This is a genomic window from Deltaproteobacteria bacterium (genome assembly GCA_017302835.1).
Taxonomy (GTDB): Bacteria; Bdellovibrionota; Bdellovibrionia; order Bdellovibrionales; family Bdellovibrionaceae; genus UBA2316.
This window is the reverse complement of record JAFLCC010000002.1, coordinates 57,033-114,703: the sequence shown is the minus strand read 5'-3', so window position 1 is coordinate 114,703 and position 57,671 is coordinate 57,033. Positions and strand designations below refer to the sequence as shown.

Sequence of the window (57,671 nt, the reverse complement as noted above, 5' to 3'; positions counted from 1 at the left end):
CTTAACAAAATGATGTAACGCAACGTCATTTACGGTGCCTTTCACATAACTGGTACCATGGCGAACCACTTCTTCACTGGGAATCAATCTTGAATTATTAACAACAACGACGAAAGAAAAATAAGTTTTGTGATTTAAGTAGACTCTCATGGCAATTTCTTCGTCTGGAGAAAACTTTCCCTTGCCCATTTCTAAATCAAAAGAAATTCCATTATCAGAAATATCATAAACAGCCACACGCAATAATCCATGCTCTGGAAGAACCGCAAAGGCACCAATAAATTCAGTGAGTATCGTTCTTTTAACTTCACGTCTTTCAGAATTAATTATTTCTTGGCGCGCCTCGGTGATATCTAAAACAGGCGCCTTTGCTTTTGAATTTTTTAACCCTTGATGATTTTTCGACTTTAACCTATCCACAATGTCTAAAATTTTACCCACTCAAACCCCCTAAATGGATCCTTCCATCATATCACTCGTCTATCATATCATTCCATCTACTCATCGGAGAAAATGTTTCAAACTTAAGCCATTTTTGTGGAATTTGGGGACTTTTTGTTCTAAATTGATACAAATGAATTTATTTTTGGGAGTTAGCTTCAGTCTGATATTTCACCTTATTTTGGTCCTAGTGGTTTTTTTTATGCCTCAAGAATGGCTAAACAAAATAACGACAGCTCGAAGTTCCCTTATCATCGAAAAAGTCAAACCTTTGGATATTGAAATTATTGACGAAAAAGACCATCAGCAAATTGTTCGTAGCGCTCTCCCTCCTGAGTCCCAAGTGGATAAGAGTTCTAAAGAAAAAGCTCGCTTCCTTTCCGAAGCCACCCAACGGGTACTTATTGAAACTAAAGCCAAGCTGTCCGGCAAAACTTCTAATAATTTTTCAACACCTAAGTACCAAAAAGAACTTATTGCCAAAAAATTAGAACAAATTCAAAGGGATATTAAGTCCCCTAAGAATGAGGCTAAGGTTCCTGAAACTTCAGAGCTTTACACCTCTTCAAACAAAAAAAAATCTGACTACAAACCCCTAGAGTTATACCCCAACGAAAAATACGGAGCGTCCACTTTAGGTGAATCTTTACCTGACGATGTTTCCGTTGGTGATTTCACAGCCCTAAATACAGATCAATTTCAATTTTATACATTTTACTCTCGCGTTGAAGATTTGGTTCGGTTTCGTTGGGAAACAAAAATTCGCGAAGCTATGGAGCAACTGAATAGGTCCAGGGTCTTAACCAATGTTTCTAAAAGCGAATGGATCTCTGAAGTAGAGTTTTTGATAGATGCTCAAGGAAATTTAAAAAAGGCCCTGGTCCTTAGGGAGTCTGGTGTTTCTCGGTTTGATCAATCAGCTATTTTTGCCTTTGAAGACGCCAAAATTTTTCCAAATCCTCCCAAGGAAATGCTCAGATCTGATGGTTACATCCACTTAAGATATTCATTTCATGTCAACTACAGCCCTGTCTATACTGCTAAATAAACTAAAGTCGAGTCTAAATTAATCTGTCTCATGAAGACGACTCGGCATTCAACTGTTAGCATATCCCTATGAGGAAAAAAAATAATTCACGTGTGATTCTGCTTTTTTTAAGTTTCATTTTCCTATCACTTCAGTCAGAGGCCATAGTTACCGAGCTGGCCGTTTCTTACGCTCAAAAAAAAACCTATTTTAATGCTGATAACTTCAACAATATGGAATCGACCACAGGATCCGTATCTTTCTATTTCATGGAAAAGCTTGCAATTGAATTAAGTTATACCACGGCTTCAATACTCAGAGAAGAAACGATTTACAATGGAACGGGCTTCCAACAGCAGACCACCTTACAAAAAGTTAAAGTTTATGGTTCTGATTTCATTTTTATTTTGGCAGATAAAAAATCAATAATTCAACCTTATTTAAAAGTGGGTATCTCACAAATTGAAAAAACAATGAGTACAAAAAATTCTGATGTTTTTATCTATGACACAGACCCCATCAACTCCGTTTCTCCTAGCTACGGAGCAGGAATAAAAATTCCTTTAACTGATACTTTTGGTTTGAAACTGAGCTATGATGCTTGGAGAACTGAAACTAAAGATTCTGCCAACAACAAATCAACCATTGAAGATAACTCTATCCGCGCTGGCTTAACATGGGTTCTATAATACTCTGGCAACGTGGCGTTTTTTTCAGCCTAATGTCCTTTCTTCTTTCTGGATGCCAGATGGGCTATTTGATGAAAAGCGCTTACAATCAGGCAAGCCTCTTAAACCAAAGAGTACCTATAGAAGAAGCCCTTAAAGATCAAAGACTCACTGATGATGAAAAAAATAAATTACTTTTGGCTCAAGAAGTTAGACAATTTGCTGAAGTAGATCTAAGCCTTAATGTAAAAAAAAATTATTCCACTTTTGTTAAGCTCGACCGTCCCTATGTTAGCTATGTTGTTAGCGCTTCCCCCAAATGGAACCTCGAAGCTTATGTTTGGGAGTTTCCTTTTGTTGGAAAAGTTCCCTACAAAGGTTATTTTTCGGAACTTGAGGCCAAAGAAGAATCAGAAAACATTAAATTGCAAGGGCTAGACGTTTATGTTCGTGGAGTGAGTGCCTACTCCACTTTGGGTTGGTTCAAAGATCCTCTTCTTTCAAGCATGATGAAGTACAAAGATTACGATCTTGTTAATACCATTATCCATGAGTCTGTTCATGCAACATTATACATTAAAAGTGAGGCTGATTTTAATGAACGAATGGCCACCTTTTTGGGAAATAAAGGAATGGAACTATTTTACCTAAAAAAAGAAGGTGAAAATTCGAAAACAATTGAGATCACCAAAAATGAAAATCATGACGATGAGTTGTTTTCTAAATTTATTACCAATGAACTCACCAAACTTGAAAAATGGTATACTCAATTATCAGAATCACAGAAAAAAGAAGAACTCCGACAACAAAAATTTATTGCCATAAAAGAAAATTTTAAAACTGAAGTCAAACCTCTTCTTAAAACTTCTCATTGGCTCAACTTCGATTCATGGGATCTCAATAATGCGAGGCTCATTGTCTATAAAACTTACATGAAAGACCTTAATGATTTTGAATTGCTATTTAATTTAGTTGGCCACAGTTTTGTAAAATTTATAGAAGAGTGTAAAAAACTTGAAAAAACGTCTAATCCCACCCAAAAGCTAAAAGAAAGAATCCTGGAACTAAAGAAGTAAGCCCGTGTTTGAAACGTCTTAAATTGAGTCCACAAAAGGGTGTTAAGTTATCCTGACGACCTACAAATAGCTTGCATTCTACTTTTATACTCCATAGATAATAAAGCACTAAGAGGTAAATATGAAGTTTCTATGTTTTTTTCTTTGGGTGACTCAATTTTCTTTTTCACAAACTTTTACACCAAATCTAAATAGAACCTATTCTCCACCTAACCGCTATCGGTTTTACAGTCCCTCAGCCCAAGAGGCGCAGCTTAAATTTAATTATTCTGTAGAATTATTTAAAACGTCTCAACCCAGAGATACAGAATATAAAACGGCCATTGATAAACAATTGTCATTCCTATTTGGGGCTTTTTCAAACCAAAATCGACAGGCTGTTCCTAAGGGGGACCACACTTTTCAAATATTAAGAGCCCAACAGGTAAATAGCAACACTTGGCGAGCGGATTACTCCTACTCTGGAAGAATTCTTATTTCTCAAGGGCCCAATTCTTATTCATTTTTTCTTCCAATCCGACCTTATGAAATTTGGGTGAAATCATTAACCAATAATACAGCTAATCTTTATCCTTGTACCGATGATCAGCACCCGCAAGAAGGCTATTTTTGGTATTTTTTCAACCCCAAAGCCTATGGATGTAACCTAAAAGAAAATGTTGATTACTTTAGCGTTCAAGGCCAACTTCAATACCTTCAAAATACAAAACTCACTTTTCCTGAATATGATCGGCTTTTCGTCAATGGAGAACTGACTTTCGATATTCTTTTTGGTATGGACAATTCTTCTTTAGATTGGAACCCTCAATCATCTAGGGATTTGAGTGCACAGTCTTACCGACAAATAAAATTGGTCCTTTCTCAGTGGGGTTACAAAGGTCATGTGTGGACAAACCAAGAACTACAACTTTTTTTTGGCAAATTAGGTTATTATAATCAAATGCCATTTGTTGAGGAATTAGTAAAAACAACCCCTAAAGGAAAAGTAACCTATAGAATATTTTTTGGAGCTTCTACTATTTATGATGGAATGAGTTTTCATAAGTTTTTATCAAACTCATTAATGAATTCTTCAATCATGCTCTATGCTGGCCATTCAGGATTGGGTGAATATCTAAACCTTGATTTGATACAAAATCATTCCACTCTGAAATTGCAGGCTAATCAAAATAGATATCAAATTTACTTTTTTAATAGCTGTAGCTCCTACCCTTATTATAATAGTCAGTATCTCAACTTAAAAAGAACGACGACAGACCCTCTTGGAACGAAAAATTTAGATATTATCACTAACGGTTTATCTACTTTATTTTTATCCATTGCTCCTTCTTCAATTACTTTGATGCAAGCCGTAGAGTCGTATAGCAACGGGGGAATAAAAATGAGCTACCAGGACATGATGAGGAAAGGTGATTCTAATAACTTAATTGGCATCAATGGTGACGAGGATAATACCAGTTCCCATTAGGAATTTGTAACATCATTCATGTAGTCTGTAATAAAATGAGCCTGTCTCCAAAATATCTTTAGCAGATTTATTCTTCAGTGATTTTAGGAGGAGGAAGTTTTACTTCTCCTTTTTTATCCGCAGGCAAAATAATATTTTTCACTTTTTCCGAAATATCCTTTTTAAGCTCTAGGTATTGACCTAACTTTTTAATACCTAAAACACCTTTAACTTTGTCCAACTCTTCAATCGAAATTAAATTATAAATACTTAACTTTTTTTTTAAATCCAAAAATGCTTTATTTTTAACTTTCTCGTCTTCACTTTTAATAATTCTTTGAGTGAGGACTTCGATTTCTTGCGAGTTGGCGGACTTTTTCTTATTTAAGTACTTAATGATGTCTGAGATTTTTTTTTCTTGCTCCGTTGTTAATTTTAATTCATCTGAAATTTTCCAAATCAAAAGGTCTTCCAACTGAAGCTTTGCCTTAAAATTTGACTCAGCCAATGCAGTTGAAAACATTAAAAAGAAAATGGAAATTAAACGTCTCACCAAACTCTCCCGCTCTAAAAACTGCAGGAGTTACGCATATGACTCAACTCCTACTAAAAAGTACCTTAGGTGAGAAGAAAATAGTAGATTATAATGAATTGAACAACTCTTTAGTTATACTTTCATCTTGGAAAAAAACTGATTCAGCAATAAACTCCTGTTCCGATTTATAACTCAGCACCGTTTCTGTCAGCATTTCTGGAGAGGACTTTATTAATGAAATAATTTGATCCTCATTTTGGGAGCTTTTAATCACATGACTATTCTGTAAAAAACTGAAAGAAATCTTTTTAGCCATATTAAATGAAATCAAAGTTGCCAAACTCAGAAACGACATCACTAAATAAAATCGCCAATGCCTTTTTAACAGATCTTTTTTATTTTGAAAATACGATCGGGGCTTTATTTCTGCATTTCCTATAGAGGACATAATTTTATCATGAAAGTCTTGATAATATTTGTCCTCATGAGGCAAGGGTATTTCGGTAGCATAAAAATTTGATTTTTTAATAGCTCTTTCAACTTCATATAATTCCATTAGTCCACCTCCGCATATTGAACCATATCTGCAAGATGCCCATTAAATGAATCATTCCAATCTTTTAAATCTTCTCTTTGTTCAAACACTTCTTTTAACTTCAACAAAGCATGTCTATAGTTGGCCTTTGCTGTATCATAAGGACAATCCATAATATCTGAAATCTCTTTGAAACTCAAATCTTCATAGACTCTGAGAATAAGAGCTGTTTTTTGTTTTAAAGGTAACTTATCAACCTCTTCTTGAATTTGCGATGCCAGTGCGGCCTGTACCAAACTTGTTTCTGCTATGGCACTTACGGCCATCTGTACCGTGTCAATATCTGTTGTTTTTCTTTTATTATCTCTTAATTTATTTTTGGCAGTATTCACGGCAATTTGAAACAACCAACTTTTAAAACTCGATCTTCCTTCAAACAAGTTAAGTTTTTCATAGGCCTTTATAAAGCTCTCTTGTACCACATCTTCAGCTAAATCTAAGCTCTTTACAAATCTAAGCGCCATTCTTAATAATACCTTTTGGTGCCGTTTAACTAGTTCTGAATAGGCTTTCCTATTCCCATCCCTAACTTCCTTTATCAACTCTAGATCTGTTGAAATTATAAATTCCTTTTCCATATATCTGACTCATTTCTTTTTAAAAAAGGTTAATCGTTTAAAAACAAATCCCCCATGCGTACTTATTAAGCAACAGAAGGGCCAGGAATTCTATTGTCAATTTGTCTCCAATTTTTCACATGAGGACTAAGACCATTTTAAGATTGATATCTAAATCTAATAAAACCGAGTTGATAGTAAGGGTATAAATAAAACTTATTAGCACTATTTCAGATTTTAAATTTGTGTGATTTATTGACAGGGTCAAAACGACCTTAAGCCGCAGTTACTTTGTTTCTACCTGTTTGTTTTGAGGTGTAAAGAGCTTTATCAGCTCTATCTAAGATATTTGTCCACTGAGTGTCTAAAGAAGTTTTAGCCGTAATCCCCAATGAAACCGTCACGGGTATCTTTTTATTTTCAAAAACAAATTCATGATTTTGAATTGTAGCTCGTATTCTTTCAGCTATTTCGGTAGCTATTCTTTTTTCCGTCCCATTTAAGATAAGAACAAACTCTTCGCCCCCATACCGAGCAAAAAAATCATTGGATCTAATCAATTTTGAAGTAACGACCTTCGCTAATTCTTTTAATACATAGTCTCCACAAGGGTGACCATAAGTATCATTAATTTTTTTGAAAAAATCGATATCAAAAATAATAATACTCATCGGTTCATTTAATATATCAGATCGCTTAACTGACTCTGGGCCCTTTTCTAATAAGGCGCCCTTCGAATGCGTTCCTGTTAATGCATCCTTTGTTGCTTTTTCAAATAAAGCTTGGGTTGTTAGACTTTCGATATTTCCTGTTTCTAGATACTTAAAAATGACATTGCCTGTTTTGACTTGATCATTATTTTTTAATTCACAAAGAGCCATTGGTGGCAACACCTGCCCATTCACAAAGGTTTTATTCGTAGATCCCAAATCTATGACATAAATATTATTCCCCTTAATATCAATACGAGCGTGTGACCTAGATAAACTTTTGTCGTCAATAAATATATTGGATTCAATGGCCCTTCCCACAACAAATCCATTATGCAAATTCCATTGTTTTCCTTGATAGCCTGGAGGGCCAATCAAAACAACAAACACAGGCGGAGCGCTATCTGTTGCAGACAATTCCTTCTTAAGCGTTGTGTCCGAAGCCACAACGGTTTTTTCATTTACATCATCCTTACCATGCCCCATACGAAAATCATACCTTTAAAATAAATGCCATTCAATAAACTTAAAGCCCCTCCTAGACGGGCCCTAATCACCTTCCAAAGACTCGAGGCTAGTTAAGAGATGGCTACATCTTCTTCTATTCGATAGTAACCCTTCCACTCCTTTAGTCGAGCTCGAGGCCTTACGCCGTCTTCGGGATAGTCAATTAAAACATAAGTTAATTTTGATATCTTCCCAAGAGAAACAATATCCAATGAGGTTAGCTCCGTCCAGGTTCCGACGCTAAAATATTCTTTTTCAGATCTCCATTGTCGGTATTGATAAATATGAGAATGACCAAAAATGACGGTATGGACTCTGTCGTTTTTTAAAATTTTCTTTGCAGATCCCATTAAGTCTGGATAAACAGCACTTTGAAAAATAATTTTAAGTGTATTTTTTAGCGACCACTGTCTTCTTCGATCTTTAACAAATAAAATTTTTATTACAAAAATAAGAGTTGAAAAAAAAGATTTAAAAAACAATTTAGTCTCATGAAAAAAAATCCAATTTATCATTTTTGAAAAAGGCCTGATTTTATCTATGAATGGAAATTTCTTTTTAATTGAAAGAACTAATTCCACATAAAAATGACTTCCAAAAGGAAGATTTAGGATTGGCTCAGCTAAGTTTTTTTTTAAAAAAAACTTCTTAGGGTCAAACTTATTTGCCGCCTCGTGCATGTGTCCATGCTCAACATGAAAACCATCAAAAAAATAAATAATATTTTTAAATCTAATAGGAGCGCCAATAACCTGATTAAGATACAACCGGCAGGAAGGCCAAAGCATTGATTGATCATGATTGCCAATGATATAGGTAACCGATTTATGTGGTTTGGTGGCAAATGCTGACATCGCATCAAAAACTTTTTGATGTCCTTTGATTATTTTCTTTAAAATTTCTAGAGAAATTGGTTCTGTTATCACCGTAAGGAAATGGCCTTTATAGTCTACCTGTAAAAAATTTAAAAAATCTCCATTTAAAATGAGTTCGATTTCATGGTCCTTATAAATTCCCGTTGAGTAATAGTTTAAAAATTCAACTAACTTATCACCATAATAGAATTCTTCTAAAGAGTTTAGTCCGCCACTTTCTAAAAATCTTCCCTTGCCTAGGTGTAAATTACTAATAATCACCTTTGCTTTTTTGGGTAACGATTTTGCTTCTTCTTCCATCGCATTCATTCTGTTAGGTAGCTTTTTTGTAGTGAACTGGTTCGTTCTCGCCTTTATCATCCACATGGGATAAAGCCAGGCGCAAAGTTCTTACTGTTATTTTAATTTGATTTTTATAAGATTCTATACTTTTATTTAACTCTTGGACCTTATTTCTGTACGTTTCAAGCTCCGACTTAGAAATATCGTTCTTTCTTTGTAATTCTAGTAACAAATCATCCTTAGACTTAATGACAGCCTGTTTCTCTATTTTTATTAGCTCTAGTCTATTTTCCAGTTCACGCTCTCTCACGCGAATTTTCTTGAAATCATTTTTAATTCTCAGCTCTAATTCTTCATTCTTTTCTTGAAGTCTTGTATTTTCACTTTCTTTAAAGATTAAATTTCCTTTCAATAAAGAAATCTCATTTTTTAAGTCTGACTTAATTTCTAAATTTTCTTTTTCCAATTGAGAAATTTTAATTGTAAATTCTTCTGATTTATTTCTAATAATTTCTGACGCTGTTAAAAGTTCATCGTTTTCTTGACGTAATCTCTCGATTTCTTTTTCTAAATCAATAATTCTATTCTGAGCAATGCGAAGACTTTCAGATTGAGCCAAACTTGCGTCTATAGATACTTGACTTGAATTAAATTTCCCGGCCTTTGATGGCATTACAAAAACTTTATCTTCACCCGCAGAAGTAAGAATTTCCTGATTAATTTTGTCATTTAAATGCTCTTGCTGTCTTTGTGCGAACCTTGTAACGGCAATTGTCTTTTCAATATCCCTAGGTAAAATTGAAGATTTCTCCTCCTGTTTAGGTGGAAAAAAAATTTCTGTGCTATCTAATTTTTCAGAGATTCCAGGAAGTTGATCCGCCTTATTTGCATTATTGACTTTATCAAAGGTTATCGAGACTTTATCTTTTACAGGAAGATTTTTATTTTCATCATTGGAATCGTTAGGATCGTTAGAATTAGAAAGATTAAACATGATCTGATCAAGAAAGTTATCATCACTTTCTGGTCCATCGTACTTTAGATCATTTAGATTAGGCAGTCCATTAGGATCTTCATCTTTAAAACTGGGAATTAATATATCTGGGCTAACTTCTTCATTTTTTGAAGAGTATCCATAAACAGTATCTTCAAGAGCTTTTTTGGCATCAGGAAACTCGGTAGCCTCAGAAGTGAGTCCATCAAAATTACCAACGTCATCTAACAATGAGCTAAATAAATCATCGGCAGCAGAAACTTCTTTCTTAACTATTTTCTTGTTCATTCAGCTACTTATCGGACTTAAATCAATACTACTTGAGTCATTTGTTTCGTTACGGACTGTATTATCAAAAATGAAACAAATTGTCGTCGATAAGGACAGACTTTTTATACTCGACTAACCGCTGATGCAGACTCTCTATAGTCATTTTTGCTAAAGCCTTAACACCAAAGTCCTGAATAGTGTAACTCGCGCACAAGGTCCCGACGACACAGGCTTTTTTAATTAGATCAAAATGAGGCAATGTATTTCTTTGGGCAAGATAACCAAAAAAACCACCAGCAAAGGTATCACCGGCACCCGTTGGATCAACGACATTTGAAATAGGCACCGCTGGAAGCAAATAATAACCAAAGTCTTTTGAATACAATACAAAACCATATTCGCCTCTTTTAATGACGATCATTTTAGGGCCCAATTCAGCAATCTTGGGAGCTGCCTGAATCGCATTTGAAGACTCTGTCAATAAATCAGACTCTCCTTCATTAATAAGAATAACATCCACTTTTTTTAAAACTTCTTTTAATTTATCTTTTTTAGAGTGAATCCAAAAATTCATCGTATCCATTCCAATATATTTTGGAAATTCAATTTGTTCTAAAACTTGAAGCTGAAGTTCTGGAGCAATATTTGCTAAAAATACAAATTCTGATTTTCTAAAGGCTGGAGGCAATACAGGGTTAAAATGTTCAAAAACATTTAATTCAGTTTTTAATGTTTCAGCCTCATTTAAATCACCCTCATACTTTCCTTCCCAATGAAAAGTTTTTCCTTTCATTTTTTCAACTCCAGACAAATCCACATTTCTTTTTAACAACAATTCTTTATCCAAATCTTCATAGTCTTCACCGACAACCCCAACGACTCTTACTTGCGTAAATAAACTTGCTGCTAATGAAAAATAATTTGCAGAGCCACCCAGAGTTTTGGCCACAAATCCAGATGGAGTTTTAATTGTATCGTAAGCTAAAGACCCGACAACGAGCAAAGATGACATTTTGATTTCTCCTATTTCTCCTAATTGATTATATTTTTTAAATGCAATGTACGTGTTAATTTAGAATTTGAAACATCCATCTGTTTTGGGTGATTATCAAATTCACTTCGCAACTGGCCACAGGCCGCAAAGATATCTCTTCCCATGGTTCTTCTTAAAAGAACATGTGCCCCCAATTGGATTAACTCATTTTGAAATTTTAAAATTTGATTATCTGACGGCCGTTCAAAACCAGAACCTGGATGCTCATTAAATGGAATGATATTAATTTTACAAGGTATGGATTTGGTTAATTGGAATAACTTTCGGGCATGTTCTACTTGATCCGTTATCCCCTTCAGCAAAACATATTCAAAGGTCACTCTGTCTTTTGTTTGCTTCACGTATTCATGACAAGCTTCAAATAATTCTTTCAACGGATACTTTTTATTAATTGGCATTATTTGTGATCTACTTTCATCATCATAACCATTTAAACTCACGGCTAACCGTACTTTATGATGAGCTATTTTCCACATCTCAGGAACAATGCCAGAAGTTGAAACCGTGACCCTTCTTCTTGAAAAATTCATCCCCCATGGAGAGTGAATTATTTCAATAGCTTTAAACACCTCATCCGAGTTATCCAAGGGCTCACCCATTCCCATAAAAACCATATTTGTAATTCGATTTTCAATTCCAATGAGATCTTGAGCCAGCATAAATTGCCCAACAATTTCCTCGGCCTTCAGTCGTTTCTGTAATTTTTGTTTTCCAGTGAAACAAAATTTACAACCCATATTACAGCCGACCTCTGAAGAGATACATAGCGTGAGCCGTTCTTCTGAGGGGATCAGCACCGCCTCAACGGTTTTCATATCGCCAATATCAAATAAAAATTTTTGAGTGCCATCAACGCTTTTTAAATGTTGAGCTAACTTGGGCATATTGAAATCCATGTACTGATCTAATTCCTTACGAAAATCTTTTGCAAGATTGGACATCAATTCAGGTTCTGTAATTCGTTTTTCGTAGACCCATTTAAATAACTGTTGAGCCCTAAATTTTTCCTTTCCATGAACTTTAAATAAAGCCTCTAGATCGGATAAATTCATGGAATAAAAATTTCGTTTACTTTCAATTTGATTAAACATGCATTGTGTATGCCCTTATTTTAATAAAAAATCCAGATTTTATCAAAGGCTTAAAGAAATTACTCGCAAGAAAACTCGACAGTTAGGGACTTTAGGGCCTGTTACAAAAAAAGGTATACCATTTGGCTACAATCCTTAACTGGAATCTATAAAAAATGACTTATGGCCTCTTTCATTTCGCCCAAATCACAAGGGACACAACCTATCTTCCCCACGACATTTCCAGCGGCAATATTTGCTAAAACGCAGGACTCTGTTACGGTAAAACCAGCGGCTTGCGATAAAGCAAGGGTCGCAATCACTGTATCTCCCGCCCCTGTCACATCGAAAACTTTTTTCGCATAGGTTGGAACCTCAATTATTTTATCTTTATCGAAGATAGTCATGCCTTCCTTTCCTCGAGTAAGTACTATTCGAGGAGATTGAAGCTTTTGCTGCAAAGCTCTGCCAACAATATAAACTTTATCCGGATTTTCCCTTAAATCGTCAAAATCCATACCTGCTAAGATCAAAGCTTCATCATAGTTGGGTTTGAATAAATCACAGTGCTGATAAAAACTTAATGGGTTCGAACGATGTGGATCCACATATACTTTTTTGTGATTTATGTGAGCTGTTTCAATCAAATTTTGCATCAGATCTATAGAAAAAATACCTTTAGCGTAATCTTCCAAAATAACAGCGTCATAATCTTTAATAATAGCTTGATATCTTCCAAATAATGCCTTTTGCACTTCCTTAGAGATGTATTTCTTTAACTCGTAATCAATTCGAACAATGTGATGGGGACCAGCCATGACTCTGGTCTTTCTGGTTGTTGGACGTTGCGAATCCACAATCATATCCATCCAAGGAATATGACTTTCATCAAAAATACTCTTTAAAAGATCAGCACCAAAATCTTTGCCAACGACAGAAAGCAGAGAAACTTGGCCACCAAGGCTAACAATATTTTGCGCCACATTGGCCGCTAAACCCAGGCGCTTTTCTTCATTCTCTACGTCGATAACAGGCACTGGTGCTTCTGGGCTGATTCTTTTAACCGTACCAATGATATACTCATCAATTCCCACATCCCCGACAACTAAGATTTTCTTATGCGCCAGTTGGTCGAGCTTTTTTAGCAACTGCATTTTTAATAAATCATCTAATTCTACTTTTTCAATCTGATAAGGTGATTTCATAAATCCTTCACTAGGCATTAGGTCGAAATATTCTGGGATTCGTTTCCTTTATCCATCTTTTTTATCGTTTGTTGCGCTTCATCGGTCAGCTTGTTCATTTGCAAAACAGCCTCTGCCATTTGAGGCAAAGCCTTCTGTCTAAATTGCGCAATATCATCCATTGCTATTTTCAAATCCTGAAAAGCAACTTTCAAGGTATCCATATTAAGGCTGGCACTCGAGGCTTGTTTTTGAATTTCAACACCTTGAGTTTTAAGTCTCACGGCCGTCCCTGCAATCAAATCATTAGTCGTTTGATTAACCGAATTTATTTTGTCTAAAACAATTTTTTGATTTGCCAAGGCCATGGCTACCGTGGCAGCAACTTGAAGCGCACTCACGGTGACATTCAATGATCTATTCACACCACGAATAAGTTCTTTATTGTTTCTCATAATAATTTCGGTAGCAATGACTCCTTGTTGATTTACTGCCATTTGTTGTTGAAGATCAATCACACGCTGACGAAGAGGGAATAAAATCTCTTCACTTAAAAACTTGTGTTGCTCACTGGCAGGAGTCACTTCCCGCTCTAATTTGTACACTAATTTTTGATCAATAACTTGAGAGAATTTTATCATATTCTCAAGCTTGTCACTAATTTCTCGCATCGATTTTTGATCTTCTACTAAAGTGATATTATCTCGAGTTAGTTGGTCCCTTCCGCTTTCCAATGATTTAATAATAGCAGCGATCACATCTTGGGCTGATTCAAATTTAGAAAAATATTTTTTTAAAGGATTCCCCACCCCTGGTAAAAAGCCAAGAGTTCTAGAAACCCAGCCTTCTTCAAAGCTAAACTTTGAGGGGTCCAGTTCTTCCACTTTTAACTTTAAATTAATGAGAGAGTTGGCAACATCGCCCCCCTCGGCCGAACGATCTGACAATTTCTTTACAGGTTGCTTTAATAGCTCACTTTTTTTGGCAGCTTCCTTTTGTAAATCCAGCCCAAAGGTATCTACTGCATTTTTTTGTTCCTCTTTATTCTTATAATCTTGAGGATTTAAATTTAAAATCTTATCTACAAATTGGGCTGCCTTTTGATCCAAATCAGAGCCCCCTGGCAAATTTCCTTGAACTTCCTGGGGAGAGTGAAGAACCAAGTCTTTTTTTATTTGATCCACAGAAAGTAAAGTGTCTAATTCATTTTTTTGTATAGTTTTTGTTTCCATTTAATGGACTCCATTTAGTTTCTTTTTTTGTTTTTTAGTTTTGTTTTTTGGGCTTAGGGTTTTGGGTTTGCATTATTTTAGGTTATCTTTTTTAACAAATCTGTTTTTTTACTTTCAAATTCTTGCTCACTGATAATCCCCTTAGTCTTGAGCTCATGAAGTTGATTGATGGTCTTAAAAATCTCATCATTTCCAGCTCCCGAAACAACCTCAGAAGCCCCTAAAGTTTTATTAAGAGAGGCTCCCAGCGATTGCCCCATTGCCATCGCTGTGGCCATTTCAACCCCTACAGAAGCACCTCCACCCCTTTGATCTTTCCCAAGGCTATCTGCCGCCTGAAACTGAGTATACTGCTTCATATCGCCGGTAATTTTCATAGATGACATTTTATCAATTTGACTCTGAACTTCTTCAGGCAAGGAAATGCTCTGAACTCGAAAGGTTTCCAGACTGAGACCGTAATTTTCAAACTCGTCCTGTAGAGCTGAATGAAGCATCTCAGAAAACTTTTCCTGATGTCCAGCCATGTCCAAAAAAGACACTTGTGACTGACCAAAAAAAGAAGCCAAAGAAGTTAAAATATTCGCCTTTAGTTGACCCTCGAACTCTGAAACGGTAAATATTTCCCTCGAACCAACAATTTTTTGAAAGAAAATCTTAGGGTTTTTTATTCGATAACTGTAGGTACCATAGGCACGTACTCTTACCACTCCAAAGTCTTTATCCCTTACCGTTATAGGCGTCCCCGTACCCCATTTTTGATCGATTTGTTCTTTCATTGAAAAGAAGTACAAATCTGATTTTATCGGCGATTGAAAGCCCATTTCCCAATTTTTTAAATTAGTGAGCATCGGCAGATTTCTGGTGGCTATCGTATGCAATCCTGGACCAAACAAATCAGCAACTTGTCCTTCGTTCACAAACAGAGCCAGCTGAGATTGCCTGACGGTCAGTTGTGCTCCATTCTGAATTTCACGATCTTCCATTGGATACCTAAAGGAAAGAATCCCATTCGAATCTTCCGTCCAATCGATAACATCTATTAATTGTTTTTTTAAAAATCCAAAAACCATTACTACCACCCTATGAAGAGATTGCTACTAGAATTACCAATGAAACTTTTAGAGATCAATAGGCCTCTCAGATAACTGGTCGCGTAGCAGATGTTGATCACGCAACTATGTTAGCGTAAGCTCGAGCAATGGATAAATTAAAAAGCTTAAAAAATACTCGTACTCCGCGTTTTATCAACATCAAGATAATTTATTCGATTTTATTTCTTGGATGCCTATTTTTTTATTATTCATCCATGTTTATTCTAGGAAGCCTATTTTTAGCGTCATTTCTTATCCTCTTTTTCACCATGAAATTAAGTGCAAAATCACTGGAATTAACTTCGAACTCTTCAAATTTGTTGCCCGAAACCAAATCCCTTCAAAAACAACTCTTTGAAATTCAATTTCTTGAAAATATTGAGAAACATGGCGAAAAACTTTACCTTCAATATGAGGAGTTAATAGCAAAATACGAATCTTATTTGAAACTATTAGGACTCAAATTCAATGCAAATGAAATTACTTTTCAAAGATATCATGCCGCTGTCGAATCCATTTACTTAGCTCTTATGGATAATTTCAAAAAAATGGCGAATTCCTATATATTTCTCTCTGCCACTCCTATTAAACAATTAAGATCAAAACTTTTACTAAATCCTCCTGCTGAAAACATCATCGAAATTAAAAATAAAATTTCCATCTATGAGGAACGCTTAAGTAAAACCATCGAACTCTATTCTTTAAATGATAAAGCTCTTACTGAAATCGACAAATTGGCTTTTGCTTTAAATGAAATTAAAAGCTCACAGACTCCTTCTGAGCAAGACTTGAAAGAGATGATGAGTCAATTGCAGGAGCTTGCCGACCGAGCAAAAAAATATAATTTGTAATTTGTGGAAACAACAAGTTAGCTTGGCACGTGCTTGAAAAGTCTTAAATCGAGGCCGAAGGAAGGAGTCGACTGCGACCTGGCACAGCCAAGTCGCAGGGAGCCCGACCGACGAGAACGAAGATTTAAGACTTTTCAAGCTCGCTCTAACTAGAAATTTAGGTTCATTTGGAGAGCGTAAACTCTGTTTTCCTTTGGTGAATTAAACGTGCCCACATCTTCGCCATAGGTAACTAGATCTAGATTAAACCAAGCAAAGAGCGCCGACGCGCCTGCTGTGAAATATCCTTGATTTAAACCAAACCGGTAATTTCCCTTCCACCAATTGAACATTGTCCAATCGAACTCAAATCCTATATGAGTTCCTTTTCTGATGTTAAAGGCAGGATGAAGAATGTTCCTAAAATCCAATGTTCCTCTTCCTCCAAAAATCCATAGACTTGGGTATTCCCAGCGGGAACCAATATCGATAACTCTAGTTAATTTTTCAGGCTTGCTAGCTGACGTTGCTTCTTTATTAAATAACTTCAAAGAACCCATGGCTTCGGCATCAACTATATTTCTGACAACGAGTCCAAAAGTTGGCCTGGACAATCTTAATAATGAAAAAATGCTTCCATCATCATCGATATGTGGTTTCACCAAAAAACCAACATCCGCATCTATAAAATAACCTTCTTTCAGATCCGATGTTTGCACAAAACTGGAGTCTGCAGCGAGCTCAATGGCATCTATGGCCTTACTAAAATAACCCCGATTAACGACCTTGCCAGTGATTCCCCAGGATACTTTCGCAGATTCTATATCCTTAAAAGTATCCGCCCATGCAAAAGAAAAAGTGGTGTCCAAATACATTGTTGCATTCACTGCCACCGGTTGATTTGGGGTTAGCTCTAAAGAGATATCTGCTGGAATAAACCCTACTCCCCAGCCTTGCCCCACCCAAACACCATTCGGAGCCACGAACCTTCCTCCAAATGATTTTCCGTATTGCTTTTGAATAGCCGAAAATATCGCATTTTGCTTATCAGTTTCACTACCTTTAGTGCTTGAAGCCGTGCTAATTTCACTGCCAAAACTTTGAAATGAGGAAGTCATTCCGACCCCAAAGGATAAGTTCATCTCGCCATTTTCTCTAAAAGCTAAACCGGCAGGGTTATAATAAATTGCCGTATAGTCATTAGCTACAGCAACAAAAGCTCCTCCCATTCCCATCGCTCTTGGAGACAAGTAAGATTGATGAATTTTATATGAAACTCCATCATAACCAGCAAAAACAACTTCGGCAGCAAATAGCATCAATAAGTACACAGACAAAAGAATTTTCATGTTTCCTCCAACTAGAGCTTCACAAAAATTGTAAAAACAATTTATACTTTTTTGTATGCGTCTTTTACAATTCTCACTTTTTTTGACTTTTGTCTGGTATAGCCTAGGAAATTCAGCTCCTCTGATCGAACCTATCCCATCTAAGCCTGTACCTCATCTTTATCTAAATGAAACTAAGGGCGAGGAAATGGAGATAGTAACTCCTAGCTCTAAACAACTTCAACTTGGCTATCTTGCAGGTAATATTTTTAGCACCTCTGAATCGGCAGCAAACTGGTTTTTAGGGTACGCGCAAAAAAGAGAGATCGAATTTGAAAAATACTATTTAATTGGTGCTCTTTTTGATTTTAATAAAAACCTTGGAATTTCGATAAGATCAGATCTTAAAAGTTTAAACCTTGTTTATTTTTACCCACTAGAAAATATAGAGATTGGACTGATTCATTTTATAAACTCAAACGAAGGAATTTCAAACATAGTTAATATCAATCATACCAAAATGAGTGTTGGATATAATTTTTTGAAATTAATAACTCTGAATACCTTTTATGGGTTTTATGGATTTTCTTACGAAGTTCATTTTTCAATTTGGTTTTAAAATTTGCGAAAGGACGCCTAAAACTTGATTTCTTAAATCGATTTGTGAACCATTATTATCAATAATAAATTTAGATTTTAGTTTTTTTTGATCTAGCGGCATTTGACTTTCTAGACGCTTTTTTATTTCCTCTTTTGTCCAATTGTTTCTTTCTTGTATTCTTTGCATCTGAACCTCATTGTCAGCGACAACAAGAATAATTTCATCAAATGAATTCTGCATATTTTTTTCAAACAAAAGAGGCACATCGTAAAATAAAATCTTTTCTCCATGCTTTTCAGAATCATTTTTTATAATTTGAATTTGTCTTTGAATGAGAGGATGAACAATATTTTCTAATTTAAGCAATTCATGCTTATTATTAAAGACCACTTTTGCCAATTTACTTCTATCAATTGTCTTGTCTGATTTTAATAGCTGCGTGCCAAAACTTTCAAGAACCTTTAAATAACCCGACTCACCAATCTCAAGCTGTTTTTTTGCCAGCTCATCCGCATCTAATACTTGATAGCCCAACTCTCTTAACACTTTGGCAACACTTGATTTTCCAGTTCCCATGGAGCCGGTAATTCCAATCCATTTCAAAAGCGCCTCCTTTTTCTTTCATAGTCTAGGTCGAGTCAAAATTCATAGTTCTAATAAAACTCCAACTCAAATTCAGACTTTAGTCTATGTTATTATTTTATTTCAGAAATTTTTTATTACACCGAATTAAAACAGTAGGAAAAATTAATGGCAAATAGTTACGAAAGATTTGGAAAATACATCCTATTAGAAAAATTAGCTTCAGGTGGTATGGCTGAGGTCTATTTATCAAAGCACACTGGCGCCATCGGCGTCAGCAAGTTCGTTGCCATAAAACGAATTCTTCCTCAGTATTCTGACAATGAAGAATTCATTGAAATGTTTAAAGAAGAAGCGAAAATTGCCGTCAATTTAAATCACAGCAATGTGGTCCATATACATGAGTTTGGCATTGAAAAAAATCAATTCTTTCTTGTGATGGAGTACGTGGAAGGACGAAACCTCAGACAAATAATTAATGAGCTGAAGAAACGGGCCAACCATTTTCAAATTGATCAAGTTGCTTATATAATAAAGGAAGTTGCCGCCGGACTAGATCATGCTCATCGCTGCCTCGATGGAACCACTGGAAAGCCATTGAATATCACCCATAGGGATATGAGCCCACAAAATATAATGATCAGTTTCGAAGGACAGGTTAAAATTATCGACTTCGGAATTGCCAAAGCAGAGAATCAACTGGAATCAACCAAAACAGGCACACTTAAAGGAAAATTTGGATACATGAGTCCGGAACAAGCCGATGGTCAACATATTGATCTTCGCACTGATGTTTTTTCTCTGGGAATAGTTTTTTGGGAGCTTCTTGCCAAGGATAGATTGTTCTCTGGAAATAATGAAGCCTCAATTCTTAGAAAAATAAGAGAATGCGCAATTCCTTCTTTAAGAAAAATCGATCCAGCGATTCATCCCGATCTCGAAAAAATAGTCAATAAAGCGCTCGCAAAAGATAAGAATTTAAGGTATCAAACTTCCGCAGCTCTGCATAGAGACTTAAATAAATTTTTAAATACCCACTATCCCGAGTTTTCACCTCAAGATTTCAGTGTCTTTATTAAACATACTTTTGCAGATTCTTTTTCTGAACAAAAAGGGAAGTTAGTGGAATTTTCAAGTGTTCAAATTCCTGAGGAAGAGGGGACAGAAAAATCCGTCACGAAAGTGAATGAGAAATACCAAATTAGACTCAATTCGGCGGCTGAAGAACTCCATCGTTTACCAGCCCCAGAGGCAGTGCGACTAGAGAAAGTAAATGACTTTATCAGCGAAGAAGATAAATTAGAAATTCCTGAAATCACTAGCAAAATGGGTCATTCAAAACCGGCTCATAATCAAATTGAAGAATCCGCCATTTTTCACAAAACAATTAATACCAAATCATTTGCAAAAAATACCTTTGGTAACAAAACAAAAAAGGTTAACCTCAAAGATTCGAAAAACAAAAGACAAAATAGACTAACCGGATTTGAACCAAAAGTTAAAGAGAATAGTTTTTCTTCATTTTTTATTGTATTGCTATTAGTTTTGATTTCGGGCGGTGGCTTCATTTACTTAAAAAAACCAACTTTGATCACAGACTTTTTCGTCTCGGTTGATCCTCAAACTTGTTCAACTCAAAAAAATAATTCAAAATGTATTGAAAAATGCTTGGCTGGGAATAAATCATATTGTTTTGCAAATGCATCAACGACAACAAAACCAAAAAACCCTCCCATAGCAAAAAAACCCGAAGAAACAAATGTCATAAATCAATCCTCAAATGATCCAATTCAACATTCATCAGCCACTGAAAAATACTCGATCTATGTAGACACTCATCCACCCTTAGCTGAAGTTTATATTGATGATATAAAACAAACTGGCTACACTCCAATGATGGTCGAAGTGCCAGCAAAAAGGAGTTTTAAGTTTAAACTCTTCAAAGAAGATTATGATCCCATTGAGAAAAAATTATACGTAACACATAAAGGATTTAATATTAAGGAAACTCTCACCGAAATGAAATATGGGTACATTATCATAAATTCTCCGAATGCAGGGACCCAGTATAATATAAGTATAAATAAAATTTCAAAACCAGAGTACGTGCTAAGACAATTGATCAAAGTTCCTGCACTAACTAAATTAAAAGTGGAAGTCGTCAATTCACTTGGCTTTGTCGCCACCCAAGACCTCTTAGTTAAGGAAAATACGAAACAAGCTATCGAAATCATTCTCAAGAAAGCTGAATAATGACCACGAGAACACTCCCCTCTTTTCTTTTAGAGTTCCTGCAACGTGATCAAAAAGTGGCATTCCTTTATAAGGATGAGGACTCATGGAAACCCATTTCTTGGTCGAATTATCAAAAAGATGTCTATAAGTTTGCTCAATTTCTTCATGAATCAAACTTATCTGAATCAGCTAAGGTAGCTATCATTTCAAACACTCGATATGAATGGTCTGTCATTGAATTAGCTATCATGTGCGTACAAGCTATCTCAATTCCTATTTATCAAAATTCAACCCCTGAAGAAATGAAGGTCATACTCAATCACTCACAAGCTGAGCTCATTATTCTAGAAAACAATACTACTCTGAAGTCTTGGAACAAAATCAAAAAGGACTGTCCTCATGTTAAAAAAGTTATTTTAATGGAACAAGCTTCAATTGTAGATAAAGAGCTTATCTCCATAGAAAATATATTTTCCAAAATAATTTCTCAGAATGAAATCAAAAGAATTGAGAATCAAATTAATAAAATTCAATCCTCTGACTTAGCAACCATAGTTTATACAAGCGGAACCACGGGAGAACCTAAAGGCGTTTTATTAACACATGAACAAATCATTTCTGAAGTTAGCGAGGCTTTTCCCACTTGCGGTGTCAGTTCCGAAGACACGTCCTTAACTTTTCTTCCCTTTGCTCATGTATTAGGTCGCATCGAAACATGGGCTCATTGCTATTTTGGATACACCATGGCCTTTGCTGAAAGTATTGACAGAATTAAAAATAATTTAACGGAAATCAACCCGACTTTTGTTTTCGCAGTTCCAAGAATTTTCGAGAAAATTTTCACCTTTGTTATAAGCAGTCTTGAACAAAATAAATATAAAGCTAGGGCCTTTCATTGGGCTCTTGATGTGGGGAAAAAAGTTTGCACTGCTTACCGAGAAAATGAAAGAATTTCGCCGAAAGATTTATTTATTTATGAGTTAGCTAAGGCAATTCTCTTAAAAAATATTAAAAACGTATTTGGAACTCGGTTAAGGTTTTGCGTGAGTGGTGGCGCTCCCATAAATCGAACCATCTCAGAGTTTTTTGAAGCCTGTGGCGTTATCATCCTAGAAGGGTATGGGCTGACAGAAACAACGGCCGCTATCTGTGTTAATACTCCTTTTAATTATCGATTTGGCAGCGTTGGCCTTCCCATAGGCGATGTCGAGCTCAAAATTGCGTCGGACGGTGAGATCTTAGTTAAAAGCAAAAAGGTCATGAAAGGATATTACAAAAATCCCGAGGGAACAAAAGAAGCCTTCGACGGATCTTGGTTTAAAACGGGTGATATCGGAGAAATTCTACCCTCGGGAGATTTGCGAATCACCGACAGAAAGAAAGATTTAATTAAAACAGCAAATGGAAAATATGTGGCCCCACAAAAGCTAGAAGGAATTCTTAAATTGAACCCTCTTATTTCACATGCCTTGATACATGGAGATCAAAAAAAGTATGTTATTGCCCTTATTACTTTAGACAAAGACAAAACCCTTGCCTGGGCAAAATCCAATGCTATTAATATCTCTGATTGGAACGAGCTCATTTCTCATAGTCTTGTTGTCGACAATATTAGGACGACCATTATTAATTTGAACGCGGAATTAGCGAGCCATGAAAGTATCAAAAAACATCAAATCATTCCTGATGACTTTACTGTTGAAAATGGATCGCTTACACCCTCGCTAAAGGTGAAAAGAAAACTACTAGATCAAAAATACAAGTCAATCATTGATGGCCTCTATGATTAATCATAAAAAGCGTGTTTGATTAGAGCCAAAATCTAAAGGTGACAGCCCCAAAGTATGATGAAAAATTCAAAGTCTTGTTTTCACCTAATGTATTTTGATAGAGATCGCCAGCCACTTTGGATCCAGAAAATGATGTAACATCTTTGGCATATTTAATTTCACTAAATACTAAACTTCGATATCCAAGTTCGATTCCAAAAGTAGTTGTATCCACAAAAGACCACTCCATTCCAAAGCCTCCAACCATCAAGGGAGCAGTGCTTTTCAATGGAACCTCATGGTCTGAATTTGGCGATACGACAACTCCAGTAAATGTATTTGTCATTGTTAAATTTGACGATCCATAGCAAGCGAATAAATAAATTCGCGAACTTGGCAGTCTATTCAAATGAATTTCTATCCCTAACTTAGGTGAAACAACAGTGACATCACTTGAAACTAAATAATTAACTGTTCCAGATTGTGAAGCCGTAACATCAGAAAGCTTTCCCGGCTTCAAAATTTCAAAAGCAAAGCGCCAACCAACATAGGGTGTTGAATACACAAATCCAAATTCTCCCCCCATCCCTAGCTTATATTCATCTGAGAAAGAATCCGTTGCCGTTACAATATCATCAAAAGGTGCTGTTTTCAATAGCGAGGAACTCATCTCACCCGAAAAATAACTTGCAAATTTTTCCTGACTTAAAGTTAAAACCCTAGCTGAAATTTGGATTGAAAATAAAAATAGAATAAAAACATATTTCATAAAAACATATCTAAAACAAGTTTACTTGTTTTTTTCTGTCCTTTAATTTGCAATACTTTAAGTTGCAATGGCTTCTTTAAATCTAAAATTAAAGTTAGCGTTTTATCAGTAGGGTCAGATAACAATCTGCCATTTCGTACATAAATAGAATCTTTTATAAACTTTGATAATTGAAGTTCATCGACTAACGACACTGGCATTTGATTAAAGTTTATAATAACTTGAGGTGGATTTTTTTGTAATTGGACATGGTAATAACCAGGCAATCCCTTATTCTCTTTCCCTTTGATATTTCCAACATCCACAATCCATCTTTCAGAATTCAGATTTTGAAAAAAAACTTTATCTAACTTAAGTAAAGAAAAACCATTGCCGGCTTGACCCCCAGATAAGGCCCCCTGAAATTTCAATATATTATTTGTTGACACAGAAGAACTTGGAATTGCGGCCAACAAATAAAAAGAAAAAAGAATAGCTCCGAAAAATATTTTTAACATAATTAAACTCCTCTCAACGAGAATTCTTTAATTATAGTACCTTTGGTCTTTATTCCTTGTCAAAGTGGTACATAGCTTTTAACTTCATTTGAATATCTAGACCTAAGCGCAGGGTGTGGGGCCAAGTGAAGGTAAAATAAAGATCAGAGTGGTAAAAACTAGAACTGCTGTTTACAAAATCGATAACCCCAATAAACGCCGGTTCTATACCTATTGGTATCTATAACAAAATTTTCCTTTGCTACTTCAAAACTATCCTTATCTTCAATAAGATGCGCTTTTAAGTCGAAAGATTCATAGGCATATCCAAGCATTACAGGTAATGATTCAAAAAAAACACTGTTTTCTTCTCGATAATGACAAGCTAAATAGGCAGCCATAAAGTTATGACGATTTTTTCCGGCCATCTGGATACCTTGAATGTTCATTGGATAATTATTCTTTACGGCCCAATTGTAAACCGTTTGAAATTCATTAATTTGGATTCGAGTTGATAAGAAATAGTCCAGAGTCACAGAAGGTGAATTTGTTTTCCTTAAAATGAACTGCCAAACATGATCATGAAAACCACGGATATAAGAACTCGCAGACTGAGACGATGAAAAGAAAAAATTAAGCTGAGCCAAAAATTCCTCGCGCAAAGCAGGTGTGTCTTTTTTTGATCCAAGAAAAATTTCCCAAAGATTAATTCCTTGTTCTCTAGCGTTTGGCCGTCCAAAGGCCTTTCTCAATTGATCCATAAACCTAGCGGTATTTTGAATGTGTTTTTCCCAACTTGTTTCAGATACCATAGATCGACCGATCATGTAGTCAGCCATCATACAGGGAAATGGATCCACAGAATTCGTAAAATTGGGAACTTGAAAAGAAACACAATGAGGATCCAAATCTGAAAAAACTTGGTGAACTTTCAGATAACAATTTCTGCCAATCGACCCAGTATCGCCGAAATCGTTTTCACTATTTTTTGAAGAATCACACAAGGTATCCAAGGTTTTGTGAATCGACGAAAACCGTTCCCTTTCAAAATTTTTAAACCCTCTTTCATTCTTATCTAGAGTGTCTAGGCAACTTTTTTCGACGTTCAGGCTATCAGAATACAACGATAAAAAATCAAGAACAACTTCTCGATTGTCAGAATACAATGGTAACTTTTCAAATCTCATTTTTAATTTTTTTTGAGTATCCACTGAACATTGATTCAGAGACGAAAGTCGATATTCAAGAATTTTGTGAATACGCCCGCTAAGAACGCGGTAATTTTGCAGAGTTAAAAATAAAACAGGATTGGTTTTATGTAAAGGTTCTTCGGCTAAAGCTAAAGAACCCCACACAGTGGTGAAAAGGAGGTAACAAATTGAAAACAACATTTTCATATAGACTCCTCCTAATCAACACCAACAAGGAACACTCACGATTGAAATTCCAGATTAATCAGCACTTCCACTAGAAACTTCGACATAGGTAGGAGGTACATAAGCCGGTGTAGCGGGAGTAGAAATTCTAGAACCAGGTCGCACAACGGTACCAGTTCCATATCCTGTTCCAGTTTGGGCTTTGCTATCAACAACAGCAATACAAGCGAAATCAACACAAGAATAGTTTGCTTGTTGAGAAAGCGATGAATACTCGCTGCCACCTTTACCACCAACTCGAGCCCCATTAGCGGAGTATACTCGAACACCATTGTTTGACCACAATAAGCTAGCTTTCACACACACTCCATGTTGTTTAGCGTATTGAGAAGCTTGATCAAAAAATCCACTGCCTTGAGTTTTATAGATCATGGCACCTGTAACTCGACCATTAATGGCTAGTTGACATACTTCAGGTGTAGTTGCTGCGAAAGAAAGTGATGAAATCACCATCATCGCCAAAATTGCTATTTTCATAAAATCTCCTTTTTTGTTTGTTTAGTGTTTATTAAATTAAAAATTTGACTGACTTTAATTTATTTATGAAAAAATTTCGCTGTATTTGTTTTTGACAGGTAAAAAGGTAAATAGAGATTTTTTCGTTTACTGATAAGTAAATAAATCCGCTTACTATTTACGCAATTGTTCTATTTTCTTAAATTCAAGTGCTTTATAAAAAATGTATTCAATGAATGAGTCAAAAAATTTATTAAAAAGGAGCTACTATATGAAAACAGCGATAACTAAAATCTTATTCACAATTCTTATATTTTGTCTTATCTCTTGCGGAGAAAAAAAAGAAGAACAAAAAGAAAGTTTTGATGAAAATACCTATAACGGTTTCAAAACAAATGCTCTCAATGAAAGCAATTCAGATATTGAATACATTGAAAAATCAAATTATAGACATTCGATAATCTTTAAAAAAGATAACTCGATTGAAGTAAGATTGAACCATGTATTGAGCTATTATATGGAATCAACTCCAGATAAAGTTTATAAAACTAAACTAGATGCGATTAATCAAAAAATACTGTTGGCAACCAGTAAACTGACTCCACAGGATTCTAAGCAAGCATGGGAAGAAACTGAGAAAGAAGCTATCGCTTTGGCAAATAAGGAAATTGTTCCTGTCTCTTGCACCCTATTTATGAAGGGAAACAACTTAAATCCAAAAAAAGCTCCGGCTACCCATCAAAGTAACGAAAAAGGCCAATTTGCAACTCTTGATCTAGATATTCTTGAAACCAAAAGTATCCCCTATCTCACCTCCGATAAAATTCCAACTGACCTTCATGAAAAAAGCTGCGATCAAAAATCTTATCTTAACTGGCTAGAAAATATTGATCCAGAAGAGAAATATACATTCCTTAAAGCACAATTCATTAGCCAATGGTTTCTTTTTAACGACGATAAAGGTTTTTTCGAACACCAAAAGGCTACATTGTCGTTTAACAGCATGAATGATAAAGAGCTAACACTATCTGATACGATCTTAGAACGGAAGTTTTCTAAATAAGTTTTTTGTTTTCGTTGAAAACAACTGTTTAAAGTTATTACGGCTGTATATTATTTCACATCAATAGCAAAATATCAGGTATGAATTTTGCTGTTAATTATTTATGTGATGATTAAATTTAATTCTATTTTCCAACCTCGCCAGTTTTTCTATTTAATTTTTGCTTTAATTTTTAGTACAAATGCAAAAACAGATGGCTTTTCACTTAATAATAGGTGTTTCGATTATTATAAGAAACCAACAATAATTTCAAGTGACCAAGAATCCAGCCTTGATGAAATTATTACCGTCCTTAATAGCGCCCCATTATCGGATGAGGCGTTAAAATATATTCAAAATACCAATTTACCATTTCAAATATCACCCAAAACTCTTTCACATATACTTTATGGAGATTATAAATTAGATGGCAATGATCTTATTTTATCTGGAGGTCTTCATACTGTTGAAGGATTTCATAGATTCCTATCACTGCATGTTGGACTGAAAAATCATTTTGAACTAAATCCACAAGATATTAAAACTTTTAAAAATGGAGTGACCGCTATTCGTTTTCCGCAAGAGATATTTCCTCAACAAAAAACAGGTCTAAAACATAATACAAACAAAACCAATATGAAACATTTTTTCCCAAGAGATTGGGACCAATTAAATATTGTTAAAAAAATAGCTTTGATTTACCGACATTTTTCAAATCAAAAAATATTTTTTCAAGATAGTGACCGTTTCAAAATTAAAGGACGTATTAATTTAGGTCAGAATATTATAATGAACATCGATCTTATTTTCTTCGTTGACCCGTTAGCGCCCAAAGACGCCAAACCAACTCTGATATCTGCATATCCTAGTTCTGATCAAACAAACTGACCTTTTTTTAAAGTAAAATGTCTTCGAAAAAGGCGCCGGCTTTTTTTGATTCATCAATAATGTGTATTTCTAAAACCCACAAATTCTTAGTTGTTACTGATTCTATTTCAAACAATTTTTCAGAGGAGAACAGCTTATGGACCTACAACTCCATTTATTGTTAAAAGAGAATTTCATTCTGGGAATGGATTAAGCTTGTACGATACCCTCGTTGTATAAAACCTCTGGAATAGTACATTATTTAATTAAATGGAATAACGCGAATTGTTCTATCTTTTCCTAATAAGTCCTTTACGGTAACTTCAAAACCTTCAGCAAACTGTTCTTTAATCAATTTCATATAACCTTTCAATTCTGCACAAAGTGGATTTAAGGCACAAAGAGGCCTTATAACTTGATGATCAGCTGTTACAAATGTAGGAACTACCCCCTGATTATTTTTCTCTGCAAAAAATAAATCAGTAATAGTTTCTCTGTCCTTATAAGAGGTTGCACTAACTCCGCCTACTTCTAGTTTTTCAATTTCCCTATTTAAATCGCGATAAAGGTCAGAAGATCGCGAATCTGAAATAGGGACAAGTCTAGTGCCCTCGGGAATTAATTCTGCAACTTTTCCATCATTTATTTCTTTCGCTGTTCGATTAGATATCCAAAAGTGAATATCTTCCCCATGTTTTTTTTTCGTTTTTATTAGTTTAATTAGAGCCGAATAACGTTGTTGACGGCTTATTCCAGCATTACCTTTTCGCACTTCCTCAAAAACTTTAATCAAATTAGAATCAATCACCATGGACGAATCACTCAAGGGCACCGGGCGCAATAATTTGCCTTTTTCATCGTAGAAGACTCCATGCATGGCTGCCTTAAAAGTAGTATGACATACAGCTTTTTCTCTCTGATCTCTTGGTGGTATTTGTCTTAATCCAAAACAAGACTCGAATAGAATCATAATTGTAATAACTATTTTTACTAAATTCATTTACTTATATCGGAGATTAAATCTATTTTTTTAGCCCTTGAGCTAACAAAATCGCAATTTTTTTATTAAACCATACTCTAGTCGTGTTCTGTGACTTTACTCACTTCCGATAAGTTTAAAGTAATGTATTTATTTTTTATTCTTTCTTTTTTAGTATTTAAATCGGAGGCCCAAACCTACGATTGGTTGCGTTCAAGTGTTAATGAGTTCTGGTACAATCAATTTGCAGAAAAGTGTGCTTCTTCTAGTTTTGCCGGAGGCAATGGAACTTGTTCGAAATCTGAGGACTCGTCACAGATAAATCAAAACCTCAGCAAAGACCTGCTAACGAAATCATATTTTGATGAAGCTCTAAAGGAGCAAAGTATACAGAATCAATGTCAATTTACCTATTGGAGCAGATTAAACACGGATGACAATTCAGCTTTTAAGGACCAAGACGAAGCAAATAAAAAGCTAAATGTTCAATTTCCAGAATTACAAAATAAATTGAAGTCTATTAGCCCCTCAAACCGCAATATTGATTCAAAGCCCACGAATAATAATTCTATAAAAGAAGCCCAAGAAGCCCAAAAACGAATTGTTGATAAACTTGTTGAAAGCAGTTTTCAAATTGCGCAAAAGGAAAGGGAGTTGAACTTTATAAAAGCAAGTAATCCAGTATTTTCAGCGGATCCAACTTTATCTCCAAAACTTAAAATAGAGAAGTTGACAAACGAGATAGCTGTTCTAGAGAATTCCTTGTTGTTTTCTGAAGATCCGGAAGTATCCAGTTTTGTAAAATTTAAAATAATTAAAAAAATTCATAATACTTATGCCTCTGGAAAAAATCCAGATTTAAATGAATTAAAAAAATATTTCTATGAAGATAACTCTGACAGTTTTCAATCGCAAGTTGTCAACAGAAAGCTCATATCAATTTCAGAAGAACAAGTTAAGTTTTCTAAAATAAATGGAATGTATGACAAAGATTACTATTTTAAAGTTGCTACGATTCAGTCAGGGATTGGAGCAAATATATTAAATCGAAAGGTTAATCAAAATTCGCAGTTTGCTCAAATACAATGTGATCTAGATTCCAAATACGGAAAAGGAGAAAAAATTTCATCCATAGCAAACTCTGTTGTCATTGGGGGGGTTACAATTTTTTTTGGAGGAGCTGCCTTAATGTTAAGTCGTTTGGCACAAATTGGAATAGCCACACAAAGGGCCGCAAAATTAGGACATGTAATTTCAAGTGTCGCCAATACGTCGATTTCAACAACCGAAGTCGTCAAAAGTATTGTTGACTCTTGTTCACCTCATTATCAAAAGATGGAAAGTTCTATTTGTTCCCGTGTAGAAAATCAAAAAAATAACGGTATTGATCTTGAATTAACTTCACAGATCAATCATTCAGAATGTTTAACTGATTTAGGTTTAGCAGCACTTTCTGGAACTGTTGCTTTAAATAATTTCTCCCAAGCTAGAAAACTAAAACGGGATCAACAAATTGCAATTTTAGGTATATCTCAAAAATATAACTCACTTATTGAAAGTATTAAATCAGATACTCGTTTAAACGCAAAAGAACGTAAGCAATTGCTTTCAGAACTGGATCGATCCATTTCCTTTTCGAAAATAGAAAACTTTCCTAGAAAAGAATTTTTAGAATCTATAGCCAAAGAAAATCCTCAAGATCTACATCAGGCTTTAAAAGAAATTAATAATTCTGTTAAGGGACCAGACTGGAAAACTAGGGCTCGAAATTGGATATCAGAAAAAAAATTTAAAAAAGAAGACGCCGACGAATTAGAGAAGTGCCTGGTTGACACAAACACCCAAACTAGTTCTTGTTCAGCTTTGAAAAACAATCCTGAAACTTAATTGAACATATTTGTAGAAGTTCCAATTGAATATTTCCAAACGACTTGTTTTTTAGCCAAATCAATTTGACTTAAAGTAAAATATCTTCGAAAAAGGCGCCGGTATTTTTTGATTCATCAATAATGTGTATTTCTAAAACCCACAAATTCTTAGTTGGTACTGATTCTATTTCAAACAATTTTTCAGAGGAGAATAGCTTATGAGGAAAATCACCTAACCGATGGCCTGACATCATCGGATTTAATTTATAACCTTGTTTCTTAGCTAATTCATTGGCATATTCAAATAATTTTTTTCCTGATAATCTTTCTAATTTCCACTTTTGCGCGCAACTGTCAAAAATCGCATGACAAGTTTGAATCAGACTATTTGTTTCTGATTTTCCAACTAAAAATGTTTTGCCATAATCTGCCTCATGTTCTTGAATCACAGGCCCTAAATCTAAGAAACAAATATCCCCAATGGCACATTTCAAATGAGGATCTGACAATTCCCTAAAACTTTTCATGGTATCTGATTGAATTCTAATTTTCGTCGGATGCCAGAATTTAGTAACGCCAATTTTTGAAAAATGTTTGTCTACCAAATCTTTGATGTCTTTTTCATTCATTCCTGATTGAATTTCTGAGATAATCTTATGAGTTGTGGAAATACACATCTCTCTGGCATTTAGAAAAATATCTAAGTTAAATTTAGCTCCAGTTCTTTCATAGTTATCGCCTGCATATTCACTTTCAGTATTTTTCATACAACCTTAACTTCAGTGCCAACATCAACACTATCATACAATTCTAAAATGTCTTTATTTCTAAAACGAATACAGCCATGGGAAACAGCTTTACCTAGCATGGATTCATGATTGGTCCCATGTAAATAGATAAACCGAAATTGAGTGTTTAAGTTATGTTCCTCCACCCCTTCCAGCCAAAGCACTCTCGTCAGAACAAGATCTTCGTCAGAATCATTCGAGTTGTTAGGCCAAATCTCCCCAGTAGAGACCCTTGAGCGCAAGACCGCACCCATCGGAAGTCCGTCGCCTATTTTTGATAACACTCTCAGTTTCCCATATGGAGTGCAGTAACTGCCTTCGCTGCATCCCAAGCCATTTTGGGCCGTTGAAATGAGATAAGTTTTTCGAAGTGTACCGCCCTGCCATAATTCCGCTGTCTGCTTTTCGCTACTAATGATAATTCTCTTTGAGAAATCTTGTTTTTTTATTAATTCCTTTGTTGAATCGTTTGTTGATTTATTCTCGTTGTTCATAAAATAAATATATATTTAAAAATGGATTGGAGTCCAAAAAAATAAACATTCAGAATCTCTTAGCTCCTTTTTGTGTTAAATAGCTCAAATTATGGGTTATATTTACTATTGGCATAAAATGTGAACGTCACTTTCCTATGCGGTTGTTTTCCAGAATCATTCATTTATTGTTTTTTTTCTTTGTTCCTAGCTGGGGAGCCCAATTAAATTGCCGATCTGAATCCTGTATTGATGAGACCTTACAAAGCTCTAGATTATCCAATTTTGAGACTATAGCTCAAAGTGAACAAGAATCCTTTATTTGGGAAGACGAGATTCCCGACGAATCAAAATCAAGGCACCAAGAAAAAAGAAAAATTGAAATATTTTTTAAACGTTACCGTCGAATCGGAGCGCCAGCCATTTTTCTTTCACATGGATTTACAAATAATTATTCCATGATGGAGTTTGCTGGACGTTTTTTTTACCATCAGGGTTTCGATGTTTTTATGAGTAACCACCTGGGCTCTGGAAATCCTGGAGAAGAGTCGAAAACCACACCATATAAACCTGGTGATTATGGTTTTGTAAATATTGTTCGTTCCTACGACATAACTATCCCTGCTATTCTAGAAATGAAGAAACAAGAAAATTTAGATCAAGGAATTAAAGAATCACCTAGAGAGCTAATGGTTATGGGTTTTTCAATGGGGGGAATGACCCTAAAAGATTGGGAAAAAGGACTCATAGAGATTAATAATTTAGGTAGTCATGTCTATGATGAGGATACCGGAAGAAAAAGACAAAAGATGATTAAGGGAAATATCTTTGTCGGTTCACCTCCGAACTCGTTAGAGGGTCTTGGGCCAGCCGTTGAAGAACTAGTGAAAATAATTTCAAAAATTCTTGGCTCTAAAGCGCCAATTTTTAACGGATTTTTACCTATTGGCTTGGGAGGAAGCTCTTATTCAACTATTAATGGAATTAAATCCATTTTAAGAAGTGCATTTGATAAACTAAGCCCATTCATACCTGACAATTTTATTCGGCCATTCATTAATGCCGTCGGAAATTTAGATGAGTTTGGAGATTTTAAAACTAAACTTGGTGCGATGTTAGCCACCAATCATTCTGATCCACACTCCGATATCGTTAATTCTTTGAAAAATATGAAATTCAGAAATCAAAAAGATATGGGAAAAATGGCGCCAATAACCGTTCCTACCTTCGTTGTAGCTGGCGATAGAGATCAGTTAGCAAATGCTGATTTGATTAAAAAAGATTTTGATCAGATGAAAAAAAGAAATCCCAATATGAGATTTTTTAGGTCCGAAATAAATGGACATCTGGATCTTATGTTCGCTCCATTCATTGCAAGAATATCAACTGAATACGCTCGATTTTCACAAAATCCAAACGGTTTTTTTAACCGGTGTTTAAGATCTTATTACCCATAACCATCTTTATAAAACTAAAAAGAATTCCATAGTTTTAATTGACTCTATTGTTTGAGCCATTCAATTAGGCAATATCAAATTTTTCATACTGATTATGTTAAATTTTTTCCACAAGTCCACTTCTCAAAAATAAGAAGTAGACTTCTCAAAAATAAGAAGCTATCACAAGTTATGAATTTATTTTGGAAAAATACTAATTGGTGGATTGAAGATAAACACTTATCAGCCCTAGATCAAGGACCATTCAAAAGAAAATACCCTGAAATATCTCTGTCTCCAGGAGTAACCTTAAGTGGCGATCCATCAAGAAAGCGACCGATTCAAGTTTAAATAAAAAATTTATTCTTACTGGATCCAATAGTTATGATCTAAAATTTGGGCTCGATCTTATGCCAGGAAGGTGGGCTAAGGGCACCGGAGAAATGTTTCTGTTACCTATGGATTTTGATGAATGGTGCGAAATGAGAAGTCAAGCCAAATGGCCTCTGCTTTCTCGCTTGGATGGGTTGCGACTGTACATGAAAACGGGGGGATTTCCAACGGCTCTCGCAGAGTCTGGCGCCGAAGGAAACTATCCTGCAGAAGCGATTAAAACTTATCGCCGTTGGATCGAAGGCGACGTTGTCAAACTCAAAAAACAGCCCCAGTACATGATGGAGTTGATTGGGCAAATCGCCAAATCCATGGGAAGTAGTCTCAGCATGCAAACTCTAGCAGAAAACACACAGATGATGAGCTATCACACCGCTCAAGATTATATCAGCATTCTTGAGCATGCCTTTGCCGTCAGAGTTCTCTATGCTTACAATCCTGAAAAAGATATTTTTCAAATGAAAAAGGAAAAGAAATTGTACTTCACGGATCCATTAATCTACTGGGTCGCTCTCGATTGGTCAGGCATAAGAACTCCCGAGCATTTTGAAGCTCAGTTGGCAGAGACCATCGCCTGTGAAAATCTCATGCGAAGGGCAAAGCGAATTGGATATTACTCGGATCAAAATGGAGAGGTGGATTTTGTTTCAGCAAAAGATTGGGCTATTGAAGTCAAATGGGCTCCAACCACTGGCAATTTATCAAAAGCTTTTAAAAATTTATTAATTGTTAACAAAAAAGTTTGGACTCAGGAGAATTTCCTCCTTTAATATTTCAGAGAATACATTTGAGAGAATCTATTTGAGGATAGATATTCTTTCTAAAGGAGAGGTTTATGGATGCCATAGCAAAAACATCATTGTTAACAGCCGCCATGCGCGCAATGGAAACCAAACGCAGTGACAAGGAAGGAAGATTGTTCTCTGATCCTTATGCTGAAATCTTAGCCGGGGACGAGGGCATGGACCTCTTACGAAGGGCCATCGAGGAATCCGGTGACCAGCCTGCCATTGCCGTGCGAACTTACTTTATAGACCAAAAAATTACCGAAGCTCTGACTAAGGGGATTCGACAAATTGTCATGTTAGCGGCGGGAATGGATACCAGGGCATTTCGACTTTCTTTTCCAAAAGGAACACAGTTGTACGAGTTGGATCGAAAAGAAGTTCTAGATTACAAACAAATGAAACTGACCAAGGCTCCGCTCCGGTGCGAACGTCACGCCCTTGCTGTTGATCTGCGCGAGGAGTGGCAAGGGAAATTACAAGGAGCAGGATGGAAACGATCAGAGCCGACCTTGTGGATGGTTGAAGGCTTGTTAATGTATTTGGAAGAGTCACAAGTTGTAACCTTGTTTGAAAGAATAAATTCTTTAGCCTCGGTCAAGGATGTGATGCTCTTTGATATTTTAAGTCGCACTTTGCTTGAAGCACCTTATATGAAAAGACAGCTTCAATTTTTGGAAAAAATGGGGGCTCCTTGGCGTTTTGGTACCGACGAGCCAGAAAAATTCATGGAAGGTTTTCATTGGAATGCCGTCGTTAAACAAACCGGGGAAGTCTCCCCCACCCGATGGCCCTTTCCAGTTGCTCCAAGAAATATTCCCAATGTCCCTCGCGGTTTTTTGGTTGAAGCTTTTAAGATGTGCACGAACACAACAAAGTAACAATTAAAGTCACTTCATTTTCAAATAGACAATAGCCTTGTTCTAAATTGTCATTTATTTCGACAAGAGGTCGGCATAGGTTTTGGATCTCATTTTATTGTATTTCTAATTGAAAAAAAAGATGAGGGACAAATGAAAAATAAAATCATACTAAGCTCTTTGTTATTGTTGGCTTTTGCAGCCTGTAATAATAAAAACTCTTCAAATGAAGTCGCCATTCCTCCCGCTCCCCCATCAAATCAGTGCCTTATGAATCAAAATACAATGAATTATAACAATCCCAATATGGGCTATAACAATGGATATAATGGTTATTACTCTGGTGGCTATAATTCTGGCTATGGTTACAACTATAATAATCCTGGCTACGTCAGCGCTTATGGCTCTGGAACTTGTTCTCCTCAATTGTATAATGACTATTCTCAATATGGTTTTGCGCCTTATCCCTATACCAATTACAATTACAACTATGGAGCTAATTATTCCTACATGCCACTCTGTGATTGCCCCGCTAATTACCGACCTGTTTATAATGGAAGTATCGGTATGGGTTGCGTTGCCCTCCAATATTTTAACCCTGTTGCTGTTGGAGCCTATTACTATTCATTAACACCTAACAATTACCAGTGGGTTAACTTCACACAAACGTCCAATACCGTTACCACCATTGGCAATCAAGTAAATTGCTTCCAACAGGTAGCTATTTCTTGTTTCACTGATCAGGCGAATAACTGCGGAACTGGTTACATTTGCAGATCCACAGCTGGCGGTTCAAGGTTGGGAATTTGTACGCGACAGTAATAAAATGAGATGTCTTTTAGAATAATTTAACTTCATCTTCAGAGGTAGAAAATGATTGAAAAAAAATATTTGAATGTCACCCTAGGATTTATTGGTCTTTGCTTAGCCACTTTGATTTCTTGTCAAAAAGGAAACAAACATGATGAAAATTCCTATGCCGATTGGCATGCTGCTGAAGTCACTGATCTAGAAAAACAATCTGAAACGAAGGTGACATCCATTTTGAGTTGCCGTTTTCGTCCCGTAGATAACTATCATCTTTATTATTCGATTTACAAACCCACAAAGTTAGAACCTAAAGAAGAAAAAGTAGATAAAGTCACCGTTAAGTTTTACGAAACGGCTTTTTTTGGTAACTATAATTATAGCACTAACTATGATAACGCCGTGGTTACCTCCACCAAAATCTCTACAAAAAAAGTGAAGGTGCTGATTAAAAAAGAGGAATTAATTGACGTGATCGAGGTTTATGAAAAAGAGACTGAAGTCCCAAATGAAAAGCCATCCTCCACTGAAAAGGCAAAGGAATTGGTCAAAACTTCTGACAAATCTGATAAAGTGGTAACCGCTGACAAGGTTGAAGAAAAACTTAACGCGATTGAGAAGTTTGCTAAAGGATATAAACTTGTGTTAAAAATGCAAAGGCACTCTGTAACCGGTGAATCTAAAAATTTATTAGAAAATATCCCCTTTAATTCCCTTATCTTAGATAAAGATACTTTAAAAGGGATTACTTTAGAGTGTCAATAGAGCCCCCTGCAATAATTCCTTTGTCATTTAGCCCACAAAAATTTACTATCTTTGTGGGCCAATACGAATTCGTAGACCAAGGCGCGACGGAAGAAAGCGCGAAAGGAATGCAATGGCAAATATCTCTGATAACCCGTTTTTCTTAAGTCACTCTTTATTTGATAACGCGGTCCCTTTTGATAAAATTCAGAATCATCATTTTGTTCCAGCTTTAGATGCCGCAATAACCTTAGCCAAAGATCAACTCAGTCAATTAGTAAATAATCCAGACGCTCCCACTTTTGACAATACCATTTTAAAACTTGAGACTTGCAGTGAAAAAATGGAATGGATCCTCTCTTGTTTTGGCAACCTTGAAATTGCCAATGGAACCGATGAAATGCATCTGCTGGCCAAAGAAATTTATCCTAAATCGGCTGCCTTTTCTTCTGACGTTTCTCACAACCCTGAGCTATTTAAAAAAGTAAAGTTTGTTTATGATCACAAGGCCTCGCTGAAGCTGACCAAAGAACAGGCTCGCCTTTTAGAGAAAACCTATAAATCTTTTGTTCGAAATGGCGCCTTACTCAGTCCTGAAGAAAAAGAAAAACTAAGAGCCATTGACCAAGAACTTTCTTTGCTGAGCCCACAGTTTTCAGAAAATGTCTTAAAAGCAACGAATAAGTTTGAAATGATCTTAAATAAAGAAGATTTATCAGGACTTCCCGAAAGCGCCATTGAGGCGGCCCATGAAATGGCCCTCAAAAAAGGGCTTTCTGAAAAATATTTAGTGAATTTGCAAATCCCAAGTTATGTTCCTTTTATCACTTATTCACAAAGCCGTGACTTGCGTGAAAAACTCTTCAAAGCCTATAATTCGAAATCTTTCAATGACGAGTTTGATAATCAAAATAATATACTCAAAATTTTACATTTAAGAAGTCAAAGGGCCAAGATTTTAGGTTACAAAACCCATGCTGATTTTGTCCTTGAAGAACGAATGGCTAAAAATCCTGATAACGTCATTTCTTTTTTAAGACGACTCTTAGATAAGTCCAAGGCGGCGGCTCTCAAAGATTATGAGGAAGTTGCCAACTATGCCTTGGAACAAGATCAGCTTAAAGATTTTAAACCTTGGGACTTCCCCTACTATTCTGAAAAACTAAAAGAGCATAAATACGCTTTCCACGAAGAAGATTTAAAACCTTATTTCAAGCTGGAAAATGCAGTTCAAGGGATTTTTGAACATGCCAGAAAACTTTATGGGCTTGTGTTTAAAGCTAATTTAACTCTGCCAACTTATCACCCGGATGTGAAGGTATATGAAATTTATTCTGAAAAAGGAAATGTCTATATGGGACTTTTCTATACTGATTTTTTCCCTCGCGAAACTAAAAAAAATGGCGCCTGGATGACTACTTTCAGAGAACAAGGTCTTTTTGAAAATCAAAATAGAAGACCCCATGTAAGTATTGTGTGTAATTTTACGAAGCCCACCGCTACCAAGCCTTCTCTGTTGAACTACGATGAAGTTCGAACTTTGTTTCACGAGTTTGGCCATTCTCTTCATGGGATTTTATCCAACTGTTCCTACAGGTCTCTTTCCGGAACTAACGTGTTTTGGGATTTCGTTGAGTTGCCCAGTCAGATTATGGAAAACTGGGTCCAAGAAAAAGAAGGCCTAGATGTGTTTGCAAATCATTATGAGACTCATCAGTTAATCCCCAAGGAACTTGTTGAAAAGCTAGTACGTTCTCAAAAATATTTAGCCGGTTGGTCGAGCCTTCGCCAGATTCAATTTGCTTTGTTGGACATGACATTTCATTTAACAGATCCTCAATCAATCAAAAATGTCGACGAGTTTGAGACTCAAGCTACTGCCGAATCACGAATTCTTCCAAAAATCGCTGGCACGAATTCGGCTTGTAGTTTTAGTCATGTCTTTGCAGGAGGGTATTCTGCCGGTTACTATTCCTACAAATGGGCCGAAGTGCTAGATGCCGATGCTTTTGAATTTTTTAAAGAAAAAGGGATTTTTAATTCTGATGTTGCCTCTTCATTTAAAGAAAATATTTTATCCAGCGGTGGCACTGAAGACCCAATGGAAATTTACAAAAGATTTCGAGGGCGCGAACCCGATCCAGACGCCCTATTAAGAAGAGATGGTTTAAATTAATGATTCAAACTAGAAGAACTGAAACAAAAAATAATTATTTTAAACCTCGGGTTCAACATGTAGGAATCATGTACCGTGAACAAACAGAGAAGGCCATTTTGTCGGCTACAGAAATTGCATTGTGGCTCAAGGAAAGAAAAATTTCGTGCTATACTCTGCCAGATCAAAAGACCATACCGGGTACCCAATTAATATCTTCGTCCCTAACATGGAAAAAGTTAAATCTGGTCATCGTTCTGGGTGGGGACGGCACTTATTTACGAGCCGCCTGTCACATTGAAGGAAGAAAAATCCCTTTGCTGGGTTTTAATATGGGCTCCCTAGGGTTTTTAACTAACTTTTCTTCGGATCAAATTTTTCCAATTCTTGAAAACACTCTTTCTGGAAAAATGGAACTCCAATCAAGAACTATTCTTGAAGCCCATATTATAAGAAAGAAAAAGAAAATTTCATCTTTTTTGGCAATTAATGACATCGTTATCGAGCGAGGAAGTTTTTCTCAGCTTATTAATACATCGATTTACAGTGAAAATTATTACATCTCACAAATAAAAGCGGATGGTTTGATTATTGCCACTCCCACAGGATCCACGGCCTATAATTTAGCCGCAGGTGGGCCCCTGATCTATCCAGATTCTCACTGCATTGTTCTTACGCCAATTGCCCCCCATAGTTTAAATTCAAGGCCATTAATCCTTCCCGATGACAGAAAGTTAAATTTTAAATTGGAAGACTCAACACCCAAAGCTCATTTCATAGTGGATGGTCAGAAAAAAATGGAAATCTCCAACGCCGACGAGATCCATATTGTAAAAAGCACTCATCAACATTGGATTATCAGGTCTCCATCGCATAATTTTTTTCACTTACTTAGAGAAAAATTAAAATTTGGTGAACGCGCCTAAAAGGAAAATAAGGGAACTATATGTTAATTGAAATTAAGGTAAATCATTTTGCAATCATTGAAAATCTTCATTTACTTTTTAAAGAGGGCTTCAATGTGATCTCTGGAGAAACAGGTTCTGGGAAATCGGTGTTATTGAAAAGCTTATCTCTGCTAATGGGAAATAAAGGGACCTCAGATATTATCCGAACTGGCCATAGCCAAGCTACCGTAGAAGGTTCATTTGATATTTCTTCCAGGCCAGACATTAAAGAAAAACTAGAATCCTTTGGTTTTGAGACCGATGAGGATCTTTTGGTTGTTCGCAGAGTTATTTCTGCAGATAAGTCAAAAGTGTATTTGAATGGCCAAATGTCTTCATTAAATAGCTTACGGGATCTGGTGTCTCCTCTGGTTGAAGTCACGGGACCGGCTTCGCCCTTGATAGAACTCACTGGACAGCATGAGAATAAAAACTTACTTTCTTCAGCCTATCACTTAGATTTGCTTGACCGGTACTCTGGTGTTTGGGAATTACGAAATCAATTTATTTCTTTCTATTCAAGGCTTAAAGATATCGAATCTAAATTAGAAGACTTGAATGAAAATGACCGCAACCACGCCCAGCGACTTGATTACTTAGAATATCAAAGAGACGAAATTTCTTCTCTGGATTTGCAACCCGGCGAAGACGAGGTTCTTGAAGCACAAATCAAAAAATTAAAAAATATGAGTCGTATCATTCAATTTGTATCTTCAGCGGAAGCTACTTTGGACCAAGATGATGACTCGGCCCTTTCAAGAATTAAGTCTTTACTTAAGAAAGGTAATGAACTTTCGAGTCTTGATCCCGAAATGGGGACTAAGCTTTTTCAATTGGAAAGCGCCAAGGAATTAATTGAGGACGTTTTATTTTCATTACGCACGCATATTAACAAAATGGATGCAGATGCAGAAAATCTCGAAAAACAAGAAGCTAAACTTAACGACCTTCGAAAATTACAAAAAAAATATGGCCCAAGCTTGGAAGATATTCTTCAGTCCTTGGTAAAAATTGAAGATGAAATTTCCCTCTTACAAAATTCTGAAAAAAGAAAAGCTGACCTAGAAAAGCAAAGAGATGAAATCAAAAAAGAGATGAATAAAATAGCGATGGACCTTAACAAAAAACGATCGCAAGGTGCTTTGACTCTTCAAGATTTGGTGAATGAGGAACTAGAAGACCTTAACATGAAAGGAGTTATCTTTTCTGTACAAATTCAATTAAAAGATCACTTTAATTCCCTTGGCCTGAATCATGTCGAATTTATGAGCCAAACTTCTGCTAAGGACATCGCCAAACCCTTGGCCAAATATGCTTCTGGAGGAGAATTATCACGCATTTTACTTTCATTAAAAAAAGTTGTTGGCAAATCAGATTACCCCCGAACCTATCTTTTTGATGAAGTCGACACCGGAGTTTCTGGCGAAACAGCAGAAAAAGTGGGAAGAAAACTAAACTCCATTGCTCAAGGCCAGCAAGTCATTTGTGTTACCCATTTGCCTCAAGTCGCTGCATTTGGCGATCACCATTTTCTAATTCAAAAATCCTTACAGAATGAAACTATTCAAATGACGGTGGAAGAATTAAATGCCAAGGACCGCGTTCGCGAGATCGCCAGGCTTATCAGCGGTGAGAAAATAACCAAAACAAGCATGGCTCACGCTCAAGAGCTTTTAAAACATCTTTCTTAGAGTGAGTTTCAAGAGCTCTTAAGATTTATAATCTGGCCCTTTTTGGCACTTGTATGAAATATTTTTCCGAGCTCAGCGTTATGATGATTATCTCTACCCAGGGGGAAGTCCTTCCTGTATTTTTTATGAAACTAAGAACAGGGGGATTCACATGATCCAAACAATCAAAAAAATTTCTTTTGCTTACTTGATCTCGATCATTTTTATTTCAATATCAGCAACGTCGGCTCCAGCAAGTTTATTTGGCTATGTCTTATCTCACCCCGCAGTCACGGAAATAGAGTCCTCTTTTCCAAACAAAATTACCGCTCACTTAGTCAAAGTGGAGCAAATTGCAACCTATCGCTGTCCCAACTGCTTTGATTTTAGACTTACCTACGAAGGTTATACAGAAAAAAAACCCTTGAAGTTTGTTAAAATAATTCAAGCTAGAGGAATGCCCGACAATTCTGTTTCCGTTACTGTAATAAAACCATAAAACTCAGACTTTTTTTAAGCAAGGTCAGTTTTTAAATGAGTACGGCTATCGACACGTAATTTTTTACCAATCCTAGTTGGCTAAAATTTATCTGAATTTTATCTAAGGGCAGTGAATGTAGGGAACAAGGTGACGTAAATTGCTTTATTGCTGTCTAAATCTCTTCAGGTGAAAAACTTAACGTTTTAATTTAAAATAAATTCTAGATTAAATCGAAACCGTGAATTCATGGGAAATCCCTCCCATTACAATTGCTGCGGTCGTTAACCTAAATAAAAGGAGAACTACATGAACTATTTAAATAAATTTTTATTAGCAATTTCTTTGATTTTTTCAATGAATGCCTTGGCAACGGATGATTTCATTGACTATGCAACCGACCATCTTACTGTTTCCTATCCTTATGATAATCAGGTCATAAAACTTAATATTGGCCTAGGAAAAGAAAATGGGTATCGCATTACTTGTTCAGGGTTTGCCTTCTTCAATAATACCACTGCTAACCTCTGGGTTCATAATGGATTAGGAAAAAACCCGAAAGATATCAATTTAACTTCAGGAATTCTGGTTTCGACGATAAAAAATATATCATCCTCAGATTGTAAATATCTTAAATATCTACTGGCTTCGGCAACTTCCGAGAATCCTGTGGTGATTAATTTTGCGAGAAATAGTCCATTTTCAATTAGCAATTCTAAGTAAAGCTATTTTTTTTAAAAGAAGCTCAGCCGTAAAACGTTGGGCCTCTTTAATTAAAAGAAATCCCTTTTCTAGGCTACTGTAAATTTATCAATTTCAAGTTCAAGCAGCGGGAATGATCGATAGTGAAAAGAATATGAAGCAATTGAACGAGAATCCATTCTTCACCTTAGGGAACTATTAAGATGTCTTGCAAGGACAAATACGGACTACCTTGGGTCCGAGAGATTGGACACTTTGATTCCAATTCACACAGTTCGAAACTCCTTAAACCTGGCGCACTTATTATGTCGTTTTGGTGATTTCATAAATTACTTTATAATTTCAAATATTTGCTAAACCTGAGATGTGGCGCAACTCTCTTGGTGTCCGAATCCCAAAAACTGTAATTGAGAAAGTGAACTTAAGCGAAAACTCCGAAGTGGAAATTGAGTCTAAGAATGGAACTATTGTTATTTTTCCTGCAAAAAAAGAATATTCACTAGACTCTTTATTGGAGCAGATTACCAAAAACAATTTGCACTCGGAAGAAGACTTTAGGACCGAAGGCAGTGAGGTCTGGTAATGACTTACATACCTAATCGAGGTGATATTGTTTGGCTTAATTTTTCTCTGCAAGCAGGTCATGAGCAAGTAGGAACTCGTCCTGCGCTGATTCTCTCTCCTGAGAAGTATAATAAAAAAACAGGCTTGGCAGTATGCTGCCCAATTACATCAAATGTAAAAGGATACCCCTTTGAAGTAGCAGTCAAAGGCAAGAAAATTACTGGAGCTGTTTTATCAGATCATCTGAAAAATCTAGACTGGAAAGTTAGAAAAGCTAAATTTATAGAAAAGGCTCCAAATGTAGCCCTCGAAGAATGCTTAATGAAGATTTCTGCTCTTTTTATTCAAGCATAGTTTATTAATGGTTTGAGATTCCTTTGGAAATTAATCGAAAGGAATATTATCTATGAAAGTCTTAATTTTATTATTAATAACGATTTTAACAGCTCAAACTCACGCTGAAAATTTGGGTGATAACAATTGCAATATTGTTCTTCTTGAAGCCAAAAACTTTATTACTGGTGGATATGGCAACTATTATCAAGCTTCAGTGGTTGTATCAAAAAATTTTGTTGAGCCATTTGGTTCAAACTATGGAGTTCTGCTTCAATATGAAAGAAATAATACTGTTAAAACCATTAATTCTAAAGAAATGATCTCTACTGCTAATTACATCATTTTTAACTTCAAATTACCGTTTGGAGCCACTGGTAGGTTTAGTTTTATAAAACTGATTCCCTTTTTACAGACTAATACTAGTCGAATCTATGATAATAATTTCGGCCAAGGATCAGTGACTTTAGCGAGTGCTAATAACTGGCAATTTAGCCAATCAAAGTGCAACATTAAATTTTAAAAACAGTAACATCATAGGTTTATTTGAGATCAAATCGCCCCAGCGTTTCAACAAAAGTGCTGGGGTGATGAGGCCTAAAGTTTTTGGTGATTGATATACCAAAATAAGGCGACTTGAGTCTTAACGTCCGTCAGTTTTTGTTTCCAAATCAAGTTCAAGGCTTCTTTAGGGGTGAGCTCTAAGGGAATGAGGAATTCTTCTTCATCTGGATGAGCCCCCGTAAAGGTCAAACCCGTAGCTAAATAAATATCAATCACTTCATCAGCGTATCCAATCACGGGATGAATTCGAGTCAGAAATTTGATTTTTTTAGCTGTATACCCCACTTCTTCCCGTAGCTCTCTTTTTGCTGTTTGGAGAGTGGTTTCCTTTGCGTCCCGTTTACCGGCAGGAAATTCTATAAATATTTTTCCGAGAGCATATCTGAATTGTTTAATAAATAATAATTTCCCATTGCTTAACTCGGGAATAATGAGGGCGGCACCCGGATGACGAATGTATTCCCTAATCGATTCTTTCTTATTTGAAAGTTTTATTTTATCCGTGTGGATTTCAATCCAATGACCTTTTGTTTTACTGATATTGCTTATTTTTTTTTCAACCAAATCAGATGGCTTAAATGAGTTGACTTGCATAAATATTAATATGATCCTTTTTAATAAATAATGGAAAGGAATTTTTGTGAATTTGACTATGCCTATGAAAAAGTTAATATCTCGTTTTCTAACTCTCACAGCAGCTACGGTGACCATCACTGCTCTGATAGGTTGTGCCTCTGGAACACCCGTGAGTGGTTTTGTATTCTCAGATGTGCAAGGCCCTGTGAATGCCACGGGTGCACTGAGGGGAAATCTTCATGGTGAGGCTTGTGCCGCGTCTTATTTGAGCTTAATCGCTTTGGGCGATGCGAGCATCTCTGCCGCAGCCAAAGCCGGTGGTGTGAATCAGATTTCCCATGTAGATCATACTTGGACAAATGTTTTAGGATTGTACGCGCAATATTGCACCCACGTGTGGGGATCAAAGGGTGGTCCGTCTCCATCGTCGATGCCTATGAAGGTGCCTTCTCCAAGCGCTCCCGTCCAGGTACCTGCACCCGCTCCGACTCCAGCTGCGGCGCCAACATCTTTGTAAACAGGACTTGGGTCTAGGCCTGTTTTACTTGCACTCAATTATTAATTGTATGAACCTATAGACGGAAGTTTATGGGTTTTTTTGTTTGTAAAGGAAGGTTAAAATGGCATTCAATTTATGGGCTATATTGTTTTTGTCTACTTTATTTATTTCTGAGTTTTCATTAGCTAAACGTGGTGGTGGCGGCGGCGGTATCAGTGGCAGCAGTGAGATTGGTATTGGCTTATCAACTGTTTCATCAACCCAAAAAGATATTAATTCTATCATTGATAATGTCAATGCCACACAAGGCGGAGTCAGTACTAAAAATTTAACTTCTGCCTATGATTTTTTTATTCAATATGCTTTTAGATTTACAGGCACCTCCTTCGCTTTAGTTTTAAGACCTTCTTATTTTACACAATCAGGGAGTGGCTCTGGGCCGACAGTTGGCGACTATGAACATACATTAACAGGCTATACTTTTTTCCCATTAATTCGACTCTATCCTTTGGAAAATAATTTTATTCGATTCTTTATGCAATTTGGCGTGGGTGTTGGATATCTAAAAGGAACTGTAAAACAAGGAACATCATCACTTTCCTACGCTGGATCTAATTTTGGTGGCCAAGCAGGCCTTGGGGCAGATTTTTGTTTTGCGCCAAACCATTGCCTTACCTTGGAAGGAAATCTAAGGTACTTGCCAATTGAAAGAAATATTGCTGACTCGGCATCAGGAACTTTTACAGGATTTACACAAACCGAAGCAAATCGTGAAGTTGAGTACGATCGCAATGACCTAACAGCTACGATGTCTGGAATTCAAGGAATTTTAGCCTATACTTTTATCTTTTAATTATTTTTGATAATTACCGACTTGGACCCGACCTCGGGATCCGCCTAAGGGCCTGAGGCCAAAGTCTAAGATTAAAAATGATTTACCTTGGGTACTGAAATTTTTCATTTAAACCTTTAGTCATTTTTGTACTAACCGACAAAATCTTCATGGAATTAAAAAGGTTAGTAAGTTATCAAATATTTTTAACCCACAAACGGTTCGTCAAAAATAATTTAATGTTTATTTTTTTGTTAACTGTTTTAGGATCTCCATCTTCTTTTGCAACAATATCATTTGGAGCCCTTACAAGTCTGAGCAATTCAGAAACCAAAGACATCAACACGGCGCCTTCTCAATCTATCACAGTAACCGATGCCTATCTAGATTTGTCATTTAAGGAAACTTCCCCTTTATTTTTGACTCTTGGTTATCTTATTCTTTCTTCTGCCACGCCAATCAGCGCCACCGCTTTATCGACCCTTTCTTCAAGCAATCCTTATGGTGGTTTAAAATTATTTATTTTTAAAAATACGGTTTCGTTATCGGCGACTTACTTTCCTTCAATACAAACTGATTACACAACGACATCTGCAGAAAGTTGGCTTGGCAGTGGCTATTATGCAAAACTTTTATTTCATCCAAAAATTAGTAATAAGTTTTTTTTAGACGTAGGTGTCGGGTACTACTCTGCCTCTTTCTCTTCAAAATTTTCCACGTCCAGTGTTTCGAGCGTTTCTAATTTTAGTCACACTTTAATAATGCCCCTATTGGGTTTACATGTTTCATTCTAATTTGCAAAGGAGGCTAGAGTGATAAATAAATTTTTAAAAATAATTTTTATTTTGATTTTATCATTATTTCCTTTATCTATTCTTTCTTGTTCAAAAAAGCCTGCCGCCCAGCAAACAACAACGGAAACTCCTGCAACCGAAACTCCCCCTGCAGAAACTCCACCCACGGAAACGCCACCGGTGGTGGTCCCTGCGGACATTAATAGTATTGTCACCGTAGGAGCGGGAATTAATTTTAACAGCTCTACAGGCTCATGGTCAGAAATGGATCTGGATCCGATAAGTAAAAATCCAGACATTGTTTATTATGATCGAACGGCAATTGTCTCGCCCATTGTTGGAGCTTTGAAATACGCGAAGATGACCGATTCTGGCAGTTGGAAGGTAGAAATCGTAGACACGAATGCCCCTATTACCGCCATCACGAACACTTGTGGAGGCGGTGCCACTTCAGCTAACTGTATTGGGGCACCCAACGTTGCCGTTCCTACTGCAAGCCAAGCACAAATTTATGATATAAAGCACTTTGTTAGCTCGGGCGTTTCAACAGCAGTGATTGCCTACGCCTTCGGTTCAGGGGGCGCAGGAGCTTCCACCTCGGGAAAATCCATTCGCTTTGCCAAAAGAGAAACCACAGGAATATGGACAATCGAAACAGCGGTCACGGGTGCGCAAATCCTTGCGGCCACCACAGGGAGTGTGGGTGCCCAATTATCTACTTTGCAGTATCCCATCACCGGGGTCAGAATTTTAGTCGACGATAGCAACCGCGTTCATCTGACCTTTGTTGTTTATGCCTCCACCGCCAATAACAGCGTCTATCTTTATTCCATGAGATCAGCAGCAGGAACTTGGAGCACGCCCTCTGTTATTTCAACTTCGTCTCCTAGCACCTTGAGCGTCGTCAGTGGAGCCCCAACCTATGCAGCGGGAACAGGATTGCAACAAGCTGGAGCTGCCTGGTGTAAGTACAACAGCGGAGGAACCTCGGCGAATGCCACCGGGATCGTCTTAAGTACCGCGACGGTAGACAACACGCCTGCGGCGTCGACTCAAGGATTTATTTTAAAATGTTCGACTGCCAATGCGGATGGTTCTTGCTCTGCTTGGCAGGGCTTGGATTTCACTAGTGGTTGTTCAGGAGCCTGCATCACCACGACTCCCGCCTCTTCTGCGGCAGCTTCGAATCAATTTAGTCGCAGTGATCTGGCAATAGATCCCGTCACTGGTTATATCTTTTTAGGTCAATTTGTTGCGGCCCCTTCCCTCACCGCTCCGGCTGTGATTGCCACAGGAATTCTAACAACTCTATCGCCGAGCAGTTGTGATTCAGGTCTCAGCACAACAGCTTGGTCAACGGTGAGAGCTCATCCCACGGCGGCTCAAGGAACGATGGGTCTTAGGGTCGCTGCTGATGGAACTAAACTTTATTTGGCCTCGTTAACCGGCGCCGCAGGAACGAATATTTCTTTGAGTTTTTTACCGGTAGCCCATGCCAGTAACTGGGTTTTAACTGACCAAGTTATCGTGGATAGCTCAACAAATACTGTTGGTGGGGGTTTTAATTTTGATTCAACAACGGGAGTTCTGTGGGGATCTTTTGGCTCTCTAACAGCGGCAGGTGCGGGAACTACAGGCCAAGACATAAAGGCCTTCGGAGCCTACCCTGGCGATATAAATTCGACAACGGGGATCGTAAATAGTTGGTTCGTGGATCAAACAAATTCAGTGGCGCAGGCAACAGCCGTTCCTATGTTAAGTGCGAAAGTGGCTCCCGATGGGACTGTGGGATACACCTATTTTTATCAAGAACCTGGAACTACAGGTCCTAACTCTCACTTGTATTATGGTTTCAAGGGCGGTCCAGAATCCACTCCCCTGTTTGGAGAAAGAATGGTTTCCAATTCGATTGCAGGAGCCACAACATTTATGAACGGTCTTCACCCTTCTCTGGCCTATGATAGCAATAGCAATCCAGTGATTTCTTTTTTGAATCAAGGGATTGCCGCTAGTACAGGCTATTTGATGATTGCACGATCTGCTAACAAAGGAGCCTCATTTGATTTGGACCGAGTCGATGGCTCCACGGTCACCACAAACACTGTCGGTCAGTTCACCTCTGTGGGAGTCAGTCCATCCGACTCCATTGGTGTTTCTTACTATGATTACTCTACAGGGGCGACAGGACAGAGATTGAAGTTTGCAAAGAGACAAAAAAATGGAGCTTGGATTCGTTACATCGTTGATGGACCTGGTTCGACAGGAACCGGCTGCGATACCTCAACAAGTGGTGGGATTGGCATCAACTCAAGATTTACTTGGACCAGCACCGGAAGACCCGTCATCGTCTACCAAGGTTTGGTTGGCGGGGTTAAAACCTTGAAATTTGCCTATGCAACCGAGGCAGAATCAAGTGCCACTTACACATGGAACTGTTTGGTACTTGATAATACTGGCCAAGGCGGCAATACCAGAGCTGAAGGAATCGGTATATTTTTAAGCTCCTCCGATAAATTGTATATTTCACATTATGACTTAACTGCGGGAGCTATTAGACTTGTTACTTGCGATAATAATATTTTAACTTGCGCTGCCGGTGGAGCCTCTTCATTTACCTCTGAACGTTTAAGCTATATCATTGGCACTCCGTTAGCTATTGCCAGTGCTTCAGGTATTTTCATCACCACTGAGGGTAAAATTTGGATTTCCTTTCACTCAACAGCTGATAACGGCCTTTTTATCGCATCGAAATCAGCTGCAGGTGTTTGGAGCACCCAAGCAACCACCATTGATGCCTCTCCTGCAAATTTAAGTTCAACGTACACAGGCCAACATGGTGTTATGTTAGCAAATGATAAAGGCCTTCCCATGCTCTTCTATCGAAGCTTTGAAAACTGGATTAAGTTTTTTTCAAAACAAAGTGAGTAAGGGCCCTAAGGACTCTCACATTTTATCCAGGAAAAATTCTTCAGCGAGTTCCCTGGCACACATCGCTCAAATTTCAATATAGATGGCTCTTCAAACCAAGATCCTAAATTGATGGATATCTTTGTTTCATTGTTTTTTTGAAATTCGTAAGTGTCTTTTACATGCATGTGCCCAGTAATCATTACATCAAAAGGATCGCGGTCAGGATCATGATTCTGCTTTTGATCTTGATCTTGATTTTCAGCATAGTTTCGGATCATTTCGATAATTTCAGTCGTTTTGTTTTCTTTAAACCGACGGCTGTTTTTTCTGCTTTCATGACTCCATTTTTGTCCCAAAATTTTCCAAAACAATCCAGGAATAGTATGAGCTAAAAATGTCATTGTCGGTGTTCTTAGAAATCGACGTAACCGCAAATAGGCTAGGTCTTTGGAGTTGATCAAATCACCATGTTCTAATCGAAATTTTAATCCCTCAATGGAATAGGTCTTTATTTCTCTTTGAACTTCAAATCCTAATTCCTGATGCCAAAATTTATTTAAATGAAGATCATGATTTCCTTCAAAGTAAACGACTTTAAATCCTTTTTGTTTAACCTGAATTAAATTATGTATAAGCCGCTTATAGGAATGAACAAAAATTTGATGGTTTGAAACCCAAAGATCAAAGATATCTCCAAGTAAATAAATATCGCCCCGATGACTCAACCAATCTTTTTCTAAAAACTGATTGAGTTTTATATAATTTATATCTTGATTATCTTTTATATGAACATCAGATAAAAAGTAACTAACTGCCATTCATTATTTATCAATTTCTTGACTTTGTCTTTTGCGAATAAAAGAAGGAACTTCTAAATTTTGACTCGAGAATGAGGAGTTTAAGACCTCCCGGGCCATTTTTCTGGCTTCTTCTAAGGAAGCCTCGGCGTCCACATTCATTGAAAGCTGCTCTGGCTGATGATGTTTATTTTTTATTTCCTGACTTTCTCTAAAAGCGCGTGCCTTGGCGATCAACATTTCTCGAGTATTTAAAGACGAGTCTATCGGAGCAATAGGCGTCGCTTCAATGGGCTGAGGAGCAGGGATTTGAGAAACAGAGGGAACCTGATGAATCTCTTCCATCGCTTGTGGAACAGGATTTTGACTTTGATTTTGACTTTGATTTTGACTTGGACTTGGCATCGCCATCGGCATATGAATTTCTTGTGAAAATATTTTTTCTTGAGTAAAATAATTCACTGAGTTTTGCACCGTTGAAATGGGCGGCAATTCATAATTCAAATTGGGCATAGGGGGCAGTGTGAAATTCAAATTGGGCATCGAAACACCCTGATTGTTAACGATTGGATTTAGGAAATTTTGCATTCCAGAAAAGGCGTCTTGTACATTGATCTTAGGTTCTGGTTTTGAAAAACCGGTGGCTATTACAGTCACTCGCACTTCATCCCCTAAGCTGTCATCAATAACGGCTCCAAAAATAATTTCGGCATCTTCATGGGCTGCCTCTGTGATAAGGGTGGAGGCTTCATTAACTTCGTAAAGGCTGAGATCCGATCCCCCGGTGACGTTGATAATAATTCCTGTAGCTCCATCAATTTTGATATTTTCAAGAAGCGGAGAAGAAATGGCTGCTGTCGCGGCTTGAACCGCACGGTTTTCACCTTTAGCAGCGCCCGTTCCCATGATGGCCATGCCTTTTTCTTTCATCACCGTGCGAATATCTGCAAAATCTAGATTAATTAAACCACGTATATTTATCAAGTCAGAGATGCCTTTTACGGCTTGTAATAAAACCTCGTCAGCTTTTTTGAATGTTTCCAATAAAGGGGTTTTCTCTGCAGCAATTGTTAATAGCTTTTGATTAGGAATGACGATAAGAGTGTCGACATTTTCTCGTAATTCTTGCAATCCACTTTCTGCGTGCTTGCTTCTTTTCTTACCTTCAAACATGAAGGGCTTGGTCACAACTCCAATAGTAAGAGCGCCCAGCTCTCGAGCAATCTTTGCGACAACAGGTGCGCCACCTGTTCCTGTGCCACCACCCATGCCAGCAGTGACAAAAACCATATCAGCGCCCTCTAGCTTTTCAACAATTTCATTGTAGGATTCAATGGCAGCTCTTCTTCCTACATCAGGATTGGCACCAGCGCCTAAGCCTTTGGTTAAATCTAATCCCAGTTGTAATTTAGTTGCGGCTTTATTTGAGTTCAAGGCTTGAATATCTGTGTTGGCCACAATAAACTCAACACCGGTCATTCCACCAGCAATCATTGTCGAAACCGCATTGCTGCCGCCGCCACCAACACCCACTACTTTTATGTTCGCTCCAATACTGATATTTTCCTCTAGCTCAAACATATTCTCTCCCCTAATTAAAAAATTTGTGCAAAAAATTCTTTCATCTTTTTTGCAAGCGAATCTGCTGATTCAGATATTATAAACTCGTGTCCTTGTTTTGAAAGCTCTTCTTTATTTTCGTTTAATCCGTAATATAAAAGACCCACAGCCGTCGCATACTCACTGAGCCTGACGACATCAGAAAGTCCACCAACTCCAGAAGGTATTCCTTTTCTCACAGGAATTTCAAAAATAAATTCACCCATTTCGACAAGTCCTTGTAATTGACAGGCCCCTCCCGTAAGCACAACTCCCGAGCCCATCATGGACATCAAACCGCTCATTTTCATATCTTGTTGAATAAGATTTAAAGTCTCTTCAGATCTAGCCTCCAGAACATCAGCTAAATCCTTGCGCGGAATGGATCTGGATTTTCTTCCTCCGACCCCTTGAACATCCACGACTTCTTGCTCATTTATCTGCGAAGAAATGGCATATCCGAAATCAACCTTTAACTGCTCTGCTGAATTTTGTGGTGTTCTTAAACCAATAGCTACATCATGGGTAAAATGTTGCCCGCCTACGGGAATCACTGAGGTATGAGCCACACTCCCATTCACAAAATAGAGTAAATTGCAGGTACCACCACCCATATCCACAACACAAACTCCAAGACTTTTTTCGTCTTCAGAAAGAACGCACATGGAGGCGGCTAAAGAATCTAATACTAATCCTTTAATTTTAATTCCCGACTTTTCTACACACTTAATCGTATTGTTTATGGCTGTTTGCCCACCCGTGACGATGTGAACATTTGCCTCAAGTCGAACTCCAGACATACCAATAGGATCTGAAATTCCATCTTGGGTATCCACTTTGTATTCTCTTGGAAGAACATGTAAAACTTGTCGATCAGCGGGGACGGCCACGGCTTTTGCTGCTTCAATGACTCGATCAATATCTGATTGAGTTACTTCTTTGTTCTTGATGGCAATCATGCCTTTTGAGTCAAAAGATTTAATATGGGTTCCACTGACCCCAACCCAGGCCTCCTGGACCTGATATCCTGACATGAGTTCGGCTTCTTCCTTCGCTTTTTTGATAGCGCTTTGGGTGGCCTCAATATTCACCACAACGCCTTGACGAATACCGGTATTATGGGCCTTGCCAACACCGACGACTTCAATCTTATTTTCAGAATTGACGACACCAATAACAAAGCCTACTTTCGTAGAGCCAATGTCCAAACCTGCAATAACCGGATTCTTTGATTTTAAACTACTCATGGAATAATCCCTTAAGTCTAAACAGGACTCATCTTAAGTCCTTATCGTTTAAGCTTAGGGACCCTTACGCAACCTGACAAGAACTTTCTGTGAAAGGTTTGCATCTATGACGCGAGCATCAATTCGCTTTGATTCTAGATATTCCATTACATTTGAAACTCGTTCTGACTTGATTTCAATTTTATCTTCACCCATTTGAATGAGCAGATCATTTTTTATCAGCTGCAACCAGAATCCTGTTTTTTTATTGTAACCTACTTCTGCAATTTCATTTTGATTGAGAGGACCTTTTTCTGGAAGTCTTTGAATCAAATCGATCGTCTTCTTTCTTAAATCTTTTTGCAGAGCCACTTTCCGATCATAAAGATGCACGCGATCTGGAATTTGATTTTTATTTATTTTATCAAGCATTTCATTATTTTCGAATATGGGAAAGACATCATTATTTTCATCCCAATAAAGCATGACGATATCAAATTTATTTATTTTAACCTTCAATGAATTGGGCCACTCTCTTTGTACTTCAAAATTCCGAATCCATTTTTCATTAGAAATGATTTTAACAACTTCACTCAGATCGATTTGAAATAAAGACTTACCTTTAAAGTTTTCTAATTGGGCATTTAAATGTTGCTTTAATGAATCCAAATAGAAATCTTGACGATCCCAATATGCATTTTCAAATTTAATTTCTTTTAATTCAAAATAGCCTTGCTCATTTAATTTCCAAAGAGGAACAAAAATAATTATTGGCAGAAGGATCATGATAATAACTTTTATTATTTTTTGACTCATAGTTGTGGCTTTATTGTATAATAGCCTGATCTCATTCTGATGTAGAGTCGGGATTTACAGGTTCCCTACCTTTGTCACAACCAGGAATTGACAGGAGTCTGTCCCCAAAAGGTCATCTACTTCGTTGGACCTTTTGGGGACAGACTCGATAGGAATAAATTTGGTACCCATTTCTATTAATTGGTGTGAGCAGAGATTAATGACATACCAATCTTCCAGCTATCCCCAGCTCCCAAAGTAAGAAAAATATCACCTGGTTTCAGGATTTGATCCAGACTTACAATATAATCCACATCTTTTGCTAAATAATATTTCTTATCCAGCTTCAGTTCATCATATAATTTTTTGGAGCTAATGTTAGGGATGGGGGCCTCTCCTGCAGGATAGATATCAGTTAAAATTAAAACGTCCGTTAAATAGAAACAGTTCAAAAACTCATGCCAACAACTTTGCGTTCTTGAATAACGATGCGGCTGAAACAAGGTTACAATTCGATTCTCAGGAAATTTTTCTCTGATACCTTCCAGAACTGCCCTGACTTCCGTTGGATGATGTCCATAATCATCATAAACTTTAATCGAATTGTATTCACCCTTAAATTGAAATCGTCGATCCACACCTTTGTAATTCTTCAAAGCGTGAAGTGATTGATTTAAATCAAGCCCACAATGGTAGGCAACCAATAAAGATGCGAGAGCATTTAAAGCGTTATGGCGTCCCGGAATTTCTAATTCCAAAATTCCTAGCAAGTTATGTTTACTGTTTTTTTTATTATGATAATAAATTTCGTATTTGCCTTTTTCACCTTGGAGCCAAAAATCATTCTGAGAACTAAAGCCATAATACCAAATCTTTTTAGGAAAGTTTTCAAATAAGGTTCGAGTCACCTGATCATCACCATAAATAATATTGATTCCATAAAAGGGAATTTTTAATGCAAAATCATAAAATGATTTTTGTAAATTCTCAAATGTCTTATAATAATCCATATGATCGGAATCGATATTGGTAATAATTGATATTTCTGGGGTGAGCTTGTTAAAACTGCCATCACTCTCGTCAGCTTCCGCAATCATCCATTCACCACTTCCAAGCAAAGCAGTGGAATTGATTTTTTCAAATCGAGCGCCCACCACAATGGTTGGATTTTTGTTCGCGCTAAGAAATATCGAAGACACCATGCTTGTTGTTGTTGTTTTCCCATGGGTTCCAGCAATGGCAATGCCTCTTTTCGATCTCATCACTTCAGCCAAAGCTTCGGCTCTAGGGATCACAGGAATTCCTCGAGCCCGAGCCTCCTTCATTTCGGGATTATTTGCTGAAACTGCAGAGCTGTAGACAACAACATCCACTTCACTGTCAGACTTCATTTCTGAATTCATTTCTGATTTGGAATCTCCATTTCCTAAATGAGACTCATGATGTCCAATGTAAATCTTAATGTTCTTTTTCTTCAATCTCTCGGTATTTGCATTTTCAACCAAATCACTACCTGTGACTTCCATTCCCATGTTGGCTAATACTTCTGCCAACCCACACATACCAATGCCACCAATACCTATGAAATGAAACTTTGATTTTTGTAAACTCATAACTTACTCTTCGTGATTATCGTATTGCATGTTAACTATTTGTTCTGCCATTTTTGCCGCCGTTTGCGGCTGATAAAACAATTTTACATTTTGACTTATTTTAAGCCTTAATTCCTCATTGTTTTTTAATTCTTGTATTTTTTTATATAATAATTCAGGTTTTAAATCTTTTTGCTCTATCATCATTCCCGCATTTTGATTTACCAAAGCTTCGGCATTCTTTTTTTGATGATCATCAGCTGCAGATGGGAGTGGTATAAAAATCGCTGGCTTCTTTGCTGCGGCGATCTCAGCAACCGTCCCGGCTCCAGCCCTGCAAATAACCAAATCAGCCCACAAGTAATTTTGATCCATTTGATATAAATACTCATAGGCCTTTGCAAAATCTTTATTTTGATAACTTACATTTATATCATTAAAATCATGAACACCCGTTTGATGAATAAACTCAACCCCTTCCCAGGGAAAATTCAAAATCATTTCTTTCACCGCCGTGTTTATCGCTCGCGCCCCTTGAGATCCGCCAAACACTAAGATTCTAAATTTCTCGTGAGGTGCGCTTATCTCTTGATAAAGTTTTTCGATTTCCTCTCGAATAGGAACACCTACAGTTATAAAACGCCTTGCTTTTAAATAAAGCTTGGCCTCATCGAATACAATAAAACATTTCCTTACAAATCGGGCTAAAATACGATTCGTCAAACCTGGATGAGCATTTGGTTCCCAAAGAGCCGTCGGAACACCCATCAAGGAACTTGCTAAAACAAAAGGCCCAGAGGCATAACCTCCTACTCCTAAAACCAATACTGGTTTTTTTTCAATGACCAAAGCTAAACATTTGATAAATCCCCAGGGCAATCGAAACAAGGTAACCAATTTTTTAAACAGGGAGCCCTTGTAGTTTAATTTTCCAACGGAAATAAGGTTTATTAAGAACCCTTCCTTCGGGATTATTTGAGATTCAAGACCTTCCGGCGTTCCTACAAATTCAATTTCCCAGGAATGGTTCAATCGCTGAATGGCTTTTGCGATAGTGATGGCGGGATAAATATGGCCACCCGTTCCGCCACCAGCAATCATTATTTTTTTCAATTTAAATTTCGCTCCATATTCTTTTCGATATTAACAACGATACCAAACAAAAACATATATACTAATAGAGAGCTTCCCCCATAACTTAAAAATGGTAAGGTTAAGCCTTTCGTTGGCAGCAATCCTAACACAACACCACAATTAATAAAGACATTTATTCCAAATACTAACGCTGACCCCACAACAATTGATTTAAAAAAATCAGACCTAATTAAAATAGCAATCTGCAAAGTCCGATAAAGAATGAACCCATAAATACAAAGAATAAAGAAAAAACCTAAAAAACCTAGTTCTTCACCCATCACAGCGAGGGTAAAATCTGTATGCGCCTCGGGAAGGAAAAACAATTTTCCTTGACCCTGTCCTAACCCAACTCCCGTTAG

58 protein-coding genes (2 of these 58 cut by a window edge) are annotated in these 57,671 nt (G+C 36.8%); 29 read left to right on the top strand and 29 right to left on the bottom strand.

Going from position 1 to position 57,671, the window contains the following annotated elements:
• Window positions 1–441, bottom strand: the 5' portion of a protein-coding gene (locus J0M15_02505) for a PilZ domain-containing protein (GenBank protein ID MBN8535898.1). 69 nt of this gene lie to the left of the window's left edge; the window shows 441 of its 510 coding nt (coding positions 1–441); the start codon lies at window positions 439–441; its stop codon lies beyond the left edge, outside the window.
• Window positions 442–574: 133 nt separating this feature from the next.
• Here J0M15_02505 and J0M15_02500 point away from each other — a divergent pair, with 133 nt between their 5' ends.
• The 4 genes from J0M15_02500 to J0M15_02485 all read left to right on the top strand — a co-directional run bounded on the left by J0M15_02500 (window position 575) and on the right by J0M15_02485 (window position 4,680).
• Window positions 575–1,489, top strand: a complete 915-nt coding sequence (locus tag J0M15_02500) for a TonB family protein (GenBank protein MBN8535897.1) — start codon at window positions 575–577, stop codon at window positions 1,487–1,489.
• A 68-nt stretch (window positions 1,490–1,557) separates the two neighbouring features.
• Window positions 1,558–2,157 carry an outer membrane beta-barrel protein gene (locus J0M15_02495; GenBank protein ID MBN8535896.1) on the top strand — a complete coding sequence of 200 codons (600 nt, stop codon included), beginning with the start codon at window positions 1,558–1,560 and terminating at the stop codon, window positions 2,155–2,157.
• A gap of 59 nt (window positions 2,158–2,216) precedes the next feature.
• The gene (locus J0M15_02490; protein MBN8535895.1) at window positions 2,217–3,212 is read left to right on the top strand and encodes an aminopeptidase; all 996 of its coding nucleotides are present in this window, start codon (window positions 2,217–2,219) and stop codon (window positions 3,210–3,212) included.
• 121 nt (window positions 3,213–3,333) lie between these two features.
• Entirely contained in the window at window positions 3,334–4,680 is a 1,347-nt protein-coding gene (locus J0M15_02485) for a hypothetical protein (protein ID MBN8535894.1), read from the top strand.
• 67 nt (window positions 4,681–4,747) lie between these two features.
• Here the strand turns inward: J0M15_02485 and J0M15_02480 are convergent, their stop codons facing one another.
• The 11 genes from J0M15_02480 to J0M15_02430 form a co-directional block, all read right to left on the bottom strand.
• Window positions 4,748–5,212 carry a hypothetical protein gene (locus J0M15_02480; GenBank protein ID MBN8535893.1) on the bottom strand — a complete coding sequence of 155 codons (465 nt, stop codon included), beginning with the start codon at window positions 5,210–5,212 and terminating at the stop codon, window positions 4,748–4,750.
• A gap of 88 nt (window positions 5,213–5,300) precedes the next feature.
• Window positions 5,301–5,750, bottom strand: coding sequence for a hypothetical protein (locus tag J0M15_02475; GenBank protein ID MBN8535892.1), 450 nt, complete (start codon window positions 5,748–5,750; stop codon window positions 5,301–5,303).
• On the bottom strand, window positions 5,750–6,367 hold the full coding sequence (locus J0M15_02470) for a sigma-70 family RNA polymerase sigma factor (GenBank protein ID MBN8535891.1): 618 nt from the start codon (window positions 6,365–6,367) through the stop codon (window positions 5,750–5,752). The genes J0M15_02475 and J0M15_02470 overlap by 1 nt, the downstream gene beginning before the upstream one ends.
• Before the next feature lie 254 nt (window positions 6,368–6,621).
• Window positions 6,622–7,542: a GGDEF domain-containing protein gene (locus J0M15_02465; GenBank protein ID MBN8535890.1), complete on the bottom strand. Its 921-nt coding sequence runs from the start codon at window positions 7,540–7,542 to the stop codon at window positions 6,622–6,624.
• 92 nt (window positions 7,543–7,634) lie between these two features.
• Window positions 7,635–8,747, bottom strand: coding sequence for a metallophosphoesterase (locus J0M15_02460; GenBank protein MBN8535889.1), 1,113 nt, complete (start codon window positions 8,745–8,747; stop codon window positions 7,635–7,637).
• 4 nt (window positions 8,748–8,751) lie between these two features.
• On the bottom strand, window positions 8,752–10,002 hold the full coding sequence (locus J0M15_02455; GenBank protein MBN8535888.1) for a hypothetical protein: 1,251 nt from the start codon (window positions 10,000–10,002) through the stop codon (window positions 8,752–8,754).
• Between the two features lie 64 nt (window positions 10,003–10,066).
• Window positions 10,067–10,996, bottom strand: a complete 930-nt coding sequence (locus tag J0M15_02450; GenBank protein ID MBN8535887.1) for a sugar kinase — start codon at window positions 10,994–10,996, stop codon at window positions 10,067–10,069.
• Between the two features lie 20 nt (window positions 10,997–11,016).
• Window positions 11,017–12,129: a 23S rRNA (adenine(2503)-C(2))-methyltransferase RlmN gene (gene rlmN / locus J0M15_02445; protein ID MBN8535886.1), complete on the bottom strand. Its 1,113-nt coding sequence runs from the start codon at window positions 12,127–12,129 to the stop codon at window positions 11,017–11,019.
• A 146-nt stretch (window positions 12,130–12,275) separates the two neighbouring features.
• Window positions 12,276–13,313: a D-glycero-beta-D-manno-heptose-7-phosphate kinase gene (gene rfaE1 / locus J0M15_02440; protein ID MBN8535885.1), complete on the bottom strand. Its 1,038-nt coding sequence runs from the start codon at window positions 13,311–13,313 to the stop codon at window positions 12,276–12,278.
• A 17-nt stretch (window positions 13,314–13,330) separates the two neighbouring features.
• Complete coding sequence (locus J0M15_02435) at window positions 13,331–14,524, bottom strand: toxic anion resistance protein (protein ID MBN8535884.1); 1,194 nt, start codon at window positions 14,522–14,524, stop codon at window positions 13,331–13,333.
• A 77-nt stretch (window positions 14,525–14,601) separates the two neighbouring features.
• Window positions 14,602–15,597: an SPFH domain-containing protein gene (locus J0M15_02430; GenBank protein ID MBN8535883.1), complete on the bottom strand. Its 996-nt coding sequence runs from the start codon at window positions 15,595–15,597 to the stop codon at window positions 14,602–14,604.
• Between the two features lie 290 nt (window positions 15,598–15,887).
• Between J0M15_02430 and J0M15_02425 the strand changes: the two genes are divergently transcribed.
• Complete coding sequence (locus J0M15_02425; protein ID MBN8535882.1) at window positions 15,888–16,469, top strand: hypothetical protein; 582 nt, start codon at window positions 15,888–15,890, stop codon at window positions 16,467–16,469.
• 149 nt (window positions 16,470–16,618) lie between these two features.
• On the opposite strand, the gene J0M15_02420 is transcribed toward J0M15_02425, so the two are convergent.
• A complete protein-coding gene (locus J0M15_02420) occupies window positions 16,619–17,797 on the bottom strand; it encodes a hypothetical protein (GenBank protein ID MBN8535881.1) in 1,179 nt (392 codons plus the stop codon).
• Between the two features lie 187 nt (window positions 17,798–17,984).
• Here J0M15_02420 and J0M15_02415 point away from each other — a divergent pair, with 187 nt between their 5' ends.
• Window positions 17,985–18,395 (top strand): hypothetical protein, encoded by a 411-nt coding sequence (locus J0M15_02415; protein MBN8535880.1) that lies wholly within the window; start codon window positions 17,985–17,987, stop codon window positions 18,393–18,395.
• Here the strand turns inward: J0M15_02415 and J0M15_02410 are convergent.
• Window positions 18,381–18,980: a dephospho-CoA kinase gene (locus J0M15_02410; protein ID MBN8535879.1), complete on the bottom strand. Its 600-nt coding sequence runs from the start codon at window positions 18,978–18,980 to the stop codon at window positions 18,381–18,383. The genes J0M15_02415 and J0M15_02410 overlap by 15 nt on opposite strands.
• 147 nt (window positions 18,981–19,127) lie before the next feature.
• Here J0M15_02410 and J0M15_02405 point away from each other — a divergent pair, with 147 nt between their 5' ends.
• Window positions 19,128–21,212 carry a serine/threonine protein kinase gene (locus J0M15_02405; protein ID MBN8535878.1) on the top strand — a complete coding sequence of 695 codons (2,085 nt, stop codon included), beginning with the start codon at window positions 19,128–19,130 and terminating at the stop codon, window positions 21,210–21,212.
• On the top strand, window positions 21,212–22,984 hold the full coding sequence (locus tag J0M15_02400; protein MBN8535877.1) for a long-chain fatty acid--CoA ligase: 1,773 nt from the start codon (window positions 21,212–21,214) through the stop codon (window positions 22,982–22,984). Before J0M15_02405 ends, J0M15_02400 begins: the two co-directional genes overlap by 1 nt.
• Window positions 22,985–23,003: 19 nt before the next feature.
• Here the strand turns inward: J0M15_02400 and J0M15_02395 are convergent, their stop codons facing one another.
• The 4 genes from J0M15_02395 to J0M15_02380 form a co-directional block, all read right to left on the bottom strand.
• Window positions 23,004–23,732, bottom strand: coding sequence for a hypothetical protein (locus J0M15_02395; GenBank protein ID MBN8535876.1), 729 nt, complete (start codon window positions 23,730–23,732; stop codon window positions 23,004–23,006).
• On the bottom strand, window positions 23,729–24,229 hold the full coding sequence (locus J0M15_02390) for a hypothetical protein (GenBank protein ID MBN8535875.1): 501 nt from the start codon (window positions 24,227–24,229) through the stop codon (window positions 23,729–23,731). The genes J0M15_02395 and J0M15_02390 overlap by 4 nt, the downstream gene beginning before the upstream one ends.
• Window positions 24,230–24,387: 158 nt before the next feature.
• A complete protein-coding gene (locus J0M15_02385; GenBank protein MBN8535874.1) occupies window positions 24,388–25,605 on the bottom strand; it encodes a hypothetical protein in 1,218 nt (405 codons plus the stop codon).
• Window positions 25,606–25,659: 54 nt separating this feature from the next.
• Window positions 25,660–26,121 (bottom strand): hypothetical protein, encoded by a 462-nt coding sequence (locus J0M15_02380; GenBank protein ID MBN8535873.1) that lies wholly within the window; start codon window positions 26,119–26,121, stop codon window positions 25,660–25,662.
• 250 nt (window positions 26,122–26,371) lie between these two features.
• On the opposite strand from J0M15_02380, the gene J0M15_02375 reads away from it, so the two are divergent.
• Window positions 26,372–27,163 carry a hypothetical protein gene (locus J0M15_02375; protein MBN8535872.1) on the top strand — a complete coding sequence of 264 codons (792 nt, stop codon included), beginning with the start codon at window positions 26,372–26,374 and terminating at the stop codon, window positions 27,161–27,163.
• 108 nt (window positions 27,164–27,271) lie between these two features.
• Window positions 27,272–28,030, top strand: a complete 759-nt coding sequence (locus J0M15_02370) for a hypothetical protein (GenBank protein ID MBN8535871.1) — start codon at window positions 27,272–27,274, stop codon at window positions 28,028–28,030.
• Window positions 28,031–28,271: 241 nt separating this feature from the next.
• Here J0M15_02370 and J0M15_02365 read toward each other — a convergent pair whose 3' ends face one another.
• Window positions 28,272–28,820 carry a hypothetical protein gene (locus J0M15_02365; protein MBN8535870.1) on the bottom strand — a complete coding sequence of 183 codons (549 nt, stop codon included), beginning with the start codon at window positions 28,818–28,820 and terminating at the stop codon, window positions 28,272–28,274.
• Between the two features lie 279 nt (window positions 28,821–29,099).
• Here J0M15_02365 and J0M15_02360 point away from each other — a divergent pair, with 279 nt between their 5' ends.
• Complete coding sequence (locus J0M15_02360) at window positions 29,100–30,875, top strand: hypothetical protein (GenBank protein MBN8535869.1); 1,776 nt, start codon at window positions 29,100–29,102, stop codon at window positions 30,873–30,875.
• A gap of 70 nt (window positions 30,876–30,945) precedes the next feature.
• Here the strand turns inward: J0M15_02360 and J0M15_02355 are convergent, their stop codons facing one another.
• A complete protein-coding gene (locus J0M15_02355; protein ID MBN8535868.1) occupies window positions 30,946–31,623 on the bottom strand; it encodes a M24 family metallopeptidase in 678 nt (225 codons plus the stop codon).
• Window positions 31,620–32,138, bottom strand: coding sequence for a L,D-transpeptidase (locus tag J0M15_02350; protein MBN8535867.1), 519 nt, complete (start codon window positions 32,136–32,138; stop codon window positions 31,620–31,622). The genes J0M15_02355 and J0M15_02350 overlap by 4 nt, the downstream gene beginning before the upstream one ends.
• Window positions 32,139–32,275: 137 nt before the next feature.
• Here J0M15_02350 and J0M15_02345 point away from each other — a divergent pair, with 137 nt between their 5' ends.
• The 14 genes from J0M15_02345 to J0M15_02280 all read left to right on the top strand — a co-directional run bounded on the left by J0M15_02345 (window position 32,276) and on the right by J0M15_02280 (window position 44,514).
• Entirely contained in the window at window positions 32,276–33,574 is a 1,299-nt protein-coding gene (locus J0M15_02345) for a hypothetical protein (GenBank protein ID MBN8535866.1), read from the top strand.
• Window positions 33,575–33,745: 171 nt separating this feature from the next.
• Window positions 33,746–33,904 carry a hypothetical protein gene (locus J0M15_02340; GenBank protein ID MBN8535865.1) on the top strand — a complete coding sequence of 53 codons (159 nt, stop codon included), beginning with the start codon at window positions 33,746–33,748 and terminating at the stop codon, window positions 33,902–33,904.
• 59 nt (window positions 33,905–33,963) lie between these two features.
• Window positions 33,964–34,716: an ATP-binding protein gene (locus tag J0M15_02335; protein MBN8535864.1), complete on the top strand. Its 753-nt coding sequence runs from the start codon at window positions 33,964–33,966 to the stop codon at window positions 34,714–34,716.
• Between the two features lie 65 nt (window positions 34,717–34,781).
• Window positions 34,782–35,612 carry an SAM-dependent methyltransferase gene (locus tag J0M15_02330; protein MBN8535863.1) on the top strand — a complete coding sequence of 277 codons (831 nt, stop codon included), beginning with the start codon at window positions 34,782–34,784 and terminating at the stop codon, window positions 35,610–35,612.
• A gap of 132 nt (window positions 35,613–35,744) precedes the next feature.
• A complete protein-coding gene (locus tag J0M15_02325; GenBank protein ID MBN8535862.1) occupies window positions 35,745–36,413 on the top strand; it encodes a hypothetical protein in 669 nt (222 codons plus the stop codon).
• Window positions 36,414–36,464: 51 nt separating this feature from the next.
• Entirely contained in the window at window positions 36,465–37,163 is a 699-nt protein-coding gene (locus tag J0M15_02320; protein MBN8535861.1) for a hypothetical protein, read from the top strand.
• Between the two features lie 112 nt (window positions 37,164–37,275).
• Window positions 37,276–39,318 (top strand): M3 family metallopeptidase, encoded by a 2,043-nt coding sequence (locus J0M15_02315; protein ID MBN8535860.1) that lies wholly within the window; start codon window positions 37,276–37,278, stop codon window positions 39,316–39,318.
• Complete coding sequence (locus tag J0M15_02310; GenBank protein ID MBN8535859.1) at window positions 39,318–40,223, top strand: NAD(+)/NADH kinase; 906 nt, start codon at window positions 39,318–39,320, stop codon at window positions 40,221–40,223. The genes J0M15_02315 and J0M15_02310 overlap by 1 nt, the downstream gene beginning before the upstream one ends.
• A 20-nt stretch (window positions 40,224–40,243) precedes the next feature.
• Complete coding sequence (gene recN / locus J0M15_02305; GenBank protein MBN8535858.1) at window positions 40,244–41,935, top strand: DNA repair protein RecN; 1,692 nt, start codon at window positions 40,244–40,246, stop codon at window positions 41,933–41,935.
• Window positions 41,936–42,086: 151 nt separating this feature from the next.
• Window positions 42,087–42,413: a hypothetical protein gene (locus J0M15_02300; GenBank protein ID MBN8535857.1), complete on the top strand. Its 327-nt coding sequence runs from the start codon at window positions 42,087–42,089 to the stop codon at window positions 42,411–42,413.
• Between the two features lie 288 nt (window positions 42,414–42,701).
• A complete protein-coding gene (locus J0M15_02295) occupies window positions 42,702–43,115 on the top strand; it encodes a hypothetical protein (protein MBN8535856.1) in 414 nt (137 codons plus the stop codon).
• Window positions 43,116–43,458: 343 nt separating this feature from the next.
• Window positions 43,459–43,677, top strand: coding sequence for an AbrB/MazE/SpoVT family DNA-binding domain-containing protein (locus tag J0M15_02290; GenBank protein ID MBN8535855.1), 219 nt, complete (start codon window positions 43,459–43,461; stop codon window positions 43,675–43,677).
• Window positions 43,677–44,012 (top strand): endoribonuclease MazF, encoded by a 336-nt coding sequence (mazF, locus tag J0M15_02285; protein ID MBN8535854.1) that lies wholly within the window; start codon window positions 43,677–43,679, stop codon window positions 44,010–44,012. Before J0M15_02290 ends, mazF begins: the two co-directional genes overlap by 1 nt.
• Window positions 44,013–44,064: 52 nt before the next feature.
• The gene (locus J0M15_02280) at window positions 44,065–44,514 is read left to right on the top strand and encodes a hypothetical protein (protein ID MBN8535853.1); all 450 of its coding nucleotides are present in this window, start codon (window positions 44,065–44,067) and stop codon (window positions 44,512–44,514) included.
• A gap of 74 nt (window positions 44,515–44,588) precedes the next feature.
• Here J0M15_02280 and J0M15_02275 read toward each other — a convergent pair whose 3' ends face one another.
• Window positions 44,589–45,149: an NUDIX hydrolase gene (locus tag J0M15_02275; protein ID MBN8535852.1), complete on the bottom strand. Its 561-nt coding sequence runs from the start codon at window positions 45,147–45,149 to the stop codon at window positions 44,589–44,591.
• 64 nt (window positions 45,150–45,213) lie between these two features.
• Between J0M15_02275 and J0M15_02270 the strand changes: the two genes are divergently transcribed.
• From J0M15_02270 to J0M15_02255, 4 genes are all read left to right on the top strand, one after another.
• Window positions 45,214–45,648 (top strand): TRL-like family protein, encoded by a 435-nt coding sequence (locus J0M15_02270; protein ID MBN8535851.1) that lies wholly within the window; start codon window positions 45,214–45,216, stop codon window positions 45,646–45,648.
• A gap of 211 nt (window positions 45,649–45,859) precedes the next feature.
• On the top strand, window positions 45,860–46,483 hold the full coding sequence (locus tag J0M15_02265; GenBank protein ID MBN8535850.1) for a hypothetical protein: 624 nt from the start codon (window positions 45,860–45,862) through the stop codon (window positions 46,481–46,483).
• A gap of 218 nt (window positions 46,484–46,701) precedes the next feature.
• Complete coding sequence (locus J0M15_02260; GenBank protein ID MBN8535849.1) at window positions 46,702–47,256, top strand: hypothetical protein; 555 nt, start codon at window positions 46,702–46,704, stop codon at window positions 47,254–47,256.
• A gap of 18 nt (window positions 47,257–47,274) precedes the next feature.
• Complete coding sequence (locus J0M15_02255) at window positions 47,275–50,184, top strand: hypothetical protein (GenBank protein MBN8535848.1); 2,910 nt, start codon at window positions 47,275–47,277, stop codon at window positions 50,182–50,184.
• A 5-nt stretch (window positions 50,185–50,189) separates the two neighbouring features.
• Here J0M15_02255 and J0M15_02250 read toward each other — a convergent pair whose 3' ends face one another.
• The 7 genes from J0M15_02250 to J0M15_02220 form a co-directional block, all read right to left on the bottom strand.
• Complete coding sequence (locus J0M15_02250) at window positions 50,190–50,984, bottom strand: UDP-2,3-diacylglucosamine diphosphatase (GenBank protein ID MBN8535847.1); 795 nt, start codon at window positions 50,982–50,984, stop codon at window positions 50,190–50,192.
• 3 nt (window positions 50,985–50,987) lie between these two features.
• Window positions 50,988–52,544, bottom strand: coding sequence for a cell division protein FtsZ (ftsZ, locus tag J0M15_02245; GenBank protein ID MBN8535846.1), 1,557 nt, complete (start codon window positions 52,542–52,544; stop codon window positions 50,988–50,990).
• Window positions 52,545–52,558: 14 nt separating this feature from the next.
• Complete coding sequence (ftsA, locus tag J0M15_02240; protein MBN8535845.1) at window positions 52,559–53,809, bottom strand: cell division protein FtsA; 1,251 nt, start codon at window positions 53,807–53,809, stop codon at window positions 52,559–52,561.
• A gap of 54 nt (window positions 53,810–53,863) precedes the next feature.
• Window positions 53,864–54,604 (bottom strand): FtsQ-type POTRA domain-containing protein, encoded by a 741-nt coding sequence (locus J0M15_02235; GenBank protein ID MBN8535844.1) that lies wholly within the window; start codon window positions 54,602–54,604, stop codon window positions 53,864–53,866.
• Window positions 54,605–54,780: 176 nt separating this feature from the next.
• Window positions 54,781–56,196, bottom strand: a complete 1,416-nt coding sequence (locus J0M15_02230) for a UDP-N-acetylmuramate--L-alanine ligase (protein MBN8535843.1) — start codon at window positions 56,194–56,196, stop codon at window positions 54,781–54,783.
• Between the two features lie 3 nt (window positions 56,197–56,199).
• Complete coding sequence (murG, locus tag J0M15_02225) at window positions 56,200–57,276, bottom strand: undecaprenyldiphospho-muramoylpentapeptide beta-N-acetylglucosaminyltransferase (GenBank protein ID MBN8535842.1); 1,077 nt, start codon at window positions 57,274–57,276, stop codon at window positions 56,200–56,202.
• A gap of 8 nt (window positions 57,277–57,284) precedes the next feature.
• Window positions 57,285–57,671: the final stretch of a cell division protein FtsW gene (locus J0M15_02220; GenBank protein MBN8535841.1), read on the bottom strand. Its footprint extends 711 nt past the window's final position; the window shows 387 of its 1,098 coding nt (coding positions 712–1,098); the start codon falls outside the window, past its right edge; it ends in the stop codon at window positions 57,285–57,287.

Excerpts from the sequence above, each read along its gene's own strand:
- J0M15_02435 (MBN8535884.1), bottom strand. The coding sequence starts at position 14,524 with ATGGAAACAAAAACTATACAAAAAAATGAATTAGACACTTTACTTTCT.
- J0M15_02290 (MBN8535855.1), top strand. The coding sequence starts at position 43,459 with ATGTGGCGCAACTCTCTTGGTGTCCGAATCCCAAAAACTGTAATTGAG.
- J0M15_02250 (MBN8535847.1), bottom strand. The coding sequence starts at position 50,984 with ATGGCAGTTAGTTACTTTTTATCTGATGTTCATATAAAAGATAATCAA.
- J0M15_02450 (MBN8535887.1), bottom strand. The coding sequence starts at position 10,996 with ATGTCATCTTTGCTCGTTGTCGGGTCTTTAGCTTACGATACAATTAAA.
- ftsZ (MBN8535846.1), bottom strand. The coding sequence starts at position 52,544 with ATGTTTGAGCTAGAGGAAAATATCAGTATTGGAGCGAACATAAAAGTA.
- J0M15_02345 (MBN8535866.1), top strand. The coding sequence starts at position 32,276 with ATGCGGTTGTTTTCCAGAATCATTCATTTATTGTTTTTTTTCTTTGTT.
- J0M15_02395 (MBN8535876.1), bottom strand. The coding sequence starts at position 23,732 with ATGAAATATGTTTTTATTCTATTTTTATTTTCAATCCAAATTTCAGCT.
- J0M15_02385 (MBN8535874.1), bottom strand. The coding sequence starts at position 25,605 with ATGAAAATGTTGTTTTCAATTTGTTACCTCCTTTTCACCACTGTGTGG.
- J0M15_02330 (MBN8535863.1), top strand. The coding sequence starts at position 34,782 with ATGGATGCCATAGCAAAAACATCATTGTTAACAGCCGCCATGCGCGCA.
- rlmN (MBN8535886.1), bottom strand. The coding sequence starts at position 12,129 with ATGTTTAATCAAATTGAAAGTAAACGAAATTTTTATTCCATGAATTTA.
- J0M15_02425 (MBN8535882.1), top strand. The coding sequence starts at position 15,888 with ATGAAATTAAGTGCAAAATCACTGGAATTAACTTCGAACTCTTCAAAT.
- J0M15_02335 (MBN8535864.1), top strand. The coding sequence starts at position 33,964 with ATGCCAGGAAGGTGGGCTAAGGGCACCGGAGAAATGTTTCTGTTACCT.
- rfaE1 (MBN8535885.1), bottom strand. The coding sequence starts at position 13,313 with ATGAAATCACCTTATCAGATTGAAAAAGTAGAATTAGATGATTTATTA.
- J0M15_02430 (MBN8535883.1), bottom strand. The coding sequence starts at position 15,597 with ATGGTTTTTGGATTTTTAAAAAAACAATTAATAGATGTTATCGATTGG.
- recN (MBN8535858.1), top strand. The coding sequence starts at position 40,244 with ATGTTAATTGAAATTAAGGTAAATCATTTTGCAATCATTGAAAATCTT.
- J0M15_02325 (MBN8535862.1), top strand. The coding sequence starts at position 35,745 with ATGAAAAATAAAATCATACTAAGCTCTTTGTTATTGTTGGCTTTTGCA.
- J0M15_02420 (MBN8535881.1), bottom strand. The coding sequence starts at position 17,797 with ATGAAAATTCTTTTGTCTGTGTACTTATTGATGCTATTTGCTGCCGAA.
- J0M15_02415 (MBN8535880.1), top strand. The coding sequence starts at position 17,985 with ATGGAGATAGTAACTCCTAGCTCTAAACAACTTCAACTTGGCTATCTT.
- J0M15_02405 (MBN8535878.1), top strand. The coding sequence starts at position 19,128 with ATGGCAAATAGTTACGAAAGATTTGGAAAATACATCCTATTAGAAAAA.
- J0M15_02490 (MBN8535895.1), top strand. The coding sequence starts at position 2,217 with ATGGGCTATTTGATGAAAAGCGCTTACAATCAGGCAAGCCTCTTAAAC.
- J0M15_02470 (MBN8535891.1), bottom strand. The coding sequence starts at position 6,367 with ATGGAAAAGGAATTTATAATTTCAACAGATCTAGAGTTGATAAAGGAA.
- J0M15_02365 (MBN8535870.1), bottom strand. The coding sequence starts at position 28,820 with ATGGTGATTGATTCTAATTTGATTAAAGTTTTTGAGGAAGTGCGAAAA.
- J0M15_02280 (MBN8535853.1), top strand. The coding sequence starts at position 44,065 with ATGAAAGTCTTAATTTTATTATTAATAACGATTTTAACAGCTCAAACT.
- J0M15_02230 (MBN8535843.1), bottom strand. The coding sequence starts at position 56,196 with ATGAGTTTACAAAAATCAAAGTTTCATTTCATAGGTATTGGTGGCATT.
- J0M15_02315 (MBN8535860.1), top strand. The coding sequence starts at position 37,276 with ATGGCAAATATCTCTGATAACCCGTTTTTCTTAAGTCACTCTTTATTT.
- J0M15_02270 (MBN8535851.1), top strand. The coding sequence starts at position 45,214 with ATGAAAAAGTTAATATCTCGTTTTCTAACTCTCACAGCAGCTACGGTG.
- J0M15_02260 (MBN8535849.1), top strand. The coding sequence starts at position 46,702 with ATGTTTATTTTTTTGTTAACTGTTTTAGGATCTCCATCTTCTTTTGCA.
- J0M15_02375 (MBN8535872.1), top strand. The coding sequence starts at position 26,372 with ATGAAAACAGCGATAACTAAAATCTTATTCACAATTCTTATATTTTGT.
- murG (MBN8535842.1), bottom strand. The coding sequence starts at position 57,276 with ATGATTGCTGGTGGCGGAACGGGTGGCCATATTTATCCCGCCATCACT.
- J0M15_02400 (MBN8535877.1), top strand. The coding sequence starts at position 21,212 with ATGACCACGAGAACACTCCCCTCTTTTCTTTTAGAGTTCCTGCAACGT.
- J0M15_02355 (MBN8535868.1), bottom strand. The coding sequence starts at position 31,623 with ATGAAAAATACTGAAAGTGAATATGCAGGCGATAACTATGAAAGAACT.
- J0M15_02350 (MBN8535867.1), bottom strand. The coding sequence starts at position 32,138 with ATGAACAACGAGAATAAATCAACAAACGATTCAACAAAGGAATTAATA.
- J0M15_02380 (MBN8535873.1), bottom strand. The coding sequence starts at position 26,121 with ATGAAAATAGCAATTTTGGCGATGATGGTGATTTCATCACTTTCTTTC.
- J0M15_02275 (MBN8535852.1), bottom strand. The coding sequence starts at position 45,149 with ATGCAAGTCAACTCATTTAAGCCATCTGATTTGGTTGAAAAAAAAATA.
- J0M15_02295 (MBN8535856.1), top strand. The coding sequence starts at position 42,702 with ATGAACTATTTAAATAAATTTTTATTAGCAATTTCTTTGATTTTTTCA.
- J0M15_02455 (MBN8535888.1), bottom strand. The coding sequence starts at position 10,002 with ATGAACAAGAAAATAGTTAAGAAAGAAGTTTCTGCTGCCGATGATTTA.
- J0M15_02485 (MBN8535894.1), top strand. The coding sequence starts at position 3,334 with ATGAAGTTTCTATGTTTTTTTCTTTGGGTGACTCAATTTTCTTTTTCA.
- J0M15_02465 (MBN8535890.1), bottom strand. The coding sequence starts at position 7,542 with ATGGGGCATGGTAAGGATGATGTAAATGAAAAAACCGTTGTGGCTTCG.
- J0M15_02300 (MBN8535857.1), top strand. The coding sequence starts at position 42,087 with ATGATCCAAACAATCAAAAAAATTTCTTTTGCTTACTTGATCTCGATC.
- J0M15_02235 (MBN8535844.1), bottom strand. The coding sequence starts at position 54,604 with ATGAGTCAAAAAATAATAAAAGTTATTATCATGATCCTTCTGCCAATA.
- J0M15_02310 (MBN8535859.1), top strand. The coding sequence starts at position 39,318 with ATGATTCAAACTAGAAGAACTGAAACAAAAAATAATTATTTTAAACCT.
- J0M15_02460 (MBN8535889.1), bottom strand. The coding sequence starts at position 8,747 with ATGAATGCGATGGAAGAAGAAGCAAAATCGTTACCCAAAAAAGCAAAG.
- J0M15_02500 (MBN8535897.1), top strand. The coding sequence starts at position 575 with ATGAATTTATTTTTGGGAGTTAGCTTCAGTCTGATATTTCACCTTATT.
- J0M15_02320 (MBN8535861.1), top strand. The coding sequence starts at position 36,465 with ATGATTGAAAAAAAATATTTGAATGTCACCCTAGGATTTATTGGTCTT.
- J0M15_02475 (MBN8535892.1), bottom strand. The coding sequence starts at position 5,750 with ATGGAATTATATGAAGTTGAAAGAGCTATTAAAAAATCAAATTTTTAT.
- J0M15_02495 (MBN8535896.1), top strand. The coding sequence starts at position 1,558 with ATGAGGAAAAAAAATAATTCACGTGTGATTCTGCTTTTTTTAAGTTTC.
- mazF (MBN8535854.1), top strand. The coding sequence starts at position 43,677 with ATGACTTACATACCTAATCGAGGTGATATTGTTTGGCTTAATTTTTCT.
- J0M15_02370 (MBN8535871.1), top strand. The coding sequence starts at position 27,272 with ATGATTAAATTTAATTCTATTTTCCAACCTCGCCAGTTTTTCTATTTA.
- J0M15_02340 (MBN8535865.1), top strand. The coding sequence starts at position 33,746 with ATGAATTTATTTTGGAAAAATACTAATTGGTGGATTGAAGATAAACAC.
- J0M15_02390 (MBN8535875.1), bottom strand. The coding sequence starts at position 24,229 with ATGTTAAAAATATTTTTCGGAGCTATTCTTTTTTCTTTTTATTTGTTG.
- ftsA (MBN8535845.1), bottom strand. The coding sequence starts at position 53,809 with ATGAGTAGTTTAAAATCAAAGAATCCGGTTATTGCAGGTTTGGACATT.